Annotated in this window: 52 protein-coding genes (2 of these 52 running past the window's edge); 22 read left to right on the top strand and 30 right to left on the bottom strand. The window is 60.6% G+C overall.

Annotated elements, in window-relative coordinates:
• The 5 genes from VM99_27625 to gidA form a co-directional block, all read right to left on the bottom strand.
• On the bottom strand, window positions 1-356 hold the 5' portion of the coding sequence (locus VM99_27625; GenBank protein ID AKK01613.1) for an ATP synthase F0F1 subunit I. Its footprint begins 52 nt before the window's first position; 356 of the gene's 408 nt are visible here — the first part of the coding sequence; the start codon lies at window positions 354-356; its stop codon lies beyond the left edge, outside the window.
• 148 nt (window positions 357-504) lie between these two features.
• Window positions 505-1,377 (bottom strand): chromosome partitioning protein ParB, encoded by an 873-nt coding sequence (locus VM99_27620; GenBank protein ID AKK01612.1) that lies wholly within the window; start codon window positions 1,375-1,377, stop codon window positions 505-507.
• Window positions 1,378-1,386: 9 nt separating this feature from the next.
• Window positions 1,387-2,184, bottom strand: coding sequence for a chromosome partitioning protein (locus tag VM99_27615; GenBank protein ID AKK01611.1), 798 nt, complete (start codon window positions 2,182-2,184; stop codon window positions 1,387-1,389).
• Window positions 2,185-2,202: 18 nt separating this feature from the next.
• Complete coding sequence (locus VM99_27610; protein AKK01610.1) at window positions 2,203-2,847, bottom strand: 16S rRNA methyltransferase; 645 nt, start codon at window positions 2,845-2,847, stop codon at window positions 2,203-2,205.
• Window positions 2,844-4,742 carry a tRNA uridine 5-carboxymethylaminomethyl modification protein gene (gene gidA, locus VM99_27605; protein AKK01609.1) on the bottom strand — a complete coding sequence of 633 codons (1,899 nt, stop codon included), beginning with the start codon at window positions 4,740-4,742 and terminating at the stop codon, window positions 2,844-2,846. The genes VM99_27610 and gidA overlap by 4 nt, the downstream gene beginning before the upstream one ends.
• A gap of 560 nt (window positions 4,743-5,302) precedes the next feature.
• Between gidA and VM99_27600 the strand changes: the two genes are divergently transcribed.
• The 3 genes from VM99_27600 to VM99_27590 all read left to right on the top strand — a co-directional run bounded on the left by VM99_27600 (window position 5,303) and on the right by VM99_27590 (window position 9,294).
• Window positions 5,303-5,809: an RNA polymerase sigma factor gene (locus VM99_27600; GenBank protein ID AKK01608.1), complete on the top strand. Its 507-nt coding sequence runs from the start codon at window positions 5,303-5,305 to the stop codon at window positions 5,807-5,809.
• A complete protein-coding gene (locus VM99_27595; protein AKK01607.1) occupies window positions 5,809-6,756 on the top strand; it encodes an iron transporter in 948 nt (315 codons plus the stop codon). The genes VM99_27600 and VM99_27595 overlap by 1 nt, the downstream gene beginning before the upstream one ends.
• A gap of 102 nt (window positions 6,757-6,858) precedes the next feature.
• A complete protein-coding gene (locus VM99_27590) occupies window positions 6,859-9,294 on the top strand; it encodes a TonB-dependent receptor (GenBank protein AKK01606.1) in 2,436 nt (811 codons plus the stop codon).
• A gap of 41 nt (window positions 9,295-9,335) precedes the next feature.
• Here the strand turns inward: VM99_27590 and VM99_27585 are convergent, their stop codons facing one another.
• From VM99_27585 to rnpA, 3 genes are all read right to left on the bottom strand, one after another.
• The gene (locus tag VM99_27585; GenBank protein ID AKK01605.1) at window positions 9,336-10,706 is read right to left on the bottom strand and encodes a tRNA modification GTPase MnmE; all 1,371 of its coding nucleotides are present in this window, start codon (window positions 10,704-10,706) and stop codon (window positions 9,336-9,338) included.
• Window positions 10,707-10,785: 79 nt separating this feature from the next.
• Complete coding sequence (locus VM99_27580; protein AKK01604.1) at window positions 10,786-12,468, bottom strand: membrane protein insertase; 1,683 nt, start codon at window positions 12,466-12,468, stop codon at window positions 10,786-10,788.
• Window positions 12,469-12,708: 240 nt separating this feature from the next.
• Complete coding sequence (gene rnpA, locus VM99_27575; GenBank protein AKK01896.1) at window positions 12,709-13,110, bottom strand: ribonuclease P; 402 nt, start codon at window positions 13,108-13,110, stop codon at window positions 12,709-12,711.
• Between the two features lie 717 nt (window positions 13,111-13,827).
• On the opposite strand from rnpA, the gene VM99_27570 reads away from it, so the two are divergent.
• The 5 genes from VM99_27570 (at window position 13,828) to VM99_27550 (ending at window position 21,736) form a co-directional block, all read left to right on the top strand.
• Window positions 13,828-15,351, top strand: a complete 1,524-nt coding sequence (locus VM99_27570; GenBank protein ID AKK01895.1) for a chromosomal replication initiation protein — start codon at window positions 13,828-13,830, stop codon at window positions 15,349-15,351.
• Between the two features lie 36 nt (window positions 15,352-15,387).
• Window positions 15,388-16,491, top strand: a complete 1,104-nt coding sequence (locus tag VM99_27565; protein ID AKK01603.1) for a DNA polymerase III subunit beta — start codon at window positions 15,388-15,390, stop codon at window positions 16,489-16,491.
• A gap of 20 nt (window positions 16,492-16,511) precedes the next feature.
• Window positions 16,512-17,615 carry a recombinase RecF gene (locus VM99_27560; protein ID AKK01602.1) on the top strand — a complete coding sequence of 368 codons (1,104 nt, stop codon included), beginning with the start codon at window positions 16,512-16,514 and terminating at the stop codon, window positions 17,613-17,615.
• Between the two features lie 5 nt (window positions 17,616-17,620).
• Window positions 17,621-20,038, top strand: coding sequence for a DNA gyrase subunit B (gene gyrB / locus VM99_27555; GenBank protein AKK01601.1), 2,418 nt, complete (start codon window positions 17,621-17,623; stop codon window positions 20,036-20,038).
• Between the two features lie 303 nt (window positions 20,039-20,341).
• The gene (locus VM99_27550; protein AKK01600.1) at window positions 20,342-21,736 is read left to right on the top strand and encodes a gamma-aminobutyrate transporter; all 1,395 of its coding nucleotides are present in this window, start codon (window positions 20,342-20,344) and stop codon (window positions 21,734-21,736) included.
• A gap of 142 nt (window positions 21,737-21,878) precedes the next feature.
• On the opposite strand, the gene VM99_27545 is transcribed toward VM99_27550, so the two are convergent.
• Window positions 21,879-22,613: a transcriptional regulator gene (locus tag VM99_27545; protein ID AKK01599.1), complete on the bottom strand. Its 735-nt coding sequence runs from the start codon at window positions 22,611-22,613 to the stop codon at window positions 21,879-21,881.
• 263 nt (window positions 22,614-22,876) lie between these two features.
• Here VM99_27545 and VM99_27540 point away from each other — a divergent pair, with 263 nt between their 5' ends.
• Complete coding sequence (locus tag VM99_27540; protein AKK01598.1) at window positions 22,877-24,433, top strand: histidine kinase; 1,557 nt, start codon at window positions 22,877-22,879, stop codon at window positions 24,431-24,433.
• A gap of 118 nt (window positions 24,434-24,551) precedes the next feature.
• Here the strand turns inward: VM99_27540 and VM99_27535 are convergent, their stop codons facing one another.
• The 4 genes from VM99_27535 to VM99_27520 form a co-directional block, all read right to left on the bottom strand.
• Window positions 24,552-25,331 carry a glycerol acyltransferase gene (locus VM99_27535; protein ID AKK01597.1) on the bottom strand — a complete coding sequence of 260 codons (780 nt, stop codon included), beginning with the start codon at window positions 25,329-25,331 and terminating at the stop codon, window positions 24,552-24,554.
• 79 nt (window positions 25,332-25,410) lie between these two features.
• Window positions 25,411-25,944, bottom strand: a complete 534-nt coding sequence (locus VM99_27530) for a histidinol phosphatase (protein AKK01596.1) — start codon at window positions 25,942-25,944, stop codon at window positions 25,411-25,413.
• A 3-nt stretch (window positions 25,945-25,947) separates the two neighbouring features.
• Window positions 25,948-28,002 carry a glycine-tRNA synthetase subunit beta gene (locus VM99_27525; GenBank protein AKK01595.1) on the bottom strand — a complete coding sequence of 685 codons (2,055 nt, stop codon included), beginning with the start codon at window positions 28,000-28,002 and terminating at the stop codon, window positions 25,948-25,950.
• On the bottom strand, window positions 27,999-28,952 hold the full coding sequence (locus VM99_27520; protein AKK01894.1) for a glycyl-tRNA synthetase: 954 nt from the start codon (window positions 28,950-28,952) through the stop codon (window positions 27,999-28,001). The genes VM99_27525 and VM99_27520 overlap by 4 nt, the downstream gene beginning before the upstream one ends.
• Window positions 28,953-29,033: 81 nt before the next feature.
• Here VM99_27520 and VM99_27515 point away from each other — a divergent pair, with 81 nt between their 5' ends.
• The 4 genes from VM99_27515 (at window position 29,034) to VM99_27500 (ending at window position 34,059) form a co-directional block, all read left to right on the top strand.
• Window positions 29,034-29,591: a 3-methyladenine DNA glycosylase gene (locus VM99_27515; protein ID AKK01594.1), complete on the top strand. Its 558-nt coding sequence runs from the start codon at window positions 29,034-29,036 to the stop codon at window positions 29,589-29,591.
• 43 nt (window positions 29,592-29,634) lie between these two features.
• Entirely contained in the window at window positions 29,635-30,522 is an 888-nt protein-coding gene (locus VM99_27510) for a lipid A biosynthesis lauroyl acyltransferase (GenBank protein ID AKK01593.1), read from the top strand.
• A gap of 538 nt (window positions 30,523-31,060) precedes the next feature.
• Window positions 31,061-31,267, top strand: coding sequence for a hypothetical protein (locus VM99_27505; protein ID AKK01592.1), 207 nt, complete (start codon window positions 31,061-31,063; stop codon window positions 31,265-31,267).
• A 2,003-nt stretch (window positions 31,268-33,270) separates the two neighbouring features.
• The gene (locus VM99_27500; GenBank protein AKK01591.1) at window positions 33,271-34,059 is read left to right on the top strand and encodes an oxidoreductase; all 789 of its coding nucleotides are present in this window, start codon (window positions 33,271-33,273) and stop codon (window positions 34,057-34,059) included.
• Window positions 34,060-34,095: 36 nt separating this feature from the next.
• On the opposite strand, the gene VM99_27495 is transcribed toward VM99_27500, so the two are convergent.
• Both VM99_27495 and VM99_27490 read right to left on the bottom strand, forming a co-directional pair.
• On the bottom strand, window positions 34,096-35,229 hold the full coding sequence (locus VM99_27495; protein AKK01590.1) for a diguanylate cyclase: 1,134 nt from the start codon (window positions 35,227-35,229) through the stop codon (window positions 34,096-34,098).
• Between the two features lie 133 nt (window positions 35,230-35,362).
• The gene (locus VM99_27490; GenBank protein ID AKK01893.1) at window positions 35,363-35,926 is read right to left on the bottom strand and encodes a transcriptional regulator; all 564 of its coding nucleotides are present in this window, start codon (window positions 35,924-35,926) and stop codon (window positions 35,363-35,365) included.
• Between the two features lie 149 nt (window positions 35,927-36,075).
• Between VM99_27490 and VM99_27485 the strand changes: the two genes are divergently transcribed.
• A complete protein-coding gene (locus VM99_27485; protein ID AKK01589.1) occupies window positions 36,076-36,774 on the top strand; it encodes a glutathione S-transferase in 699 nt (232 codons plus the stop codon).
• 221 nt (window positions 36,775-36,995) lie between these two features.
• Here VM99_27485 and VM99_27480 read toward each other — a convergent pair whose 3' ends face one another.
• Together VM99_27480 and VM99_27475 are read right to left on the bottom strand one after the other, a co-directional pair.
• Entirely contained in the window at window positions 36,996-37,334 is a 339-nt protein-coding gene (locus tag VM99_27480) for a hypothetical protein (protein ID AKK01892.1), read from the bottom strand.
• A gap of 152 nt (window positions 37,335-37,486) precedes the next feature.
• Window positions 37,487-38,044, bottom strand: a complete 558-nt coding sequence (locus VM99_27475; protein ID AKK01588.1) for a hypothetical protein — start codon at window positions 38,042-38,044, stop codon at window positions 37,487-37,489.
• Between the two features lie 593 nt (window positions 38,045-38,637).
• On the opposite strand from VM99_27475, the gene VM99_27470 reads away from it, so the two are divergent.
• Complete coding sequence (locus tag VM99_27470; GenBank protein ID AKK01587.1) at window positions 38,638-39,003, top strand: hypothetical protein; 366 nt, start codon at window positions 38,638-38,640, stop codon at window positions 39,001-39,003.
• Between the two features lie 155 nt (window positions 39,004-39,158).
• Window positions 39,159-39,746 (top strand): hypothetical protein, encoded by a 588-nt coding sequence (locus VM99_27465; GenBank protein ID AKK01586.1) that lies wholly within the window; start codon window positions 39,159-39,161, stop codon window positions 39,744-39,746.
• A gap of 84 nt (window positions 39,747-39,830) precedes the next feature.
• On the opposite strand, the gene VM99_27460 is transcribed toward VM99_27465, so the two are convergent.
• The 3 genes from VM99_27460 to VM99_27450 all read right to left on the bottom strand — a co-directional run bounded on the left by VM99_27460 (window position 39,831) and on the right by VM99_27450 (window position 42,361).
• Window positions 39,831-40,604, bottom strand: a complete 774-nt coding sequence (locus tag VM99_27460) for a methionine ABC transporter substrate-binding protein (GenBank protein ID AKK01585.1) — start codon at window positions 40,602-40,604, stop codon at window positions 39,831-39,833.
• 75 nt (window positions 40,605-40,679) lie between these two features.
• Window positions 40,680-41,354: a metal ABC transporter permease gene (locus tag VM99_27455; GenBank protein AKK01584.1), complete on the bottom strand. Its 675-nt coding sequence runs from the start codon at window positions 41,352-41,354 to the stop codon at window positions 40,680-40,682.
• Entirely contained in the window at window positions 41,354-42,361 is a 1,008-nt protein-coding gene (locus tag VM99_27450) for a methionine ABC transporter ATP-binding protein (protein AKK01583.1), read from the bottom strand. The genes VM99_27455 and VM99_27450 overlap by 1 nt, the downstream gene beginning before the upstream one ends.
• A 208-nt stretch (window positions 42,362-42,569) precedes the next feature.
• Here VM99_27450 and katE point away from each other — a divergent pair, with 208 nt between their 5' ends.
• Window positions 42,570-44,708 carry a hydroperoxidase gene (katE, locus tag VM99_27445; protein ID AKK01582.1) on the top strand — a complete coding sequence of 713 codons (2,139 nt, stop codon included), beginning with the start codon at window positions 42,570-42,572 and terminating at the stop codon, window positions 44,706-44,708.
• 116 nt (window positions 44,709-44,824) lie between these two features.
• On the opposite strand, the gene VM99_27440 is transcribed toward katE, so the two are convergent.
• From VM99_27440 to VM99_27425, 4 genes are read right to left on the bottom strand one after another with little or no spacing between them, the layout of a single operon-like run.
• On the bottom strand, window positions 44,825-45,538 hold the full coding sequence (locus VM99_27440) for a lipoprotein (protein AKK01581.1): 714 nt from the start codon (window positions 45,536-45,538) through the stop codon (window positions 44,825-44,827).
• Between the two features lie 37 nt (window positions 45,539-45,575).
• Complete coding sequence (locus tag VM99_27435; GenBank protein ID AKK01580.1) at window positions 45,576-46,364, bottom strand: membrane protein; 789 nt, start codon at window positions 46,362-46,364, stop codon at window positions 45,576-45,578.
• Entirely contained in the window at window positions 46,357-47,139 is a 783-nt protein-coding gene (locus tag VM99_27430) for a zinc ABC transporter ATP-binding protein (GenBank protein ID AKK01579.1), read from the bottom strand. The genes VM99_27435 and VM99_27430 overlap by 8 nt, the downstream gene beginning before the upstream one ends.
• The gene (locus VM99_27425) at window positions 47,139-47,621 is read right to left on the bottom strand and encodes a Fur family transcriptional regulator (protein AKK01578.1); all 483 of its coding nucleotides are present in this window, start codon (window positions 47,619-47,621) and stop codon (window positions 47,139-47,141) included. The genes VM99_27430 and VM99_27425 overlap by 1 nt, the downstream gene beginning before the upstream one ends.
• Before the next feature lie 66 nt (window positions 47,622-47,687).
• Between VM99_27425 and VM99_27420 the strand changes: the two genes are divergently transcribed.
• Complete coding sequence (locus VM99_27420; protein AKK01577.1) at window positions 47,688-48,611, top strand: ABC transporter substrate-binding protein; 924 nt, start codon at window positions 47,688-47,690, stop codon at window positions 48,609-48,611.
• A 20-nt stretch (window positions 48,612-48,631) separates the two neighbouring features.
• On the opposite strand, the gene VM99_27415 is transcribed toward VM99_27420, so the two are convergent.
• From VM99_27415 to VM99_27395, 5 genes are all read right to left on the bottom strand, one after another.
• Window positions 48,632-48,943 (bottom strand): hypothetical protein, encoded by a 312-nt coding sequence (locus VM99_27415; protein ID AKK01576.1) that lies wholly within the window; start codon window positions 48,941-48,943, stop codon window positions 48,632-48,634.
• Between the two features lie 150 nt (window positions 48,944-49,093).
• On the bottom strand, window positions 49,094-50,467 hold the full coding sequence (gene trkA, locus VM99_27410; GenBank protein AKK01575.1) for a potassium transporter peripheral membrane component: 1,374 nt from the start codon (window positions 50,465-50,467) through the stop codon (window positions 49,094-49,096).
• Window positions 50,468-50,491: 24 nt separating this feature from the next.
• Window positions 50,492-51,802, bottom strand: a complete 1,311-nt coding sequence (locus tag VM99_27405) for a 16S rRNA methyltransferase (protein ID AKK01574.1) — start codon at window positions 51,800-51,802, stop codon at window positions 50,492-50,494.
• Window positions 51,799-52,758, bottom strand: a complete 960-nt coding sequence (gene fmt / locus VM99_27400; protein ID AKK01573.1) for a methionyl-tRNA formyltransferase — start codon at window positions 52,756-52,758, stop codon at window positions 51,799-51,801. Before fmt ends, VM99_27405 begins: the two co-directional genes overlap by 4 nt.
• Before the next feature lie 71 nt (window positions 52,759-52,829).
• Window positions 52,830-53,336: a peptide deformylase gene (locus VM99_27395; GenBank protein AKK01572.1), complete on the bottom strand. Its 507-nt coding sequence runs from the start codon at window positions 53,334-53,336 to the stop codon at window positions 52,830-52,832.
• A 181-nt stretch (window positions 53,337-53,517) separates the two neighbouring features.
• On the opposite strand from VM99_27395, the gene VM99_27390 reads away from it, so the two are divergent.
• The 3 genes from VM99_27390 (at window position 53,518) to VM99_27380 (ending at window position 56,337) form a co-directional block, all read left to right on the top strand.
• Complete coding sequence (locus tag VM99_27390; GenBank protein ID AKK01571.1) at window positions 53,518-54,543, top strand: peptidoglycan-binding protein; 1,026 nt, start codon at window positions 53,518-53,520, stop codon at window positions 54,541-54,543.
• 80 nt (window positions 54,544-54,623) lie between these two features.
• On the top strand, window positions 54,624-55,718 hold the full coding sequence (locus VM99_27385) for a DNA processing protein DprA (GenBank protein ID AKK01570.1): 1,095 nt from the start codon (window positions 54,624-54,626) through the stop codon (window positions 55,716-55,718).
• Window positions 55,719-55,779: 61 nt separating this feature from the next.
• A complete protein-coding gene (locus VM99_27380; protein AKK01569.1) occupies window positions 55,780-56,337 on the top strand; it encodes a tRNA threonylcarbamoyladenosine biosynthesis protein RimN in 558 nt (185 codons plus the stop codon).
• Window positions 56,338-56,494: 157 nt separating this feature from the next.
• Here VM99_27380 and VM99_27375 read toward each other — a convergent pair whose 3' ends face one another.
• Window positions 56,495-57,472 (bottom strand): quinone oxidoreductase, encoded by a 978-nt coding sequence (locus VM99_27375; protein ID AKK01568.1) that lies wholly within the window; start codon window positions 57,470-57,472, stop codon window positions 56,495-56,497.
• Between the two features lie 163 nt (window positions 57,473-57,635).
• On the opposite strand from VM99_27375, the gene VM99_27370 reads away from it, so the two are divergent.
• Window positions 57,636-57,671, top strand: the start of a protein-coding gene (locus tag VM99_27370) for a coproporphyrinogen III oxidase (GenBank protein ID AKK01567.1). 879 nt of this gene lie beyond the right edge of the window; only the first 36 of its 915 coding nucleotides appear in the window; it begins with the start codon at window positions 57,636-57,638; its stop codon lies off the right edge, out of view.

The raw sequence follows: 57,671 nt of genomic DNA, 5'->3' as shown, positions 1-57,671 counted from the left end.
AGTTGGGTCAGCACGAAGACGCCGAATACAGCCAGCGGCGCCAATGGCTTCACACCTGCAAACGTCAGTGCAAACAGCACTGCCGTCAAAATCAGTTTCCCCGCTTCACCGGCATAGAAAGACCGGACGATAGCCTGGGCTGCTCGGGCGCCGGAAAACCGAAAGGCCCTGTGAGCAAAGTAAATATTGGGGAGCAAGGCTATCAGGCCTCCGCAAAGACCTGAGTATCCGGCGACGACACCTTTGCATTGCCAGAGCGCCAATGTGGCGATCAGTACAACGACAAACTGAGTCATCAATACCGGGAAAACTGCCAGACGATGGAACGGCAAGCGGTTTGGCGTGCGGGTTTCCATCGCTTTTGCTCTCCAAGGGTCGGCCGCCATAATTCAATAACTTGGCATAATTTGTGCCGACAAAATGCGCGCAGAGTATAGGGGCGGTTCTGCCCCTATTCAACTGCCAGGTAGTGATTTCCGACTGCGCGCTACAAGGGCAATTGTTTCAGCGAATGTGTGCAAGGACACCTTGCAGCTCATCGAGGGAGTTGTAACCAATCACCAATTGCCCCTTGCCCTTCTTGCCGTGGCGAATCTGCACCGCAGAGCCCAGGCGCTCGGCCAGGCGCTGTTCGAGGCGGGCGATATCCGGGTCGGGTTTGGAGGGTTCGACAGGGGCTGGTTTGCCACTGAGCCACTGGCGGACCAGTGCCTCGGTCTGGCGCACGGTGAGACCACGTGCGACAACGTGTCGCGCCCCTTCAACCTGTTGATTTTCCGGCAATCCCAGCAATGCCCGGGCATGCCCCATCTCCAGATCGCCATGGGACAGCATGGTCTTGATGACTTCCGGCAATGCAATCAGCCGCAGCAGGTTGGCCACGGTCACACGCGACTTGCCCACGGCCTCGGCCACTTGTTGCTGGGTCAGTTGGAATTCCTGCTGCAAGCGCTGCAGGGCCACCGCTTCTTCGACCGGGTTGAGGTCTTCACGCTGGATGTTCTCGATCAGCGCCATGGCGATGGCGGCTTCATCGGGCACATCGCGCACCATTGCCGGAATGGTCTCCTGGCCGGCCTGCTGGCTGGCCCGCCAACGGCGTTCACCGGCAATGATCTCGAAACGGCCATTGGCGATCGGACGCACCACGATCGGCTGCATCACGCCCTGGTTCTTGATCGACTGGGCCAATTCTTCCAGCGCCTGGGGATCCATGTCCCGGCGCGGTTGGTATTTACCCCGCTGGATCAGGTCCAGCGGCAGGTGTTGCAACTCACGCTGATCCACCTGCACGGCCTGTTCTTCCAGCGAACTGACCGTAGGACCGCTGAGCAGTGCATCCAGTCCACGTCCGAGACCTCGTTTCTTGACGGCCATGGGGATTCCTTAAGTTGGCTGGGCTGCAGCGGTGCGTGGATTACGGCGCTGGCGGCGAACCATCTCGCCGGCCAGGGCCAGGTAGGCCAGCGCACCACGGGATTGTTTGTCGTAGGCCAGCGCCGGCATGCCGTAGCTCGGCGCTTCGGCCAGGCGGATGTTGCGCGGGATGACCGTGTCGTAGAGCTGCTCGCCGAAATGTTCCTTGAGCTGAGCCGAGACGTCGTTCATCAGGCTCAGGCGCGGGTCGTACATCGTCCGCAGCAGGCCTTCGACCTTCAACTCCGGGTTCAGCAGCTCGGCGATGCGCTTGATGTTATCCACAAGGTCGCTCAACCCTTCCAGGGCGAAATACTCGCACTGCATGGGGATGATCACGCCATCGGCGGCCACCAAGGCATTGAGCGTGAGCATCGACAGCGACGGCGGGCAGTCGATCAGGATGTAGTCGTAATTCTCCCGGATCGGTGCTAACGCACTGCGCAGGCGGCTCTCCTTCATCTGCATTTCCAGCAGGACCACTTCGGCCGCCGTCAGGTCGCGGTTGGCCGGCAGCAGTTGATAACCGCCGTGTTCGGAAAAATGCATGGCCTGGCCCAGATCGCACTCACCGATCAGGACGTCGTAGATGGAGTTTTCCAAGCCATGTTTATCCACACCGCTACCCATGGTGGCGTTGCCCTGTGGATCGAGATCGATCAGCAGCACCCGGCGCTTGGTCGCGACCAGGGATGCTGCGAGGTTGATGCAGGTGGTGGTCTTGCCCACACCACCCTTCTGGTTCGCTATCGCGAATACCTTAGCCATTCTTGCTTGTGTTCCCAATCATGCCGTGCGGCGCAGTATCAGCAGATGGCGTTGGCCTTGGCAACCGGGTACGGCCAGGGCGTGTTCGCTATCGAGGTGGAAGTCTGCCGGCAATGCTACCAGCTCATCGGCCGGATGAACGCCCTTCATTGCCAGCCAGCGCGTATTGGCGTCGCCCAGGTGGCGAGTCCAGTTGCTGAAGTTCTCCATGCTGCTGAACGCCCGGGAAATGATCCCGTTGAACGGCTCGGCAGGCTGGAACGCTTCGACGCGACTGTGGATAACTTGCAGGTTATCCAGCTTGAGTTCGAGTTTGACCTGGGTCAGGAAGCGGGTTTTCTTGCCGTTGCTGTCCAGGCAGGTCACTTGCGAGTCGGGAAACAGGATCGCCAGCGGGATTCCCGGCATGCCGCCGCCGCTGCCCACGTCCAGCCAGCGACCGTCTTCGATGAAGGACATGACGCTGAGACTGTCGAGCAAATGGCGCGAGACCATTTCATCCGGATCACGCACGGCGGTCAGGTTGTAGGCCTTGTTCCACTTGATCAACAGCGCCAGATAACCCAGCAACTGCGCGTGCTGGGCTTCGGTCAGGCTGACGCCAAGCTGCCGGGCACCTGTGGATAACTCTTCGGCGTGTTGCGAGGTGACCATCGAACTCAAGCGCTTTGCTCCAACTGGCGGCCTGCGCCGCGTTTTTTCAAATGAATCATCAACAGGGAAATGGCCGCCGGGGTCACACCCGGGATGCGCGAAGCCTGGCCCAGGGTCTCGGGACGCGTGGCGCCGAGCTTGCTCTGGATTTCCTTCGACAACCCGGAAATACCGGTGTAATCGATATCCACAGGCAGCTTGGTGTCTTCGCTGGCGCGCAGGCGGGCGATTTCATCCTGCTGGCGGTCGATGTAACCGGCGTACTTGGTCTTGATCTCGACCTGTTCAGCCACCTGCGGATCTTCCGCGCTCTGGCCGGTCACTTCCACCAGCCCGGCATAATCGATTTCCGGACGGCTCAAGAGGTTGAGCAGGTTGTATTCGTGGGTCAGCGGCGTACCGAATTTCGCCGCGATGGCATCGCCCTGCTCGGTACCGGGACGAACCCAGGTGCTTTTCAGGCGTTGCTCTTCCAGCTCGATGCCTTCGCGCTTCTTGCAGAACGCGGCCCAGCGCACGTCATCCACCAGACCCAGCTCGCGACCTTTCTCGGTCAGGCGCAGGTCGGCGTTGTCTTCACGCAGGATCAGGCGATATTCGGCCCGGGAGGTGAACATCCGATACGGTTCCTGGGTACCCAGGGTGATCAGGTCGTCCACCAGCACGCCGATGTACGCCTCGTCGCGACGCGGACACCAACTGTCCTTGCCCTGGGCGCGCAGCGCAGCGTTGGCGCCGGCCAGCAAACCTTGGGCACCGGCTTCTTCGTAACCGGTAGTGCCGTTGATCTGGCCAGCAAAGAACAGCCCGCCGATGACTTTGGTTTCCAGGCTGTACTTCAGGTCACGCGGATCGAAGTAGTCGTACTCGATGGCGTAGCCCGGACGAACGATGTGAGCGTTCTCCATGCCGCGAATCGATTGCACGATCTGCAGTTGCACGTCGAATGGCAGGGATGTGGAGATGCCGTTCGGGTACAGCTCGTGGGTGGTCAGGCCCTCGGGCTCGATGAAGACCTGATGGCTTTCCTTGTCGGCAAAGCGATGGATCTTGTCTTCGATCGACGGGCAATAACGCGGGCCGATGCCTTCGATTTCACCGGCAGCGGAATACATCGGCGAACGATCGAGGTTCGCCGCAATGATTTCATGGGTGCGGGCATTGGTGTGGGTGATCCAGCAACTGACTTGCCGTGGATGCTGTTCCTTGTTGCCCATGAACGACATGACCGGGATCGGCGTATCGCCAGGCTGCTCGGTCATCACCGAGAAATCCACAGACCGACCGTCGATACGCGGTGGCGTACCGGTTTTCAAGCGCCCGACACGCAATGGCAGCTCACGCAAGCGGTGAGCCAGAGCGATCGACGGCGGATCACCAGCGCGCCCGCCGGAAAAGTTCTGCAAACCAATGTGGATAAGTCCGCCGAGGAAGGTCCCGGTGGTCAACACCACGGAATCGGCGAAGAAACGCAGGCCCATCTGCGTCACGACACCGCGTACCTGATCCTGCTCGACGATCAGGTCATCGGCCGCTTGTTGAAATATCCACAGGTTCGGCTGGTTTTCCAGGATTTCGCGGACAGCGGCCTTGTACAGGATGCGGTCGGCCTGGGCTCGAGTCGCACGCACGGCTGGGCCTTTGCGGCTGTTCAATACGCGAAACTGGATACCACCCTTATCGGTGGCCATGGCCATCGCGCCCCCAAGGGCATCGATCTCCTTGACCAAGTGGCTTTTGCCAATGCCACCAATGGCAGGGTTGCAGCTCATGGCGCCGAGGGTTTCCACGTTATGCGTCAGCAACAGGGTTTTTGCCCCCATGCGTGCTGATGCAAGTGCTGCCTCGGTACCGGCATGACCGCCGCCGATGACGATCACTTCAAAACGGGAAGGGAAATCCACCACGCACCTCGTGCCTGCTTAATTCAGGTAATTCGGAAAATAGGTTTTTGACTCTGGCCCATGGGCGTTTTTCGAGCCAGGTCGGCAAGTATAGGGACTTCGCCCTTTCTAAAGAACCCTTTGCACAAAATTTAACCAGCTGTGGAGAACTCGCGGTTAAAAAAATTAAAAAGAAAGAAATTTATAAAATCCTTGTTTTTATGTTTATTCTTAGACACCCAGCTTTCTGTGGATAAACCTCTACAAGCCTTAATTTACTTACTGTACAGAGATTCAAAACCCTGTGGCCAGGTGGCCATGAGCGGCTTGGATAACCGGTGTAAGCCTGTGGATTAATCGGTAGGTTATCCACAGAGGCGGTTATCTTCAGTTTTGAGAGGGGTTTATCAACGGTTCTCAAGGGCAGTTATTCACAGGGCTTAGTCGTCCGTTTTGTGTCCTTGTGCACAACGGCCTGGGCAATGGCCGCTGGAAAAGCTTCGAGGAACGACGCCAGAAGCTATTGTGAGAAAACGTAACAGAGGCTAATAATAGCTATTATCATTAACGCCTCATTCCCTATGCCCCCGTCTTCCCATACCGCCGCGATCGGGCGAATTTATGCGCAACACCACTCGTGGCTTTATGGGTGGCTCAAGGGCAAGCTGAATAACGCCTGCGATGCCGCAGACGTGGCCCATGACACCTTCGTGCGGATCCTCGCAGCCCGTAATGCCGTGCAGATTCGCGAACCGCGGGACTACCTGGCCACGGTGGCCCGAGGCCTGGTGATTGATCGTTATAGAAGAAACGCTATCGAGGCGGCCTACCTGGAGTCCCTGGCCGCGCGACCCGAACCCACGGCCATCAGCGAAGAAGACAAGGCCCTGATCATCGAAACCCTGGTCACTGTGGATAAAGCCCTGGCAGCCTTGGGCCCACGTACTCAGCGGATCTTCATGTTGTCGCAGATCGATGGGTTGACTTATCAACAGATCGCCGTGCAATTGAAGGTGTCCCTCACCACCGTGAAAAAGCACATGGTGCGTGCCCTCACCGAATGCGCACTGATCATGGCCGAACGCTGATGCCTGCCCTGCCTGATCGCAAGACGGTCGAAAGGGCTGCCACCTGGTACGTGCAGTTTCAGCACCAACCGCCTTCGCACGCCGAACGCCAGGCTTGGCAGGATTGGCTCGATAGCGATCCAGCGCACCAGGCTGCATGGCACCAGATCGAACAACTGCAGCGCCATCTCGGAGCACTGCCTCAGGACCTTTCACGTCGCGCATTGGGCACCGGGCAGCACCGGCGCCAAGTGCTCAAACTGCTGATGTTGCTCGGCGGCGCCGGCTCTGTGGGCTGGAGCCTTCAGGACCACGGGACGCTCGCCTCGGCCTGGGCCGATTACAAGACGGCCGTGGGGCAGCGCCGTTTCATCGACCTGGCGGACGGAAGTCGGATTCATCTGAACACCGAGACTGCCATCGACGTGTCGTTCGACGCCCATCGCCGCTTGATCCGGCTGCTGAGCGGCGAAATCCTGGTCCAGACCGGCAAGCTCAAGGACACACGGCCCTTTCTTGTCGAGACTGGCGATGGTCGCATCGAGGCGCTGGGCACGCGATTCACCGTACGCCAACTGTCGAACCGCACCCGGGTAGGCGTGCTGGAAGATCGGGTGCGCGTATCGCCGGATGGCACGCTGGGCAGCGCTGGTATCCTGAAAGCCGGCGAACAGGCTGACTTCAACGGCCAAGGCATGGGGTTTATCCAGTCCTACGCTGCCTCACAAGCGGCCTGGGTAAATGGCCAGCTCATTGTCCTCGATGCGCCCTTGGGAGACGTCATCGAGGAACTGAGCCGCTATCGTCCCGGTGTCTTGCACTGTCAGGAAAAGGCGCGGCAGCTTCGGGTGTCCGGTACGTTACGCCTGAATGCCACGGATGCCGTGCTGGCCAATCTACAGGCATCGTTGCCCATTCAGGTTCGCTATTACACCCGGTACTGGGTGTCGATTACACGGGCTGACTAGCGAAGTACACGAAGCGGGAAAATAAACAGAACGAGGGGGTTATCTTTTTTTGTGCTGATCCGGCCCTTCAGGTAATTGCGATCACCCAGGGCTTACCCACACATGCGCCTTCCTACGTTTCGTCAGCGATTTTCCCAGCATTGCATCGCCTACAGCCTGTTGATGACCAGCGCCGCGAGCGGCCTGGTAATGGCTTCCAACGCCTTCGCCAATACCGCCACGCAGCATTACGCCATTGCTGCCGGCTCGCTGGATAACGTGCTGAGCCAGTTCGCCGCGAAGGCCAACATCATCCTTTCATTTTCTCCACAGCAAACCGGCCAGAAACGCAGCGCCGGGTTGACCGGTGACTATTCGGTTGAGCAGGGATTCGTGCAGCTGTTGCAGGGCTCGGGGCTCCAGGCCGTGGCGCAGGCGCCAGGCAGCTACACCCTGTACTCCCTGCCGACAGATCAATCCATGGAGTTGGCCCCCACGAGCATCAACGCATTGGCGGCCAACCCGATGGACCTGGATTACGCTGCCGACGTGGGCTACAAGGCACAAAACAGTCGTATCGGTACTAAAACCAGCACACCGCTGTCGGAAACGCCGCGCTCGGTATCGGTGGTGACCGGCCAGCGCATGAAGGACCAGAAATCCCAGACCCTGACCGAAGTCCTGGGATACGTGCCGGGCATCTTCGCCCCACCCTTCGCGGCCGGTGACAGCCTGGCCGGCGACCTGTTCTACATCCGCGGCTTCAACGCCACCGACTACGGCTATGGCCTGCTCCGCGATGGCTTGAGGGTGCAGGGCAATCGCTATGACACCAGCTCAGAGCCCTATGGCCTGGAGCGTGTCGAGGTGTTCCGCGGGCCTTCGTCGCTGCTGTATGGCGAGAACGCGCCGGGCGGCTTGGTCAACCTGGTCAGCAAGCGCCCGACCGCGGTGCCCCAGGGTGAAGTCCAGTTGGGCTATGGGAGCCACAACCGACGCCAGATCGGTGTGGATGTTTCCGGGCCGCTGGCCGATAACGACAACATCCTGGGCCGGATCGTGATGTTGGGCCGCAACGCCGATACCCAGACTGACCACGTACCGGATGACCGTCTTTACATAGCGCCCTCCCTGACCCTGAATTTCGATGACTTCAACACGTTGACCCTGCTGGCCAACTATCAGAAAGACCACACCAACATGGAGCTCGGGCTGCCGGCCGCCGGCACGCTGCTGAGTAACCCGAACGGCCAGTTGGACAAAGACACCATGCTCGGTGATCCGGACTGGAACACCTTCGAGCGGGAAACCTGGAGCACCGGCTACGAATACAGCCATCGCCTCAATGACGATTGGCAGTTCCGCCAGAATTCGCGTTACCTGCAATCACGCATCACCCGCCATGAAACCTGGCCCGGCAGCTTGAACAACGGCGGTTTTGGTCGCCGTGTGAACGTCACCGCTTATGACCGTTTCAACAAGTCGATGGTGTATTCGCTGGATAACCAGCTGGAAGGCAAATTCAAGGTCGGCGGCCTGGAAAACACGCTGCTGTTCGGCGCCAGTTATGACCGGACCTCGTTCAACCAGGATTGGAATGCCGGATTCGTGGGGCCTGTGGATATCTATGATCCAGTGTACACAGGGGATCCGAAGACACCCATCGCAGTGCAGAACACCTTGCTCGAACAGCAGATGAAAGGGGTTTATACCCAGCTGCAGAGCAAGTACGACCGCTGGTTGTTCCTGCTGGGCGGACGCCAGGATTGGGTGGACAGCGATTTTCGTGACAAGGTCGCCAGCGCTGGCGACATCAGCTCCAAAGACAAGAAGTTCACCTATCAGGGCGGCCTGATGTACCAGTTCGACAACGGCATGACGCCTTACGTCAGCTACTCGACGGCATTCGTCCCGGTGCAGCAGATCTCCAACGCCGGTACGCCTCTGGAACCGATCACCAGCAGCCAGTACGAAATCGGCCTCAAGTACGAGCCCATTGGCTGGGACACAGCCTTCACCGCGTCGGTCTACGACTTGCGCAAGAAGGACGACACCTACTTCGACGCCACCACATCGACCTATCGACAGGTGGGGGAAAGTCGTGCCAAAGGCGTGGAGCTGGAGCTCAACAGCAACCTGAGCCCTGCCCTGAATGTCACCGCCTCTTATACCTACACGGATGCGCGGGTGACCGAGGACTCGGCGACGTCCCTGGTAAAAGGGCACCAGATGACTGGTGTGCCACGTAACCAGGCGTCTTTCTGGGCCAAATATCGTTTCCTGGAAAGCGACCTGAAAGGTTTGTACGTGGCCGGCGGCGTGCGTTATTTCGACAGTGCCTTCGCCTACACCGCGCCCACTCTGTACGGAAAGCTCGATGCTGGCGACGTCACCCTGGTGGACGCCGCCGTCGGCTACCAGATCGACACGCACTGGAGTGTCGACTTGAACGCGAAAAACCTGTTCGACAAGGAGTACGTGTCGGGCTGCAACGATGCGGGGCGTTGCTACTGGGGTGAAGACCGGACGCTGCTCGGCACCGTTTCCTACAACTGGTGACCCCCAAAAAGGGCTGTGGATAAATTGTCCACAGCCCTTTTTTATTTGCCGATGCAGAAACTGGAGAAGATCCGTCCCAGCAAATCGTCGGAACTGAAAGCCCCGGTGATTTCACCCAGTGACTGCTGGGCCTGGCGCAGATCTTCGGCGAGCAGTTCGCCGGCACCGGCCAAGGTCAGTTGGGAGCGACCGTGTTCCAGGGCCGCGCTGGCCTGGCGCAGGGCTTCCAAATGCCGACGTCGGGCGCTGAAGCTGCTTTCCGAGGTTTGCTCGTAGCCCATGCAAGCCTTGAGGTGTTCGCGAAGCAGTTCCAGGCCTACCCCCGCCGACTTCGCGCTCAGGCTGATGGTCACGTGGCCATCGTCGCTGACCTCCAAGGCAATCGCTTCCCCCGTCAGGTCGGCCTTGTTGCGAATCAAGGTGACTTTCGCTGGGTCCGGTCGGACTTCCAGGAACTCCGGCCACAAGGCGAACGGATCGTCTGCTTCCGGTGCGGTGGCATCCACCACCAGCAGCACACGATCGGCTTCGCCGATCGCCTTCAACGCCCGCTCGACCCCGATCTTTTCCACCTGGTCGTCGGTGTCACGCAGTCCGGCGGTGTCCACCACGTGCAGCGGCATGCCGTCGATGTGGATATGTTCGCGCAGGATGTCCCGGGTGGTGCCGGCGATGTCCGTGACAATGGCAGCCTCGCGACCGGCCAATGCATTCAGCAGGCTGGATTTACCGGCGTTTGGCCGTCCGGCGATCACCACGGTCATGCCATCGCGCAACAAGGCCCCCTGCCCGGCTTCGCGCAGCACTGTGGATAACTCGTCGCGGACCTTGTCCAGCATCGCCAGGACGTGGCCATCGGCGAGGAAGTCGATTTCCTCTTCCGGGAAGTCGATCGCCGCCTCGACATAAATGCGCAGGCCGATCAGTTGCTCGGTGAGGTTATGCACACGTTGGGAGAACGCGCCTTGCAGGGAACGTAACGCGTTGCGCGCAGCCTGGGCCGAGCTGGCTTCGATGAGGTCGGCGATGGCTTCAGCCTGGGCCAGGTCGAGCTTGTCGTTGAGGAACGCGCGCTCGCTGAACTCGCCCGGCCGGGCCAGGCGGCAGCCCAGTTCCAGGCAGCGCTTGAGCAGCATGTCCAGCACGATGGGACCGCCGTGGCCCTGCAGCTCCAGCACATCTTCGCCGGTGAAGGAATTCGGGCCTGGAAAATAAAGGGCCAGGCCTTCGTCCAGTACCTGGTGGTCCTCGCTCAAGAACGGGCCGTAGTGCGCAAATCGCGGCTTGAGCTCGCGCCCACTGATCGCCCTGGCCGCGACACTGGCCAGAGGCCCCGAAAGACGGACGATGCCGACACCGCCACGACCTTGGGCAGTGGCAACGGCGGCGATGGTTTCACGCGGTGCGCTCATAAACCGGAATCCAGACAAAAGTGGCAGATAGCAAAACGCCCCACTAGGGGGCGTTTTGTGTGGTTATCCACAGAGCAAGTTACGCCTCGGCTTTTTTCGTCGCCGCTTCGATCTTACGCGTGATGTACCACTGCTGGGTGATCGACAACACGTTGTTCACAACCCAGTACAGCACAAGACCCGCCGGGAACCACAGGAAGAAGAAGGTGAAGATGATTGGCATCATTTTCATGACCTTCGCCTGCATCGGATCCGGAGGTGTCGGGTTCAATTGCTGCTGGATGAACATGGTTGCGCCCATGATGATCGGCAGGATGAAGAACGGATCCTTGATCGACAGGTCGGTAATCCACAGCATGAACGGTGCCTGGCGCATTTCCACGCTTTCGAGCAGCACCCAGTACAACGACAGGAACACTGGCATCTGCACAAGGATCGGCAAGCATCCACCCAACGGGTTGATCTTCTCTTTCTTGTACAGCTCCATCATGGCCTGGGACATTTTCTGCCGGTCATCGCCATGCTGTTCTTTCAGGGCGGCCAGTTTCGGTGCCACTGCACGCATGCGCGCCATGGATTTGTAGCTGGCGGCCGACAATGGGAAGAACAGCCCCTTGATCAGCATGGTCAGGAAAATGATCGACCAGCCCCAGTTACCGACGATGCTGTGGATATGTTGCAGCAGCCAGAAGATTGGCTGGGCAATGAACCACAGGAAGCCGTAGTCCACGGTCAGTTCCAGGCCTGGGGACAACTGTTTCAGGACGGCCTGACTTTTTGGACCGGCATACAGGATGGCGCTGGTTTCAGCCTTGGCACCTGGTGCGGCGGTCAACGCCGGGCCGGTGTAGCCGATGATGTAGTTGCCTTTGCTGTCCTTGCGGGTCTGGACGACGTTGCTTTCGCCCTTCTGCGGGATCCACGCGGTCACGAAGTAGTGCTGCAGCCAGGCCACCCAGCCACCTTGGACGGTTTCCTTGAGCTGCGCCTTGTCCATGTCCTTCATGGACACTTTCTTGTACGGCTCCGAACTTGTCCACAGGGCAGCGCCCAGGTAAGTCGCGGTACCGGTGGCGGTGCTGGAGGAAGGATCGGAGCTGGCGTCACGCTTGAGCTGCGCGAACATCGCACCGGACCAGGGTTGAGCGCTCTGGTTGTCGATCAGGTAGGAGACCGTCACGTCGTACAGGCCACGTTTCAGGGTGAAACGCTTGATGTAGTTGACGCCATCCTTGCTGAACTTCAGGTCCACGACCAATTGGTCCTGACCGTCAGCCAGTTGATAAGTCTTCTTCTCGGCAGCGTAGACCGGGCGGCCAGCCGGGTTGGCGTCCGGGCCACTGGTGCCGATCAGGCCGCTCTGGGCCAGGTAGGTTCGCTCGTTGCCGTTATCGAACAACTGGAACGGAATTTCCGGGTGGTCCTGGCGACGGGGATACAGCGGCAGCTTCAACTGGGCGATGTCACCACCCTGTGGATCGATTGCCAGCTCGAGCACGTCTGTCTTGACCTGGATGAGATCCTTGCTGGCGGCCACAGGGGCTTCGGCGGGTGCGCTGGCATCGCTTGCCGGGTGTGGGATGTCGTCATTGTTGGCAGCCGTGTTGCCAACAGGGGCATCCGGCAGGCTCGGTGCGGTATTGCTGGCTGCAACATTCTGAGTCGGCAGGGCAGCCTGGCCGTAGTCCTGGTTCCATTTAAGGACCATGACGTAGGACACGATTGCCAGGGCGACGATCAGGATCGTGCGTTTGATATCCATGATTACTCGGCCATCGAAGAAGAACGGGAGGTAGGGATAGGCGGAACCGGGTCATAACCGCCGGGATTCCACGGATGACAGCGACCTAAACGACGAAAGGTCAGCCAGCCACCGCGCAGAAGGCCATGATTTTCTATGGCTTCATACGCGTAGCAGGAACAACTGGGGTAGAAACGACAGTGGTTGGCCATCAAGGGACTAATGGCGTAGCGGTAAAACTGGATCGGAACGAGTGCCAGTTTACGCATCTGGACTGTCTACCCCTACAGTTTCGGTGTTGGCTGCTGGTACCGGCTTGTTACGGGCCAGGCGCTTCCAGAGCTTGCCGAAATGCTGAATCAATTCGGGGTTTTCTACGTCACCCAAACCTTTGCGCGCGACGATAACAATGTCCCATCCGACCAGTGAATCCTGGTTCAGGCGAAACGATTCGCGCATCAGACGTTTGAGGCGATTGCGCTGAACGGAGAGCTTGACGCTCTTTTTCCCGATAACCAGCCCGAGTCGGGGGTGATCGAGATCGTTGTTGCGCGCAAGGAGCAGGAGATTCTTCCCCGGAACCTTGCCGGTAGGGGAGTCAAAGACTGCCTTGAAATGCCGGGGAGTAAGCAGACGCTTTTCCCGACTGAAGTCCTGACTCACCTCCAGTGCCGGATTATCAAACTGCCAGACGCGCACGACCTTTGGCGCGACGACGCGACAGGACGGCACGACCGTTCTTGGTAGCCATGCGAGCACGGAAACCGTGGGTACGAGCGCGTTTGATAGTGCTTGGTTGGAAAGTACGTTTCATGTCGTGTTACCTGGTTCGTCCACAACGGGCCGGAATGGCCCCCGTTTTAAGAGACCGGGGATTCTAGAGAAAGCAAGCCTCTAGGTCAATTTCCAACCAACGTTTCCTTTAAATAGATATCCGCCGCTCGAGTGGGTCCATCCTCCGGTGCCAGACATAAATATAAAGAAGGGAATTATTTAAAGCTTTTCTGTAAAAGCTTATAGAAGCTAGGCTGCCATCCATCTGTGGATAACCCATTCAAGCCCTTCTAGATCAATGTGTACAGAGAATGACAACTACACGGGAAAGCGGTGTTCAGGCTGTGCTGCGCTGTCGGATAAGCTGTGTGCGGAATCGGTAGTTATCCACAGATCGTTTATCCACCGAGTTTGCCCCCCACTTGTGCAACGACCTCATGGCCGGTTATCCACAGAGCTTATCCACTGACCGCCGGTCGCCTTTCCTGCTGTTAAGGCATTGATAAATCATGGGCGATCAGCAACCTGCATGTGGATAAGTGCGCGCCTGATCGCTACAATGGCCGCTTGTTTTTGCCTCACCGGCTTTCAACTTAGGGGATGTCCGTGTCAGTGGAACTTTGGCAGCAGTGCGTGGAGCTTTTGCGCGATGAGCTGCCTGCCCAACAATTCAACACTTGGATCCGTCCACTACAGGTCGAAGCCGAAGGCGACGAGTTGCGCGTCTATGCACCGAATCGTTTCGTTCTCGACTGGGTCAACGAAAAGTACCTGGGCCGGGTTCTCGAACTGCTCGACGAGCATGGCAATGGCACGGCGCCTGCGTTGTCCTTATTAATAGGCAGCAAACGCAGCTCGGCCCCTCGCGCGGCGCCCAATGCCCCGCTCGCCGCGGCGGCTGCTTCCCAGGTCCAGGCCACTGCAGCGCCGGTCAACCATGCCGCGCCAGCTCCCGCGCCTGCGCCGAGCAAACGCAGTGCGCAAAAAGAGGCACACGTCAGCGAGGAACCTTCGCGGGACAGCTTCGACCCCATGGCTGGCGCCAGCTCCCAGCAGGCCCCGGTGCGCGCCGAGCAGCGCAACGTCCAGGTCGAAGGCGCGCTCAAGCACACCAGTTACCTGAACCGGACCTTCACCTTCGAAAACTTCGTCGAAGGTAAATCCAACCAACTGGCCCGGGCCGCTGCCTGGCAGGTGGCGGACAACCCCAAGCATGGCTACAACCCGCTCTTCCTCTACGGTGGCGTGGGCTTGGGTAAAACCCACTTGATGCATGCGGTGGGCAACCACCTATTAAAGAAGAACCCGAATGCCAAGGTCGTGTACCTGCATTCCGAGCGGTTCGTGGCTGACATGGTCAAGGCGTTGCAGCTGAACGCGATCAACGAATTCAAGCGCTTCTACCGTTCGGTGGACGCCTTGCTGATCGACGATATCCAGTTCTTCGCCCGCAAGGAGCGTTCCCAGGAAGAGTTTTTCCACACCTTCAACGCATTGCTTGAAGGGGGCCAGCAGGTCATTCTCACCAGCGACCGCTACCCGAAGGAAATCGAAGGTCTGGAGGAACGCCTCAAGTCGCGTTTCGGCTGGGGCCTGACGGTGGCTGTCGAGCCACCCGAGCTGGAAACCCGCGTGGCGATCCTGATGAAGAAAGCCGACCAGGCCAAGGTCGAGCTGCCACACGACGCAGCGTTCTTCATCGCCCAGCGTATCCGCTCGAACGTACGTGAACTCGAAGGTGCCCTCAAGCGGGTGATCGCCCATTCCCACTTCATGGGTCGCGACATTACCATCGAGCTGATTCGCGAATCCCTCAAGGATCTGCTGGCACTGCAGGACAAGCTGGTCTCTGTGGATAACATTCAGCGTACAGTGGCTGAATACTACAAGATCAAGATTTCCGATCTGCTGTCCAAGCGCCGTTCGCGTTCGGTGGCTCGCCCGCGTCAGGTGGCCATGGCGTTGTCCAAGGAACTGACCAACCACAGCCTGCCGGAAATCGGCGATGTGTTTGGCGGGCGCGACCATACGACCGTGCTGCACGCCTGCCGCAAGATCAACGAACTTAAGGAATCCGACGCGGACATCCGCGAGGACTACAAGAACCTGCTGCGTACACTGACCACTTGATGACCAGCGCAGCTTATTAAGGCAAGGGACTAGACCATGCATTTCACCATTCAACGCGAAGCCCTGTTGAAACCCCTGCAACTGGTCGCCGGCGTCGTCGAACGCCGCCAGACCTTGCCGGTACTTTCCAACGTGCTGTTGGTTGTCGAAGGCCAGCAACTGTCGCTGACCGGTACCGACCTGGAAGTCGAGCTGGTTGGTCGGGTGCAACTTGAAGAGCCGGCCGATCCGGGTTCCATCACTGTGCCTGCGCGCAAGCTGATGGACATCTGCAAGAGCTTGCCCAACGATGCGCTGATCGACATCAAGGTCGATGAGCAGAAGCTCGTGGTCAAGGCCGGTCGTAGCCGTTTCACCTTGTCCACCTTGCCTGCCAATGATTTCCCTACGGTGGAAGAAGGCCCTGGCTCGCTGACCTGCAGCCTCGATCAGAGCAAGCTGCGTCGCCTGATCGAGCGCACCAGCTTCGCCATGGCCCAGCAGGACGTGCGCTACTACCTCAACGGCATGCTGCTGGAAGTGTCCGCTGGCGTTATCCGCGCCGTGGCCACCGATGGCCATCGCCTGGCGATGTGCTCGATGCAGGCTGATATCGGCCAACCGGATCGTCACCAGGTGATTGTGCCGCGCAAGGGCATCCTGGAGCTGGCGCGCCTGCTGACCGAACCGGACGGCAACGTCAGCATCGTACTGGGCCAACACCACATTCGCGCCACCACCGGTGAATTCACCTTCACTTCGAAATTGGTGGACGGCAAGTTCCCTGACTACGAGCGTGTGTTGCCCAAGGGTGGCGACAAGCTGGTGTTGGGCGATCGTCAGGCGCTGCGTGAAGCGTTCAGCCGTACGGCGATCCTGTCCAACGAGAAATACCGCGGCATCCGCCTGCAACTGGCCAATGGTCAACTGAAGATCCAGGCCAACAACCCGGAGCAGGAAGAAGCGGAAGAAGAAGTGGGCGTTGACTACAGCGGCGGCTCCCTGGAAATCGGCTTCAACGTCAGCTATCTGCTGGATGTGTTGGGCGTGATGACCACCGAACAGGTCCGTCTGATCCTGTCCGACTCCAACAGCAGTGCGCTGGTGCAAGAGTCCGACAACGACGATTCGGCCTACGTTGTCATGCCGATGCGTCTGTAATCATGCCCAGCAGAAGCTAGATGTCCTTAAGTCGCGTCTCGGTCACCGCGGTGCGCAATCTGCACCCGGTGACCTTCTCCCCCTCCCCCCGAATCAATATTCTTTACGGTGCCAACGGCAGCGGCAAAACCAGCGTACTGGAAGCCGTTCACCTGCTGGGACTCGCCCGTTCGTTTCGCAGTACCCGCCTGTTACCGGTCATCCAGTACGACCAACTGGCCTGCACCGTGTTTGGCCAGGTGGAGTTGGCCGAAGGTGGCCATAGTGCTTTGGGCATTTCGCGGGACCGGCAAGGTGAGTTCCAGATTCGAATCGATGGGCAGAATGCTCGCAGCGCTGCGCAGCTGGCGGAGATCCTGCCCTTGCAACTGATCAACCCGGACAGCTTCCGGCTGTTGGAGGGCGCGCCGAAGATTCGTCGACAGTTTCTCGACTGGGGCGTGTTCCACGTGGAACCGCGTTTCATGGCGACTTGGCAGCGCTTGCAGAAGGCGCTGCGCCAGCGAAACTCTTGGCTGCGACATGGTACACTTGACGCCGTTTCGCAAGCGGTTTGGGACAGGGAACTGTGCCAGGCCAGCGCTGAAATAGATGAATATCGCCGCGCTTATATCAAAGCCTTGAAACCGGTCTTTGAGCAGACCTTGAGCGAGCTGGTTGAGCTCGATGGCCTGACGCTCAGCTATTACCGAGGCTGGGACAAGGACCGCGAGTTGAGTGCCGTGCTGGCTGGCTCCCTGCAACGCGATCAGCAGATGGGTCATACCCAGGCTGGACCACAACGTGCTGACTTGCGCCTCAGATTGGGCGCTCACAATGCCGCGGACATCTTGTCCCGGGGCCAGCAGAAGTTGGTGGTGTGTGCCTTGCGGATCGCTCAGGGACATCTGGTAAGCCAAGCCCGCCGCGGTCAGTGTATTTATCTGGTGGATGACTTGCCGTCCGAACTGGACGAAGCCCACCGCCGCGCGCTTTGCCGCTTGTTGGAAGACTTACGCTGCCAGGTGTTCATCACCTGTGTAGACCACGAATTATTGAGGGAAGGCTGGCAGACGGAAACGCCAGTCGCCCTGTTCCACGTGGAACAGGGCCGTATCACCCAGACCCACGACCATCGGGAGTGAAGGCATTGAGCGAAGAAAATACGTACGACTCAACGAGCATTAAAGTGCTGAAAGGCCTGGATGCCGTACGCAAACGTCCCGGTATGTACATTGGCGACACCGATGATGGTAGCGGCTTGCACCACATGGTGTTCGAGGTGGTCGACAACTCCATCGACGAAGCCCTCGCCGGTTATTGCGACGACATCAGCATCATCATTCATCCGGATGAGTCCATCACCGTTCGCGACAACGGCCGTGGCATCCCGGTCGACGTGCACAAAGAGGAAGGCGTTTCCGCCGCCGAGGTCATCATGACCGTCCTCCACGCCGGCGGTAAGTTCGACGATAACTCCTACAAGGTATCCGGTGGCCTCCACGGCGTGGGCGTATCGGTGGTGAACGCGCTGTCCGAAGAACTGATCCTCACCGTGCGCCGCAGTGGCAAGATCTGGGAACAGACCTACGTCCACGGCGTTCCACAGGCTCCGATGGCGATCGTGGGTGACAGCGAAACCACCGGCACCCAGATCCATTTCAAGGCGTCGAGCGAAACGTTCAAGAACATCCACTTCAGCTGGGACATCCTGGCCAAGCGGATTCGTGAGCTGTCCTTCCTGAACTCCGGTGTCGGCATCGTCCTCAAGGATGAGCGCAGCGGCAAGGAAGAGCTGTTCAAGTACGAAGGTGGCCTGCGCGCATTCGTTGAATATCTGAACACCAACAAGACCGCGGTCAATCAGGTGTTCCACTTCAACATCCAGCGTGAAGACGGCATCGGCGTGGAAATCGCCCTGCAGTGGAACGACAGCTTCAACGAGAATCTGCTGTGCTTCACCAACAACATTCCCCAGCGCGACGGCGGCACTCACCTGGTGGGCTTCCGTTCGGCGCTGACGCGTAACCTGAACAACTACATCGAACAGGAAGGCCTGGCGAAGAAGCACAAGGTTGCCACCACCGGCGACGATGCCCGTGAAGGTCTGACGGCGATCATTTCGGTGAAGGTGCCGGATCCGAAGTTCAGTTCCCAGACCAAGGACAAGCTGGTGTCTTCCGAAGTGAAGACCGCGGTCGAGCAGGAAATGGGCAAGTATTTCTCTGACTTCCTGCTGGAGAACCCGAACGAAGCCAAGCTGGTGGTCGGCAAGATGATCGACGCCGCCCGTGCTCGTGAAGCGGCGCGCAAGGCCCGTGAGATGACCCGCCGCAAAGGCGCGCTGGACATCGCCGGCCTGCCGGGCAAGCTGGCTGACTGCCAGGAAAAGGATCCTGCCCTGTCCGAACTGTACCTCGTGGAAGGTGACTCTGCTGGCGGCTCCGCCAAGCAGGGACGCAACCGTCGCACCCAGGCCATCCTGCCGCTCAAGGGCAAGATCCTGAACGTCGAGAAGGCGCGCTTCGACAAGATGATTTCCTCCCAGGAAGTCGGCACCTTGATCACCGCGCTGGGCTGTGGCATAGGCCGCGAAGAGTACAACATCGACAAGCTGCGTTATCACAACATCATCATCATGACCGACGCCGACGTCGACGGCTCGCACATCCGTACCCTGTTGCTGACGTTCTTCTTCCGTCAGTTGCCGGAGCTGATCGAGCGCGGCTACATCTACATCGCCCAGCCGCCGCTCTATAAGGTCAAGAAAGGCAAGCAGGAGCAGTACATCAAGGACGACGACGCCATGGAGGAATACATGACGCAATCGGCCCTCGAAGACGCGAGCCTGCACCTGAACGAAGACGCCCCGGGTATTTCCGGTGAGGCCCTCGAGCGCCTGGTCAACGATTTCCGCCTGGTGATGAAGACCCTCAAGCGCCTGTCGCGCCTGTACCCGCAGGAGCTGACCGAACACTTCATCTACCTGCCGGCCGTCAGCATGGAGCAACTGTCCGATCACGCGGCGATGCAAGATTGGCTGGCCCAGTACGAAGTCCGCCTGCGCACCGTCGAGAAGTCTGGCCTGGTCTACAAGGCCAGCCTGCGTGAAGACCGTGAGCGTAACGTCTGGCTGCCTGAGGTCGAACTGATCTCCCATGGCCTGTCGAACTACGTCACCTTCAACCGCGACTTCTTCGGCAGCAACGACTACAAGACCGTGGTCTCCCTCGGTGCACAACTGAGCACGCTGCTCGATGAAGGTGCATACATCCAGCGCGGTGAGCGTAAGAAAGCGGTGACCGAGTTCAAGGAAGCCCTTGAATGGCTGATGGCCGAAAGCACCAAGCGCCACACCATCCAGCGATACAAAGGGCTGGGCGAAATGAACCCGGATCAGCTGTGGGAAACCACCATGGACCCGGGCTCGCGCCGCATGCTGAAAGTGACCATCGAAGACGCCATTGGCGCGGACCAGATCTTCAACACCCTGATGGGTGATGCGGTCGAGCCACGCCGTGACTTCATCGAGAGCAACGCCCTGGCGGTGTCCAACCTGGATTTCTGATCCAACTGCCAACCGCCCCAATGAAAAAGGCCAACGCACCTGCGTTGGCCTTTTTTTGTTCATCTTCAGTCACGTTTCCGACCCCCGACCTGCTGGTCAGAAAGCGGGTAGCCCGGTAACACGTGGAACAAAAGCTTTGATGCTCAAGGACTTGCGAAGCGGCTCAGGCCCCCGTAATACGGGAGCGGAGTAAATTCTGGCGCAATTCTTGCGTATTAAATAACTTACACATCGTTTTTTTATTTTTACAGAAACGATGGGTTGAGGTGGATCGAACAAATCTAAATACCAAAGGTAGTCTCAATGAGCGGTACGCAAACTTCCGATAGTCTGGAACAAGGACTCAAACCACGGCATGTGACGATGCTGTCCATTGCTGGTGTGATTGGCGCCGGTCTCTTCGTCGGCTCCGGGCATGCGATTGCCGCAGCCGGCCCAGCCGTGCTGCTGGCCTATGCCGCCGCCGGTGCCCTTGTGGTGTTGGTGATGCGTATGCTGGGGGAAATGGCCGTCGCCTCGCCCGACACCGGTTCCTTCTCCACCTACGCCGATCGCGCCATTGGCCATTGGGCCGGTTTCACCATCGGTTGGTTGTACTGGTGGTTCTGGGTCCTGGTGATTCCACTGGAGGCCAACGCCGCCGCCACCATCCTGCATGCCTGGTTCCCGAATGTGGCCATCTGGGTCTTTACCCTGGTCATCACCCTGCTGCTGACGGTCACCAACCTGTTCAGCGTGAAGAATTATGGGGAGTTCGAGTTCTGGTTCGCCTTGATCAAAGTCGTGGCGATCATTGGTTTTGTCGGGCTGGGTATCCTGGCGATCCTCGGCTGGCTGCCCACCAGCCAGGTGAGTGGCGTGTCCCATCTGTTCGACACCCAGGGCTTCTTGCCAAACGGCATGGGTGCGGTACTGGGCGCGATCCTGACGACCATGTTTTCGTTCATGGGCACCGAGATCGTCACCATTGCTGCCGCTGAATCGAAGAACCCTGGCCAGCAAATCTCCAAGGCGACCAACTCGGTGATCTGGCGGATCGGCCTGTTCTACCTGGTGTCCATTTTCATCGTTGTTGCGCTGGTGCCTTGGAATGACCCGTCGCTGGCCAATGTCGGCTCTTACCAGACGGTGCTGGAGCGCATGGGCATCCCCAACGCCAAGCTGATCGTCGACCTGGTGGTGCTGGTGGCGGTGACCAGTTGCCTGAACTCGGCGCTGTACACTGCTTCTCGGATGATGTTCTCCCTGGGCAAGCGCGGTGATGCGCCGGCCGTGGCCAAGCGCACCAACAAGAGCGGCACGCCTTACTGGGCGGTCGTGCTGTCGACGGCCGCCGCGTTCCTGGCCGTGTTCGCCAACTACGTGGCGCCAGCGGCGGTCTTCGAGTTCCTGTTGGCGAGCTCGGGTGCGATTGCGTTGCTGGTGTACCTGGTGATTGCTTTCTCGCAGCTGCGCATGCGCAAACAGCGCAAGGCTCGCGGTGAAAAAATCGCTTTCAGCATGTGGCTGTTCCCGGGCCTGACCTACGCGGTGATCGTATTCATCGTCGGCGCCCTGACCATCATGTTGTTCCAGGAGGCCCATCGGGTGGAGATTCTCGCCACGGGCCTGCTCAGCCTGCTGGTGGTAGCGTGCGGCCTGCTGGTGCAACGTCGCCGGATTGGCAAGACAGGCAGCCTGGTACAGAGCCACGGCTGACATCACTGTGGCGAGGGAGCTTGCTCCCGCTTGAGTGCGAAGCGCTCATAAAAGGGGCCGCTGCGCAGCCCAGCGGGAGCAAGCTTCCTCGTCACGGCTCCGAATCTTTAGATGGCCAGGTGCGCCCTGGCCTTTGTGTGGTCTAGCTCGCCACCGATGCTTCGCTTTCCGCCGCCACGCTCTCCAGTCGATACCCATACCCGTAGATCGTCAGCAGTTGCCAGCCGCGGTCTGCTGTCAGGCCGAGCTTGTTGCGCAGGCGATAGATGTGGGTGTCGAGGGGGCGGGACGAGGTCATTTCCTCGTGGGTCCAGAAGCGCTCGTAGAAATATTCCCGGGACAGCGGCCGACCCAGGTTGGCGAACAGGCAGCGGGCCAGACGGAACTCCCGCTCGGTCAAACTGATGGGGATGCCGGCGCGGGTGACGGTGAGTTCGGCATCGTCGAACTCCAGGTCATTGAACACCAGTACATCGCTGGTGGGCACGCGTTGCAGGTTGTGCCGGCGCAGCACGGCGGTGACTCGGGCCTTGAGCTCATTGGGCCTGAAGGGTTTGCTTACGTAGTCGTCGGCCCCGGCGTTGAGTGCCTGGACGATGTCGTGCTCGCCGTCGCGGCTGGTGAGCATGATCGCGGCCGGGGGCGAGTCCATGTGCTCACGGGTCCAACGCAGCAGCGACAGCCCGCTGATATCAGGCACTTGCCAATCCAGAATCAACAGGTCGAAGGTTTCCCGGCGCAATTGCCGCAGCAGGTCCTCGCCGCGCTCGAAGCTGTGCAGGGTCCAGGCCTGCTCACCCCTGCCGGGGATTTGTTGCAGTGTCTGTTCCACCCGGCGCAGTTCGGCCGGTTCGTCATCCAGTATGGCGACACGCATGGGATGCGATTCCTTGATCTCGGGTAGCGGACATCATCAGGTGGCGCGGCAGTCGATTTCGGCCGGCCCCTGTCGCTGGCTGCAAGACAATAACCACTCTCGGCACGGAGGGAAAGGTAGCGGCGTTGCACCTGATGACCCAAGCTCGCTTCCACAGTGCTTACTGACAAACCCCATATGCAAACCCTATTCTTACTCCCCCTGCCGATCTGACCTGTCACCATGCGCGATATCCCCAGCCGTACTGCTCGAACAGGTGGCCCATGAGCCACCAGCGGCGCCGTGAAAGTCGGGAGCCCACCCAGGTCCAACGCTTGTTTCGCCAGTTGATGCGCGAATGGTTGTGGATAAGTCTGCTGTTGTTACCCTTGACCGCCCTGTTGTCCTTCAGCGGCCAGTCGCCGCGCAACGGCCCCCTGGCCGCCCTGCTTTCGGTTGGCTTGGTGGCGTGTGTATTGGGCTTGCTGCTATGGCGCCCGCGCCTGGCGCTGTGGGCAACGGTGGGAGGCATGAGCCTGGCGTTGTTGATCAGCGCGGTATTGGCCATTCGCGGCTGGTGGTGGTCGCCGATGGCCAGTGTGCTGGGCATTCTGTTCGGTTACCTGATCTGGAACTGGCGGCGCCTGAGCGTGGTGCTGGCCTATTTCGGCTGGGAACTGGCGCGCCTGGATTCGGAGCCGAAGGTGTTCCCGGAACGGCGCCGGGCACCCTATTTGGGCAGTGACCGCTTGCAGGGCCAGATCATGGCCCTGGAACAAGCCATGAGCCGAACCCGTGACACGCGCCGCTTCATTGCCGATGGCCTCGAATACCTGCCGGTGGCGACGATGATCAGCGACCCCCAAGGCAAGTTGTTGCTGGGCAATCGCAAGGCCCGCGAGCTGTTCGGCCACGGCCTGGCGGGCGGCGATGTGCTCGAGCATCTCGCTGAGCTGGGTTATCCGGGCCTTGAACCGGGCGCGCGCCATCGGTTATCCACATTACCGTTGCTGGAGTTTCGCGATGTCCGCGAGCGCAGTCTGCGCCTGGACAGGGCTGCGTTGCTGCCGGTCGACGGTGATGCGCCGATTGGCTGGTTGCTCAGCCTCATCGACCTCAGCGTGGAACGCGAAGCCGAAGAGCAGCGCAGCGTCATGCTGCGTTTTCTCTCCCACGACCTGCGTGCACCACACTCGGCGATCTTGGCGCTGTTGGACGTCCAACGGCATCAACTGGGCGAGAACACGCCGCTGTTCGACCAGATCGAGCGTCAGGTGCGGCGTGCCCTGGAACTGACGGATGGCTTTGTGCAACTGGCCAGGGCCGAGTCCGAGGCGTACCAGTTCCAACCGACGTTGTTCGCCATGTTGGTGTTGGACGTAATCGACCAAGCCTTGCCACTGGCCCAGGCAAAGCGCATCCAACTGGTTCACGAAATGGACGATGAAGAGGCCATGGTGCGGGCCGACCAGGCGTTGCTGACGCGGGCGCTGTTCAATCTGCTGGAGAACGCCATCAAGTACAGCGCCTCGGACACCCGCATAGCCCTGCGTGTTCATTGCGCCCAAGGGCGTCTGACATGCGATGTGACGGACCAGGGCAAAGGGATCGGCGCCGAAGAGTTACCGGCTTTGTTCAGCCAGTACCGACGGTTTTCGTCGGCTCACGGTGTGGACGGCGTCGGACTGGGACTGTCGATGGTCAAGGCGGTGGTGGACCGCCACGGCGGGCAAATCGAGTGCCGCAGCGTGGTGGGCCAAGGCACGACGTTCAGCTTGGGTTTTCCACTGCTGGAGGATTGGAGGATGGCAGCGCAAAGCGCCGATCCTTCGCCGCTATAAAAAACTTATGCACGTTGAAGCTGCTTTTATGTGTTTATGAAATATGCATTAAAAACATAGAGTTAAAACACAAAGGCAACGGATTTCAAAAAAACGGTACACAGGTTATCCACAGATCTCAGACAGCAATCTGATCCGTGGCGGCCGGCGCTGCGGGGGTGGACGGCAGCGAACCCATTTCCCGTTGCGTTTGCTCGTTCCAGGCCTGGACCCGGTCGTTCAGGTTGGCAATGGCGCGAGGCCCGGTGCCCTCGGCATACATCGGCGCGCCGATGACTACGGTGATGACGCCGGGCGTACGAACCCAGCCCGCCTTGGGCCAGAATTTGCCGGCATTGTGTGCAATCGGCAGTACAGGCAGGTCGGCATTCACCGCCAAGGCCGAACCGCTGCGGGAAAACTTGCCGACCGTTCCATAGGGAACCCGGGTGCCTTCCGGAAAGATCAACACCCAGACGTTGTCCTTGAGCAGTTCGTCGCCCTTTTGTGCCACCTGCTTGAGGGCGGCCTTGGGGTTGTCGCGGTCGATGGCGATTGGTCGCAGCATGGCCATGGCCCAGCCGAAAAATGGCACGAACAACAGTTCACGCTTGAGCACCTGGCTCAGCGGTTCGAAGTAAGCCGACAGGAAGAAGGTTTCCCAGGTGCTCTGGTGGTTGGACTGGATCACGCAGGGCCGGTCAGGCACGTGCTCGGCGCCCTTCACTTCATAGCGAATGCCCAGGAACACTTTGCTCAGCCACAGTGCGCAACGGCACCAGTAGACATTGATGAAGCGGTAGCGCGCCTTGAACGGCAGGAAAGGCGCGATAAAGAAACTCAAGGTGCACCACAGCAAGGAACTGGTGCCCAGCAGCAGGTAAAAGAGAAAGGTTCTGATGGCCTGCAATATCGACATAGCGGCGTTTACCGTTGCGGGCAATGCCCGCCTGTTCAAGCGCTTCCCGAACATTCCTTGTCAGGATGTCGTGGGAGCTCTAATTGTGGATAAGTTCAGCGGCAACTGCCGCCAGGTCGTCAAAAATCAAGGTGCCCACCGGTAGGGTCTTGCCCAGGGTCTTTTCGCCTTTCCCGGTTTTTACCAAAACTGGCTGACAATCGACGGCCTTGGCTGCCTCCAGGTCACCGAGGCTGTCGCCGACGAACCACACACCCGCCAGCGGTGTCGCATAATGCTCGGCAATGGCCTTCAACATGCCCGGCTTGGGTTTGCGGCAATCGCAACCTTCATCCGGCCCATGGGGGCAATAGACGATCAGCCCGACTTCCCCGCCCTGCTCGGCCACCAATGCGCGCAAGCGCTCATGCATGGCCTCGAGCACGGCGAGGTCGTAGTAACCGCGGGCAATGCCCGACTGGTTGGTGGCGACCGCCACCGTCCAGCCGGCCTTGCTCAACTGCGCGATGGCTTCGATCGAACCGGGGAGTGGCAACCACTCCTGCACCGATTTGATGTAAGCGTCGGAGTCGTGATTGATCACCCCGTCCCGATCGAGAATCAGCAGTTTCAAGGTTTACCCCAGCAGCGAAATGTCGGCAACGCCGAGGAACAGGCCACGCAGGCGCGCCAGCAGCGCGTAGCGGTTGGCCCGCACGTTGGCGTCTTCGGCATTGACCATCACCGCTTCGAAAAACGCATCCACCGGCTCGCGCAGTGCCGCCAGGCGTGCCAGGGTTTCGCTGTACTGACGCGCCGCCGCCATCGGCTGGACCGCCTGGTCAGCCTGCTGGATCGCCGAATACAGGGAGAACTCGTTGGCGTTGTCGAAGTACTTGGCTTCGACGGTGGCCGCGATGTTGCCTTCGGCCTTGCCCAGCAGGTTCGACACACGCTTGTTCACCGCCGCCAATGCCGCCGCTTCCGGCAGCTTGCGGAACGCCTGCACCGCTTGCACGCGCTGGTCGAAGTCCAGGGCCGAGCCCGGCTTCAGGGCACGCACCGACAGGTAGGTGGCGACGTCGACGCCTTCGTCTTCATAACGCGCGCGCAGACGGTCGAAGATGAACTCCAGCACCGCATCGGCCAGGCCGGCGGCCTTGACCTTGCTGCCGAACGCGTTGACGGCGAAGGCCACCGCATCGTTCAGGTCCAGGTCCAGCTGCTTGTCGATCAGGATCCGCAACACGCCCAGCGCCGCACGACGCAGGGCATACGGGTCCTTGCTGCCGGTGGGCAACATGCCGATGCCGAAGATGCCGACCAGGGTGTCGAGCTTGTCGGCGATCGCCACGGCCGCGCCGGTCAGGGTGGTCGGCAGTTCAGCGCCGGCACCACGGGGCATGTATTGCTCGTTCAGGGCCAGGGCCACGTCCTGCGGTTCGCCGTCGTTGAGGGCGTAATAGTAACCGGCGATACCTTGCATCTCCGGGAACTCACCGACCATCTCGGTGGACAGGTCGCACTTGGACAGGATGCCGGCGCGGGCCGCGCGCTGGGCGTCGCCACCGATGCGCGGGGCAATGAACGCCGCCAGTTTCGACACGCGCTCGGCCTTGTCGTAGACGCTGCCGAGTTTTTCCTGGAACACCACGTTCTTGAGGCGCTCGTTGAAGCTTTCCAGGGGTTGTTTCTTGTCTTGCTTGAAGAAGAACTCGGCGTCGGTCAGGCGCGGGCGCACGACCTTCTCGTTACCGGCGATGATCTGTGCCGGATCCTTGCTCTCGATGTTGGCGACGGTGATGAAACGCGGCAGCAACTTGCCTTCGGCGTCCAGCAGGCAGAAGTACTTCTGGTTGTCCTGCATGGTGGTGATCAGCGCTTCCTGCGGCACTTCAAGGAAACGTTCCTCGAACGAGCACACCAGCGGCACTGGCCATTCCACCAGCGCGGTCACTTCGTCCAGCAGGCTTGGCGGCACGATGGCGGTGCCTTCCTGGCGGGTGGCCAGCTCTTCGGTGCGCTTGCTGATCAGCTCGCGACGCTCGTTGGCGTCGGCCAGCACATACGCGGCACGCAGGTCGGCCAGGTAGTTGGCCGGCGAGGTGATGCGCACGCTCTGCGGATGATGGAAACGGTGGCCACGGGAGTCGCGCCCGGCCTTCTGGGCCAGGATCGTGCAATCGATCACCTGGTCGCCCAACAGCATCACCAGCCATTGGGTCGGACGCACGAACTCTTCCTTGCGCGCGGCCCAGCGCATGCGCTTGGGAATCGGCAGGTCGTTCAGCGAATCTTCGACGATGGTCGGCAGCAGGCTGGCGGTCGGCTTGCCCTTGATGCTTTGGCTGTAGCGCAGTTTCGGACCGCTCTGGTCGATTTCACTCAGGTCCACGCCGCACTTCTTGGCGAAGCCCAGGGCGGCCTGGGTCGGGTTACCGTCGGCATCGAACGCGGCCTGGCGTGGCGGGCCGTCGAGGTTGATGCTGCGGTCCGGTTGTTGGGTCGCCAGGGCGGTGATCAACACGGCCAGGCGGCGCGGCGCGGCGAATACCTGCTTGGCTTCGTAGCTCAGGCCAGCGGCTTGCAGGCCTTTGTCGATACCGGCCAGGAACGCATCGGCCAGGGTGTTCAGGGCTTTGGGTGGCAGTTCTTCGGTGCCCAATTCAACCAGGAAATCTTGAGCACTCATTGTGCAGCCTCCAGCTTAGCCAACACTTCATCACGCAGGTCCGGGGTCGCCATCGGGAAGCCCAGCTTGGCACGGGCCAGCAGGTAGGCTTGCGCAACGGAACGCGCCAGGGTGCGTACACGCAGGATGTATTGCTGGCGCGCGGTCACGGAAATCGCCCGGCGTGCGTCCAGCAGGTTGAAGGTATGGGACGCCTTCAACACCATTTCATAGCTCGGCAACGGCAGCGGCTGATCCAGTTCGATCAGGCGCTTGGCTTCGCTTTCGTAGAAATCGAACAGCTCGAACAGCTTGTCGACGTTGGCGTGTTCGAAGTTATAGGTCGATTGTTCCACTTCGTTCTGGTGGAACACGTCGCCGTAGGTCACCTTGCCGAACGGGCCGTCGGCCCAGACCAGGTCGTAGACCGAATCCACGCCTTGCAGGTACATGGCCAGGCGTTCCAGGCCGTAGGTGATCTCGCCGGTAACCGGGTAGCACTCGATGCCGCCCGCCTGCTGGAAGTAGGTGAACTGGGTCACTTCCATGCCGTTGAGCCAGACTTCCCAGCCCAGGCCCCAGGCGCCCAGGGTCGGCGATTCCCAGTTGTCCTCGACGAAACGGATGTCGTGCACCAGCGGGTCGAGGCCCACGTGCTTGAGGGAGCCCAGGTACAGTTCCTGGAAGTTTTCCGGATTCGGCTTCAGGACCACCTGGAACTGGTAATAGTGCTGCAGACGGTTCGGGTTCTCGCCGTAGCGGCCGTCAGTCGGGCGGCGGCTGGGCTGCACGTAGGCGGCGTTCCAGGTTTCCGGGCCGATGGCACGCAGAAATGTGGCGGTGTGGAAAGTGCCGGCGCCTACTTCCATATCGTAGGGCTGAAGTACCACGCAACCTTGCTCGGCCCAGTATTGCTGGAGGGCGAGGATCAAGTCTTGGAAGGTACGCACGGCTGGCGTAGGCTGGCTCACGAAATTCACCTGTTTCTTGGGCTGCGATTTAAAGAGCGGGAGTATACCCGATTCGTTCGTGCGCACGCCCCCTGGAGCCTTATGCCACGCTGCTTTTGGTGTACCGAAGATCCGTTGTACATGGCCTATCACGATCAGGAGTGGGGGACGCCGCTGCGCGATGCGCAGGGTTTGTTCGAGTTGCTTTTGCTCGAAGGGTTCCAGGCGGGGCTGTCCTGGATCACCGTGTTGCGTAAACGCGCCCACTACCGCGAGGTGCTGTACAACTTCGACGTACAGCGGGTGGCGCAGATGAGCGACGCCGAGATCGAGGACTTGATGCAGGACCCCGGCATCATCCGCAACCGCCTCAAGCTCAAGGCCGCGCGCCGCAATGCCCAGGCCTGGCTGGCGCTGGAAGACCCGGTAGCGTTCCTCTGGTCGTTCGTCGGTGACAAACCCCTCATCAACCATTTCAAGGATCGCACCGAAGTGCCGGCCATCACGCCCGAAGCAGTGCAGATGAGCAAGGGCCTGAAAAAGGCCGGCTTCACTTTCGTCGGGCCGACCATTTGCTACGCCTTCATGCAGGCCTCGGGCATGGTCATGGACCACACGCAGGATTGCGACCGCTACGCCGAGTTGTCAAACGGCGGTTAGAATAGCCGGCTCGCGACACGGCCCATGAATTCAGGAGTGACCTGTGGATAAGTTGAAAGGCGCCTTGCTGGTCGGCGCTCTGCGGTTGTTTGCGCTGCTGCCCTGGCGGGCGGTGCAAGCGGTGGGGTCGGCCATTGGCTGGCTCATGTGGAAGCTGCCCAACCGTTCCCGCGACGTGGTGCGGATCAACCTCGCCAAATGCTTTCCCGAGATGGACCCGGCCGAGCGCGAACGCCTGGTGGGCCAGAGCCTCAAGGACATTGGCAAATCCCTGACCGAAAGCGCCTGCGCCTGGATCTGGCCGGCCCAGCGCTCCATCGAACTGGTGCGCGAAGTCGAAGGCCTGGACGTCTTGAAAGAAGCCCTGGCGTCCGGCAAAGGCGTGGTGGGCATCACCAGCCACCTGGGCAATTGGGAAGTGCTCAACCACTTCTATTGCAGCCAGTGCAAACCGATCATTTTCTACCGCCCGCCCAAGCTCAAGGCTGTGGATGAACTGCTGCAGAAACAGCGGGTGCAGCTGGGCAACAAAGTCGCGGCGTCCACCAAGGAAGGCATCCTCAGCGTCATCAAGGAAGTGCGCAAGGGCGGCCAGGTGGGCATCCCCGCCGACCCGGAACCGGCCGAATCCGCCGGGATCTTCGTGCCCTTCTTCGCCACCCAGGCCCTGACCAGCAAGTTCGTGCCCAACATGCTCGCCGGCGGCAAAGCGGTCGGCGTTTTCCTCCACGCCCTACGCCTGCCGGACGGCTCCGGCTACAAAGTCATCCTCGAAGCCGCCCCCGAGGCCATGTACAGCACCGACACCGAAACCGCCTGCGCCGCCATGAGCCAAGTGGTGGAGCGCTACGTGCGCGCCTACCCCAGCCAATACATGTGGAGCATGAAACGCTTCAAGAAACGCCCGCCGGGCGAGGCGCGGTGGTACTGAAACGGCCAGCGATTTGCTCAACCAAAGCCCTGTGACAAAAAAGCTCGCCCCACATTGGTTCCCTAAACACCACTGGCCCTGTGTGGGAGCGAGCCTGCTCGCGAGACGAACTGACCAACAACACCTGTCCAACTGCCCTGCACCCCGTGGCGAGGGAGCTGCTCCCGCCGGGCTGCGAAGCGGCCCGAAACCCAATGCAACTGCAAACGTTCTGACGAACACTTCCCACCTGAGCGAGAGCTCCATCCCCGACCATTTATCTAGAATTCTGCGGGTCTGTAAGTTCTTACAGTAGCCATGTCGTCCTACCCGGCCCCTAATGACTTCGTCGCCCCCTTTCCTAGGACCGGAAAATCGTACTTGCGCAAGCACGGAGATCACGAAGTTATAAAACGTGACGCTCGCCCAAGTATCGAGCTGTTGGTAGGGGACGTTCACGGCGGTGCCGGTGGACGATGGTGTACGACCTGGCACCTCAGACAGTCCATCCCTGCCGGGTTTGCCGGCCTGGATAGTCTCATTGTAAGGGAGCTATATCATGGTTGATTTTGCCGCGGATTCACTTATCGAGACCTATAAGAATCTGGACATTATGCGTAAGCCGCACGATCCCTATGGCGGCGGCGGGCAGTATTACTTCATGTTTGGCAATGGCGAGCGCAGCGCGCTTTACTCGGACTTGGGTGAGGTGAAGCGGTACATTGACGCCAGGGTTACCGAGGCCAGCGTTTGGCACGATGTTTGATCCTGCGTTGATGTAAACAGGCATACCGCCCGCTCCCACAGGTGATCAGCGAACGCAGAATCTGTGAGTACTCGAAAACCAATGTGGGAGTGCTTGCTCGCGATAGGCACTCGGTAAAAACAGAGCTCCAGCCCTGAATTCCAGGCCGCTTGGCCGCGCGCTTCGGCGCGCCGGCTATGCTGGAATCCCGGTCTACTGACCTGCTACAGCTGCCACCCGATCGAACTGAGTTCGTTGTTGGCGAATCGGGTTTGGATAACGTTGAAGTTCGATAGAAGACAGCCAACGTGTCAATAGACAAACCCGACCCAAAGGCCGGGTTTGGATTGTTTTACTTAGACGAGAAGTCCAGACTTTCGTTGGGACAAATAGAGTGAAGTAAAAATTTGGGTGGTACGAATGAATTACGAACTTTGGCTAGTCGGATGGTTGGTAATTTTTCGTCTGACCACCGGAATAATGTCAGTAGGGCGCTTCATGTGGTCTTGGAAGAATTACAGTACTTTTCGTGGTGACTTCTCGTATTTTTGCAGATTCAAAGGCTGGAGATCTAAGCACCAGCTCCACGTAATTCCCTTCACGTGAAGTATGAAAAGAATAATCCCGCCCTTCTTTTAGTGCTTTATGGTTGTTCACATAAACACCAAATCTTTTGCTTCCGTGGGCGACCGTCCGCTCATAGGTCGGTGTAGAATAAAACCCTTTGCCGTAATATCCTATTTTGGTTTTTGCGGGGTTGATCCCAGCCAGTAAGCTTTGAGTATTTATTGGGTGACTACCGTGATAACCGATGAGATCGTTATATCCAGTATTTTCAGCACTCTTGATCGATAGATCGGGCAGGGATTGGGTTCGTTGAATCTGAACTCCGGCGTTCGGCGTCCTTTGTTCGAATTTTGGGCGCATATGATGGGGGGTTTTATAGTAAACATTGTTTATCCAATCATCTGCGCTATTGATGTTTCTACGCTTTAGAACCAGCTTTGATATACTCCGAAAGAGAATTTTAAGGCCAATGTGGCCAGTTGGGTCGTATGAATTGATCGGATCACCCTGCCCGTACGCATACGCATTAAGGCCACCTTCCCCAAACGGACTAAAACTATCCGGGCTATTAAATCGCATTAATACCGTATTGAGCGCCCGATATCCATTTCCCAGTAAATAATGTCCGGTCACTGAGTCTGAACGCTCGCCGTTGAATCCCAGAATGTTAAGCGATGCACTTTCAGTGGGGCGATAGCCGTAGGGCGAGTAAACGTGAGATGGCCGCTGATTGTTCCCTTTTACTTCGTACATTATTGAGCGTAGAGAATCAGTGGCCAGCAACGCTGTATCTAGCGTATGGCTTTGTCGCTGTTGCTGGGCCAAAAGAAAGTCCGTGTGCTGGACGATCGAAATCTCGATCTCTCCTTGTACCTCTGTGCTCAGGCGACTTTGACAATAAAAACGGTGCTGCGGGACGCTCTCCAAGACGTGACTCGTCAACCTATCCAAGGGATCGTAGCGATACTGGCATAGTAAGGTTCTTAGTGGGGAGAACATTTGAGCACTCCATACTTTCACAATCAGAGGGCCTTCAGTATCGGAGAATTTGGCGGGGTTGGGAACTAGCAGAACTGATGGGGCGTGGGGGATTAAGCATGTGGATCCGACGACGAGTGCGCGACGCTTGACGTAAATGCTAATTCACAGGGGCGGCCAGCTACGCTCTCCCTAAGCCTACGCGGCCTCGCTTTCGCTCCGTTATTGGAAGATGGCGCCTAGGTGGACCTCAACGGTCGTAGCAGGAGAAGGGTGAGAGACGCCCGGGACAAAAAGAGAACGATTTATTTTGGTTACGGAGGTCGGGAGGCGTAAAGCCTCAATCGCATCCATGCTGTAGTTCCTGTGACAGCGCATACGTTGGCTGGTTAACTGTTGAAGCCACACCTCTAAACCCGTCGGACTTCGGCAGCCAAAATATCGCACCGACCCTGCTCACTAATCGAGGAGACCCTCCCATGAAAATCGACTTCACTGGCCGTCACGTTTTAGTCACCGGTTCCACCAGCGGCATCGGTTTTGCCACCGCCAAAGGCTTCCTCGAAGCCGGAGCCAACGTGGTCCTCAACGGGCGCAGCGACAGCAGCGTGCAGGACGCATTGCAGCGCCTGGGCGGCCTTGCTGCCAAAGCCGAAGGCTTTGTTGGCGACCTCAGCAACGAGGCAGGTTGCCGGGCATTGGTCGCCAAGTACCCGCGCTTCGATGTGGTAATCAACAACCTGGGCATCTTCAAGTTGGAAGACTTCTTCGAAACGCCGGACAGCGAATGGCAGCGTTTCTTCGAAACCAACGTCATGTCGGGCGTGCGGGTTTCCAGGGCCTATGCACCGGGGATGGTCGAGCGGGGTTGGGGGCGGATTGTGTTTGTGTCGTCGGAGTCGGGTGTGAATATTCCCGCCGACATGATCCACTACGGCTTCACCAAGACCGGTCAGCTTTCAATTGCTCGCGGCTTGGCCAAGCGCCTCGCCGGCACGGGCGTCACGGTGAACTCGGTGTTGCCTGGGCCGACGCTTTCCGAAGGCGTTGCCCAGATGCTCCAGGCCGACGTCGAGCGCACCGGGGACAGCCTGGAAAAGGTCGGCGCGGATTTCGTCAAACAGCACCGCAGCACCTCGATCATCCAGCGGGCGGCGCGTGTCGAGGAAGTTGCCAACATGATCATCTATGTCAGTTCGGAACAGGCTTCGGCGACCACCGGGGCGGCGCTGCGCGTGGATGGCGGTGTGGTGGACAGCCTTGTCTAGCGGGGTGCAGCGGCAGACCTGTGGATAACTGCCGCTTTACGACGGCTGCGCCACCGCCACTTGATTGCGCCCCAACGCCTTCGCCTGGTACAGCGCCTTGTCCGCGTTGTTCATCAGGCCATTAAGGTCTTTATGCCCCGCCGCCGTGGAGGCAACGCCAAGGCTGGCGGTGATGCGTTGGACGGGGTCGACCTTCAACCCGGCAATCGTCGATACGAGCGTCTGCGCAATGTCGATGGCCACTGCCAGGGAGGTGTTGGGCAGCAAAATGGCGAATTCTTCGCCGCCGAGCCGGCCGTGGATATCCGTGGCACGAAACGACGAGCTGATGACCACGCCCATCTGCCGCAAGACCTGATCCCCCACTTGATGACCGTAGGTGTCGTTGATGTGCTTGAAGTGGTCCATGTCCAGCATCACGACGCACAGTTCCAGGCGATGGATCTTGCAGTCGTGGTAGAGCCGCTGGGCGTGTTCGAAGAACGCTCGCCGGCTCTTCAGGCCGGTCAGTTCGTCGGTTTGGGCGGCACGGGTCGAGATGCTGTTGGCCTGCTCCATTTCGCGGGTCAGGCGGAAGGCGGTTTCCAGGGCCTTGGACATTTTCCGGGTGGCGCGGGCGGCGAAGGCGGCGAACACCAGGATCGAAAGGGCCAGGCCCATTTGCATCGTGGACGGCTGGACCAGCAGCCAGGCGGTGCACGGCAACAGCACCAGGCCGATGGAAACGAGGGTCATGTCGCGGTAGGCCGAGTAACAGGCCACTGCGCTGACGGACATGCCGACCGAAAAGAGCATGACCAGCGCCTGGGACAACAGATCGTCCGCCGGCATGATCACGAAGGCCCCGCCCCCCCAGACGCTGGCGGACAGCACCAGCGTGGCCCAATACCGGCGCTCCCAGCGTTGCGGTGTGCGCTCACTTTGGGTGCTGCGGAAATAGGCCACGAACATCGACAGGCGCAGCAGCGTCGTACCGGTCAGGATGCCCAGCCACCAGAGGATCACGCTGTGTTCAAGGCGGTCCCAGCACAGCCAGCTGAGCATGATGGCCGCCAGGTAGCTGCCCAATACCGCTGAAACCGATTGGCGGAAGAGTTGCTGCAATCGATCGGTTCGCACCTGCTCGGCGATGAAGAAATCCTGGTCACTCCGAGATCCTAGGCAATCCATGTGATTCACCTGAGCCTGACGCAAAAAAAGAACGATTGTGGCACCTCGCCAGCAACGCAAACAACCGAATTACGCACGTAGCCTGCGCAAAGTCGCGCGGCTGGGAAACCACCTGGGCAAAGGGCGCCGACAGTCAGGCTGGAATCAATCCCGTTTCCTGGTAACTGGCTATCAGGTCATCGAACAGGTCGACGTCCATCCGCGTTCGCGCAATCAACTGCGCGCCCGCGACGGCGGTGTAGATGGCCAAGGCTCGACGCTCGCAGGCTTGCGGGGTGCCGGCTCCGGCATCGACCAGCACCTGGGTCAGCCACGCCACGTTGACGTCCGCATACGCCTTGACCTCTCGCATCACTTCTTCGGGCAGGTCTTCGGATTCGGCCGCCATGAAGCTGGACAGGCACAGCCTGTTGCCGTTCTTCAGCGAGCTGCGAAAAATGGAAGGGTAGCGCCGCAGACACTCAGCCGGATCGGGGTGGGCGGCGCGTATCTGCTCCAAAGCCTGGCGCGTGTCTTGCCAATAGCGTTCGGCGACCGCGGCACCCAGACCAGCCTTGCTCGGGAAGTGGTAGTAGATGCTCGCATTCTTGATGCCGACTTCTTCGGCAATGCTACGGAAATTGATCCCGCTGTAACCGTGCAGTTGGGCGGCTGATCGGGCCGCCGCCAAAATGGCCTCTCGAGCATTTTCGTTCACGTTTGCCACCTCGCTTCGAGATTCAAATGGATCAGAGGCAGGGATTCTACGCCCATCACCGCTTACCTGCCAATTGTCAGGTAGGGGCTTGACGAGGTAGAAAATAGGGCCCAGTCTTTGCCTACCAACTGACAGGCAGGGATACAATCATGACCGCTCCGCAGCAACGCAATGACGCATCTTCAACGCCCACTACGCTGAAAATCTACGACTGGTTCAACGGCCCCTACCCCGCCCGCGTGCGCATCGCGCTGGCGGAAAAGGGCTTGCTGTCGAACGTTGAGTTCGTACCGATCAATCTCTGGACCGGCGAGCACAAGGCACCTGAATTCCTGGCCATCAACTACTCCGGGACATTGCCCGTGCTGGAGCTGGATGACGGGACGCGAATCGCCGAGTGCACGGCCATTACCCAGTACCTGGATGGCCTGGACGGTGAGCCGACGCTGACGGGTAGGACGCCGCTCGAGCAAGGCATCATCCATATGATGACCAAGCGCGCCGAAATCGAATTCCTCGATGCCGTCAGCGCCTACTTCCACCACGCTACGCCGGGCCTGGGCCCGCAGGTCGAGCTGTACCAGAACGCTGAGTGGGGCCGCCGGATGGGTGACAAGGCTGTCCGCGGCATGCGTTATTTCGACAACCTGCTCAAAGACCAACCCTACGTGGCGGGCGACGCGTTTTCGATGGCCGACATTGCCGTGTTGGGCGGCATGATCTTCGCCTCGCTGGTGCAACTCCCCGTGCCCGAGGACTGTGCCGCGCTGCGCGCCTGGCACGCCAGGATGCAACAGCGCCCCAGCGTCCAGGCATGGCGTGCGATGGTCGAGCGCGGTGCCGCGTAGCAATGAGAATGCCTCGTCAGCGGCCACGGGCGAGTTGAGTGCCTGGCTGGCGAGTCGGGTGTTGGATCGCGGGTGAACCCGCCAAAGAAAAACCCGACGCTTACGTCGGGTTTCTCTTTGCGGCTTTTCGCTTGTCCCGCGAATGAGTCACGGGTGCGAAAGGGATGCAGCGCACCGTTGAATGAGCGAGAGCAAGCCCTGCATGCTCATTGTTTTACGGCTTACTCGACTTGCGACAGCTTGGCGTCGTCGCAACCAGCGGCACGGCACTCGCGCTCGACAGCCTTGAGTATGACGATACGCGCCTCGGTCTTCTCATTGGCACAGTCCAGGTAGAGCAGGCCATCGTTGGAGCAAGCGCTGTCACGATTTTTGATCCACTGGATTTGCGCGGCTTTCACCTTTTTCTTCTGATCCGGGTTCAGCGCACTCATCGTCTTCTTGTACTGTTCATTGATCTCCTGATCCGACTGAACCATTTTCAGCGACGCGCAATAGGTTCTGTCGTAGGCGTTTCTAGGGTTATCGCAGCTCATCGCGAATGCAGATGCCGATGCCATTGCCAGCAACGCCCCAACCAACAAAGACTTGATCACTCACTTCTCTCCCTGAATGCCCTCTATTGATTAGAGGTCGCGGCGGGGAATCTATCATGAGGGTTGGAGAACAATGAAGTACAACTGCAACGCCCTCGCCGCCGCGCTGCCCGTCGTTACAGCTTTGACGCTCTCGACCAAAGATCGAGGTCGCTGCTGCACGCCGCGACGATGTAGTTCCCACACCAGGAGAATCCGAACGCCCTCACGTGGCCTTTGTAGATCACCGTGCAATCCTTTTGATGACCCTCCATCAGGGCATCCTTGAAGGGTTTGCTTAGAATAAGGCGGTTTTCAGGCCAATCCGGAGAAACCAACTCCAGCCCTTCCCCGGCCGTGTTGCCGGTGGGCAAGCCACCGCCCTGTAGGCCACACAGCGGTACGACTTCATCGGCGATCACGCCAATGCCCTGGCAATGCAACCCGAGCTCACTCAAGCCCGCATATTCTTCATAATCGCGCTCAATTTTTTCTCCTGTGTCGCAGTGCACAACACTCCGACCCGAGCTTGAGACAACCAGCAAATAAGGACCTTTCTGCGAGAACCCTACCGATAGCAGCCCGCCGACGGCTATCGAGGTGACATGAGTCCAACCCTCGGGGTTCGCGTTAACCGGGATCTGGTCGATGAGTCGTATCAAGCGCTTTCGATTGTCTTCGTGTAATGAATTCATGAGTGCCTGCGGATAAGAAAGAGTAAGTTTTATTCTGTCCTCGGCTCTTCTTTATCTGGCCGAAAGACAAGTAGCTACCAGGTATCGAGCGGGGTATTCCCGAGTCGGTCAACATTCGTGGCGAGGGAGCTTGCTCCCGCTGGGCTGCAAAGCAGCCCCAACCACCCTGAAAAATTCCTAAAGACAAAACCGCAAAGCCAATTCAAACCCCAAGCGCAAACCCACCTAGCCCCAATTTTCAGGCCAAACCCAAGCCCTGTTTATCCTCCCGCCGCTAACCGTCCGCCAGGCTACCCAACCTTGCGTCATTGCCTACAACTACGCCAGAATCCGCCCGCTTGTGCACCTTGCCTCTGGGCTCTATCGTTTTCCTGCCACTGCCCATCAGTGGTCGGGTTTAGTAGCCCGCGGTATTTAGTAGGTGCATTAGCTCCGTCAGACAGGCGTCTCCATGCCTATATTTGATGGCGGTTGTGCGCAGGGCGCCCTCGGGCGCGCCGGCTTGCTAAGTCCCCGGTCTACTAACCTGCGTACAGCTGCCTCCCCTTGTTTAGTAGCTAGAGGGTTGCGGCTTCACCTACAGGACTTAGTAAATGTTCAAACCTACACCGAATCCGCCAGAGGCGGACCAAGCTTCCTCGCGAACCAAACCCAAAGCCAAGAAACACGACGAAGCCACCAATCGCGTCTTGGATTATTACCTGCTACCAAAATCGGAAAAATCAGAAGATGCGTCCCAACCGGGCCAGCTCTTCACCGTCGCAAAAAACGCCGACAACGAATGCCTGCTCGCCAACCTCAGCGAAACCCTGGCGGCAGCCGACGCGATGGTCAGTAACCTGGCCTTCGACCTGGAAGGCTCACGCCGTCACATCGCTCTCGGTATCCAGCAATTGATTGAGTTGAGTTCGTTGCTGGCGAACCGAGTGTTAGATAACGTCGAGCCGCGAAACGGGTAAGCCGTTAAAAGAAAACCCGACGCGTTATGTCGGGTTTTCGCCCCCCTTTACACGATAGTGTTTTCTCTTGAGTTTGATGCCGGCCTTCGATTAGATACGAGGCGTAAACGTTGTGACGTGAATAGCACCATCAAAACACAAGGGAACAGCGCTAAATGGCAAGGATAGAACCGGTTTTCGGCAGCATCAGCAGCGAAATCGAAAACCCATACAAACCGGGCGACGCTCAACTGATTGACGACGAGGTTGTCACGTTTTCAAAACCCAGAATTCTTGATTTTTCCGGACGTATTTCTCTGGCGCGCTTCTGGCTGATTCGTGTGCCCTTGGTGCTGGTTCTTCCGTGCATTTTGCTGGCGTTCTTTATGGTGGGGTTGCGCCATCAACTGGTGGTTTTGCTGATAGTTGGTGTCACCGTTGTCGTTCCTGCCATCCTGCTCGACGTGTCTCTACTGGTACGCAGGGCACGTGATATAGGCTGGAGTCCGATAATATGGGGAATTCTCAGCGTGTTCCCTGTTATCGGCTTTTTGATAACGCTTCCGCTCGTCATGCTTCCGGGGCGTAAAGCGATTAATAAATACGGCCCGCCCAATCCACCTCTCTCGACGTTGGTAAAGCTACTTACCGCGCTTTTGGTGGTGCTGGTGCTTGTAACTTCAACCGTGTTAGTTGCGTATTTTCCCGAATACCACCCAGAGGCACTCTACGAGTGGTTTTTTAACGCACTGGTTCAGGCATAACGCACAACGCTCATCCTCCAAACAAAAACGGGGAGATGCATTCCCATGCATCTCCCCGCCTTCACTCATTCATTACGTTTCAAATCAAAACGCCGGCAATACCGCGCCTTTGTACTTCTCAAGAATAAAAGCCTTCACTTCCGGGCTATGCAGCGCCGCGACCAGCTTCTTCATCGCCTCACTGTCCTTGTCATCCTCACGCGCCACCAGGATGTTCACGTAAGGCGAGTCGCTGCCTTCGATCACCAGCGCATCCTTGGACGGATCGAGCTTGGCTTCCAGCGCATAGTTGGTGTTGATCAGCGCCAGGTCGACCTGGGTCAGCACGCGTGGGATGGTCGCGGCTTCCAGTTCACGGAATTTCAGGTCCTTGGTGTTCTCGGTGATGTCTTTGATGGTCGACAGGATGTTGGTCGGATCCTTGAGCTTGATCACCCCGGCTTTGGCCAGCAGCAGCAGCGCACGGCCGCCGTTGGTGGCGTCGTTGGGGATGACCACGTTGGCGCCGCCCGGCAGTTCGTCGAGTTTCTTGTACTTGCTGGAGTACGCGCCCAGAGGCTCCAGGTGCACGCCGACCACGCTCACCAGGTGGGTGCCCTTGGCCTTGTTGAATTCATCCAGGTACGGCTGGTGCTGGAAGAAGTTGGCGTCCAGGCGTTTTTCGGCGACTTGTACGTTGGGCTGGATGTAGTCGGTGAAGACCTTGACCTTGAGGTCCACGCCTTCCTTGGCCAGCGCCGGTTTGACGAACTCGAGGATTTCCGCGTGCGGTACCGGCGTTGCCGCGACGCTCAGGGTCTCGGCGGCGTGGGCGGAAAAGGCTGCGACGGCAGCGAAGGCAACCAGTAACTTCTTCATTCAGCTAACTCCTTGTGAGTGCCCGCTTGCGGCACCTGCCAGCGAATGGCTGGCTCATGGTTTTGGCACGACGCCTTATTTTCTAGAGAAATGCACAACCAGCTTGTCGCCCACGGTTTGCAGGACCTGCACCAGCACCAGCAGCAACACCACCGTGACCACCATGACATCGGTCTGGAAGCGCTGGTAGCCGAAGCGGATCGCCAGGTCGCCCAAGCCACCGGCGCCCACCACACCGGCCATGGCCGTGTAGGACACCAGCGTGATCGCGGTCACCGTAATCGCGGCAAAGATGCCCGGACGGGCCTCCGGCAGCAAGGCGTTGACGATGATCTGCCGGGTCGTTGCGCCCATGGCCTGGGTCGCCTCGATGATGCCGCGGTCGACTTCGCGCAGGGCGGTTTCCACCAGACGGGCAAAGAACGGTGTCGCACCGACCACCAGCGGCGGAATTGCCCCGGCCACGCCCAGCGAGGTCCCGGTAATCAATACCGTGAACGGGATCATCACGATCAACAGGATGATGAACGGCAGCGAGCGCAGGATGTTGACGATCAGCGACAACAGCGCATAAACGCCGCGGGCTTCGAGCAACTGGCGCGGGCTGCACAAAAACAGCAGCACGCCCAGGGGCAGGCCGAGCAGCACGGTGAACAACAGCGAGCCGAACAGCATCAGGAAGGTGTCGCCGGTGGCCAGCCAGATCTCCAGCCAGTCGATGTTTGCAAAGAAATTCGTCAGCAGTTCCATCAGCGCAGCACCTCCATGTGGACATCGGCCGCGGTGAAGCGGGCGAACGCCGCCTCCATGTCACCGCCGGTGATGGCGAGGGTCAGTTGCCCGTAGGGGGTGTCTTTGATGCGGTCGATACGCCCCGCGAGGATGCTGTAGTCCACTCCGGTTTCCCGGGCGACGGTGCCGAGCAATGGGGCGTAGGTCGCATCGCCCTGGAACGTCAGACGCACGATGCGCCCGGGCACGTGGGCAAAATCGTCGCGCTGTTCGCTCTCGTCGATCTGCTCGTCTTCCTGGACGAAACGCTTGGTGGTCGGGTGCTTGGGGTGCAGGAACACCTGGGCCACCGGCCCCTGCTCGACAATCACGCCGGCGTCCATCACCGCCACTTCATCACAGACCCGACGAATCACGTCCATTTCATGGGTGATCAGCACGATGGTCAGCTTCAGCTCGCGGTTGATTTCGGCCAGCAGTTGCAGCACCGAGGCGGTGGTCTGCGGGTCCAGCGCGCTGGTGGCTTCGTCGCACAGCAAGATCTTGGGCTTGGTCGCCAGGGCACGGGCGATGCCGACGCGCTGCTTCTGGCCGCCGGACAATTGCGCCGGGTACTTCTTGGCGTGGTCGGACAAGCCGACGCGGGCGAGCAACTCGGCGACGCGCTGGTCGATTTCGCTGCGGGACAATTCGCCGGCTAGCGTCAGTGGCAGCGCCACGTTGTCGGCCACGGTCTTGGAGGCCAGCAGGTTGAAGTGCTGGAAGATCATCCCGACCTGCTGGCGAAAGCGCCGCAGGCCGCCTGCGTCCAGGGCGGTGACTTCTTCACCGTCGACGATGATCTTGCCGCCGCTGGAGTCTTCCAGGCGATTGATCAGGCGCAGCAGGGTACTTTTTCCCGCACCGGAATGGCCGATGAGGCCGAAGACCTGACCGTTCTCAATCGTCAGACTGGTCGGGTGCAGGGCGGGGATATCCTTACCGGCGACCCGGTAGGTTTTATGGACGTTTTGAAACTCGATCACGTAGCGAACCTTGTGGGGCGCGTTGGAAAAAGATCAGCGGTTAGCCGGGCGCGCATTTTAGCCTGTCCGTATAGAGGTTCTTAGCATTTATTTGCGATCTGACCTGTCATTTGGCAATAACGCGATCAAAGGCATAAAAAAGGAACACCGCCTGGCGGTGCGGGTCACTCCTAAAGCAGCCACAGATCGCAAAGAGGAGTGACGCCTGATGAGCACCAACAAGCCCCCGGTCGACAAGAGCCAGTTGGCCGGGACCGACACCCTGGACCGCGGCAACACCAACGCCAAGCTCGACAGCCTGGAAACCTTCCGCTCCGACGCCACCGAACAGGCGTTGCGCACCAATCAGGGCGTGAAAATCGCCGACAACCAGAACACCCTGCGCGCCGGCGCCCGTGGGCCGTCGTTACTGGAAGACTTCATCATGCGTGAAAAGATCACGCATTTTGACCACGAGCGCATCCCGGAGCGTATCGTCCACGCCCGCGGCACTGGCGCCCACGGTTACTTCCAGAGCTATGAAGCCCATTCGGCGCTGACCAAGGCCGGTTTCCTACAAGACCCGAGCAAGAAAACGCCGGTGTTCGTGCGGTTTTCCACTGTGCAGGGCCCACGGGGTTCCGGTGACACGGTGCGGGACGTACGCGGTTTTGCGGTGAAGTTTTTCACCGACGAAGGCAACTTCGACCTGGTAGGCAACAACATGCCGGTGTTCTTCATTCAGGACGCGATCAAGTTTCCCGACTTCGTCCATGCGGTCAAACCCGAGCCGCATAACGAGATCCCTACCGGTGGCTCGGCCCACGACACCTTCTGGGACTTTGTCTCGCTGGTGCCGGAGTCGGCCCACATGGTGATCTGGGCGATGTCCGACCGGGCCATTCCAAAAAGCCTGCGCAGCATGCAAGGCTTTGGCGTGCACACCTTCCGCATGATCAACGCCGAAGGCCGCAGCAGTTTCGTCAAATTCCACTGGCGACCCAAGGTCGGCACCTGTTCCCTGGTGTGGGACGAAGCCCAGAAGCTGGCCGGTAAAGACACCGACTACCACCGTCGCGACCTGTGGGAAGCGATCGAGATGGGCGACTACCCGGAATGGGAGTTCGGCGTACAGATCGTCGCCGAGGAAGACGAGCACAAGTTCGACTTCGACCTGCTCGACCCGACCAAGATCATCCCCGAAGAGCTGGTGCCCATCACGCCCCTGGGCAAAATGGTGCTGAACCGCAACCCGGACAACTTCTTCGCCGAAGTCGAGCAGGTCGCCTTCTGCCCTGGGCACATCGTGCCGGGTATCGATTTTTCCAACGACCCGTTGCTGCAAGGTCGACTCTTTTCCTACACCGATACGCAAATCAGCCGACTCGGTGGGCCGAACTTTCATGAGTTACCGATCAACCGTGCCATCACTCCGGTGCACAACGGCCAGCGTGACGCCATGCACCGCACCACCATCGACAAGGGGCGCACGTCCTACGAGCCGAACTCCATCGACGGCGGCTGGCCGAAGGAAACCCCGCCCGGCCCGCAGGACGGCGGCTTTGAGAGTTATCCGGAGCGCATCGATGCCCACAAGATCCGCCAGCGCAGCGATTCGTTCGGCGATCATTTCTCCCAGGCGCGGCTGTTCTACAAGAGCATGAGCCCGCATGAGCAGGAGCACATCATCGCGGCCTATAGCTTCGAGCTGGGCAAAGTGGAGCGGGAGTTCATCCGGGCGCGGCAGGTCAACGAGATCCTGGCCAACATCGACCTGGAACTGGCCGGGCGAGTAGCGAAAAACCTGGGTCTGCCAGTGCCCACCGCTTGCACCGTGGACGTGCCGACGCCTTCGCTGGAGAAATCCCCGGCCCTGAGCCAGGCGAACCTGCTCTCGGGCGACATCAAGACCCGCAAGGTCGCGGTGCTGGTGGCTGATCGCGTCGATGGCGCGATCATCGATGCGCTCAAACAGGCATTGGAGGCCGAGGGCGCTCACGCCAAGGTCCTGGGGCCGACCTCTGCGCCGGTCACCACCGCCGATGGGCAAACGTTGCCGGTGGACGCGTCCATGGAAGGGATGCCGTCGATTGCCTTCGACGCGGTGTTCGTCCCAGGCGGCGCGCAGTCCATCCAGGCGCTGAGTAGCGATGGCGTGGCGTTGCATTACCTGTTGGAAGCCTACAAGCACCTGAAGGCCATCGCGCTCAACGGGGAAGCCCGGCAGTTGCTGGTGCTGTTGAAGCTGGAGGCGGATGCCGGGCTGATTCCCGACGCGGATGCCAGCAAGTTCCAGGCGTTCTTCGACGCGATTGCGCAACACCGGGTGTGGGCGCGGGAGCCCAAGGCCAAGGCGATTCCGGCTTGAGGAGTGTCTGAAAAGGCATTGTTGCCTTTCAGTACGCCATCGCGAGCAAGCTCGCTCCCACAGGGTCTTGTGATGAATCACTGAACCTTGTGGGGGCGAGCCTGCTCGCGAGGCTTTTAGGATTTACGCGGTGTAAGAACCACTTGCGCCGGAACGCTGCGCAGGATCTGCTTGCGCAGCTTCAAGTCGAACCCGGGGTCGAGTTTCTTGACCCGCTTGGTCAGCAGTGTCGCCAACCACGGATAATCATCGGTGCGCGGTGCCTGGATGCTGACATCACATTGGTAATTCACCACATCGGCGGCAATGGCATCCAGTTGGCGACGCATTTGCTGCACATCGGCAATGTTCAACGCCACGGTGGTGCTTTCGGCGCTGGGGTCGATCAGCTTGGCGACCGGCTTGGCTTCGGCCGCCTTGAGGGCCGCTTCGGCTTTGTCCAGGTCGGCCTTGCGCGCTTGTGCAATGGCGCTGTTGACTTCGCCGGTAAGCGCTGGGGCCTTGGGCATCAAGGCTCGGGCACGGCTCAGAGCGGTGGCGGCGGCGTTGACGTCACCCTTTTGCAGGTCGATCTGGCTGCGGCGCAGGTAGGCCTCGGCCAACTGGCGTTGGAAGGGTTCCAGCGACGCATCTTCAGGCGATTGGGCCTGCAAGGTGGCCAGTTGGTCTTCAGCGGTGGCCAGCTCATTGGCGGCCAGGCTTTGTTCCAGCTGCGCGATGGCCGGGCCCCGGGTATCGGGGGCCTCGGTGACCGGCGGCGTACTCTGGCAAGCGCCCAGTAGCACTGAAAGCGCGACTAGGAGCAGATAACGGGAGGCGAACGGCTTCATTCCTGCGACTCTCTATTTGCGCAAAAAGCGAGCAAGTCTACACCCCTCGACGAGGCAGGACAAAACTCAGCAGAAACAGCGCGGCGGCGCTGACCACGATCGATGGGCCGGCCGGGGTGTCCTTGAACCAGGAAAGGGCCAGCCCGCCGCTCACTGCGAGCATGCCCAGCAGGCTCGCGCCCAGGGCCATCTGCTCCGGCGAGCGGGCGTGACGTTGTGCCGCAGCCGCCGGAATGATCAGCAACGAAGTAATCAGCAACACACCGACGATCTTCATGGCCACGGCGATGACCACCGCAATCAACAGCATCAAGGCCAGGCGCAGCCCCGTCACGGGCAGGCCTTCGACCCGCGCCAGTTCCTCGTGCACGGTGACGGCCAGCAGCGGGCGCCAAAGCGCCACCAGCAGCGCCAGCACCGCGGCACTGCCCCCCAGGATCCACGACAGGTCGACCGGGCTGATGGCCAACAGGTCGCCGAACAGGTAAGCCATCAGGTCGATGCGCACATCGTGCATGAAGCTGAGCACCACCAGGCCAAGGGACAACGTGCTCGGTGCCAGGATGCCCAGCAGCGTGTCGGACGCCAGCGGCTGGCGCTGTTGCAGCGTCACCAGCACCACCGCCAGCAACAGGCAGCCCACGGTCACCGCCACCGCCGGGCTGACGTCCAGTAAAAACCCCAGGGCCACGCCGAGCAACGCCGCGTGGGACAAGGTGTCGCCAAAATAGGCCATGCGCCGCCAGACTACGAACGAACCCAGGGGCCCGGCCACGAGTGCCAGGGCCAGGCCTGCGAGCAGGGCATACAACAGAAAATCAGCCATGCTTGCAGCCATCTCCGTGAACATGGGGGGTAACCGGCGCACCAATGACCACCGAACCGTGCAGGTCGTGGGCGTGGTCATGGTGGTGGTGATAAATCGCCAGGCTTTGTGCGTTCTTTCCGAACAGCTCGACGAATGCCGGGTCGCCGCTGACCTGCTCGGGGTGCCCGGAGCAGCAGACGTGACGGTTGAGGCAGACCACCTGGTCGGTGGTGCTCATCACCAGGTGCAGGTCATGGGACACCATTAGCACGCCGCAACCGTGCCGGTCGCGCAAGCGGGTAATCAGGCTGTACAGCTCGGCCTGGCCCGCCACATCGACGCCCTGGACCGGCTCGTCGAGTACCAGCAGCTCCGGCTCGCGCAGCAGCGCCCGGGCCAGCAGCACGCGTTGCATCTCGCCGCCGGACACGCTTTGCACCGGGCTGTCGATGACCTGTTCGGCCCCGACTTCGTTGAGCGCCGCCAGGGCGCGCTCGCGATCGACGCCGGGAACCAGGCGCAGGAAACGCAGGACCGACAGCGGCAACGTCGGATCGACGTGGAGTTTTTGCGGCATGTAGCCGATCCGCAGCTTCGGCTTGCGCCAGACGTTGCCGCTGTCGGGCTTGAGCAAGCCCAGCACGGCGCGCACCAGGGTGGTCTTGCCGGCACCGTTGGGGCCGATCAATGTCACGATCTGCCCGGGTTCGACGCTCAGGTGGATGTCATCCAGCACGTTCTGCCCGGCGAACTTGACGGCCACCTGTTCGAGGCGGATCAATGCGTCGCTCATCAGGCCCCCTGGCAGCCGGAGCAGAGGCCGACCACTTCGACGGTCTGGGTGTCGACCACGAAGCCGACGTCCTGGGCGCTGGCGATGATCGCATCGCTAATGGATTTCTGTTCCAGCTCGATGGCGGCGTGGCATTCGCGGCAGATCAGGAACTGGCCCTGGTGGGTATGTTCCGGGTGGTTGCAGCCGACGAAGGCGTTGAGCGAGGAAATGCGATGCACCAGACCGTTTTCCAGCAGGAAATCCAGCGCGCGATACACCGTCGGCGGCGCGGCGCGGCGGCCATCCTGCTCGCTGAGTACCGCCAGGATGTCGTAGGCGCCCAGCGGCTTGTGGCTTTGCCAGACCAACTCCAGCACCCGGCGGCGCAACGCCGTCAGGCGCAACCCTTGGCGTGCGCAGATGGCATCGGCCTCGGACAGCGCGCTGTGCACGCAGTGGGAGTGATCATGGGGGCGACTGGCAAGGGGTGTAATAGGCATGGGCAGCGACGAGTTCAGTGAGAGACGTTATTATGTTACCCGTTCTCGCCTCTTCGAGTGGTCATCGTGTCCCGATTTTTTTTGCTCTTTGTCGCTTTTTTCGCCAATTTCCTGTTGATTGCCCCAGCCCAGGCCGAGGTCAAGGTCCTGACCAGTATCAAGCCGTTGCAACTGATTGCCGCGGCGGTGCAGGACGGCCTGGGCGTGCCTGAGGTGCTGCTGCCGCCCGGCGCTTCGCCCCATCACTACGCGCTGCGGCCCTCCGATGTACGCAAAGTGCAGTCGGTGGACCTGCTCTACTGGATCGGCCCCGACATGGAAGGTTTCCTGCCGCGGGTGTTGAACGGTCGTACGGCGCCTTCTGTCGCGCTGCAGGACTTGCCGGGACTCAAGCTGCGTCATTTCGCCGAGGACAGCCATTCCCATACCGACGAGGATGGCGACGAGCACGATCATGATCATCGTCCCGGCACGATCGACGCGCATCTGTGGCTTTCGCCGCTCAATGCCCGAGTGATCGCCGCAAAAATGGCCGCGGACCTGAGCGCGGCCGATCCAGCCAATGCCTCGCGCTATCAAAGCAACCTCGCAGGCTTCAACCAGCGCCTCGACGCTCTGGACACGCGCCTCAAGGGCCGTCTGGCCGGGGTCGCGGGCAAGCCGTACTTCGTCTTCCACGAAGCGTTCGACTATTTCGAAGACCACTACGGCCTCAAGCACGCCGGGGTGTTCGCCGTGGCGGCCGAAGTCCAGCCCGGTGCCCAGCACGTAGCGGCGATGCGTACGCGCTTGCAGGCCGTGGGCAAGACCTGCGTGTTCAGCGAGCCGCCCCTGCGGCCACGCCTGGCTGAAACCCTGGTGGCCGGGTTGCCGGTGAAGCTGGCGGAACTGGACGCATTGGGTGGCTACACCCCGGCGACCGCGCAAGGATACGAGCAACTGCTGGAAAAACTGGGCAATGACCTGGCGGGGTGCCTGGAGTCGTTATAAGGCGACGCGCTCCAGCGGCGTCAGGCTTGTCGGTCGAGTTTCTTGAGAAACACGGTCATTTCTTTCTCGGCCTGCTTGTCGCCATGGCCCCGGGCAGCGTCCAGGCCCCGCTCCCAGGCCGTGCGCGCCGCCGCAAGATCCCCCCGGCCCTGATGCGCCTTGCCCAGCAGTTTCCAGGCAGCCGAATACTGGGGGTCGAGCTCGACGCAGCGTTGCAGGTGCGCGGCGGCACGGGGGAATTCGCCAAGGTCGAGATAGCCCTTGCCCAGGCCGAAGCGCAGCAACGGGTTATCCACACCCTTGGCGAGCATTTTTTCCAGGGAGTCGAGCATGGTTGGCGTCCTTGTGAGTTGTGGCAGGGATTGATCGGCTGCGAGTCAGGTGGCTATCGCGAGCAAGCTCGCTCCCACTGGGAATGTACTCCACCTGTGGGGGCGCGCTTGCTCGCGATGAGGCCATTTACTGTCACGGCGGATCCTGGGTCAGAAAAAGCTCAACCCCACATGGAACAGCTTCTCGACATCGCGAATGTGCTTCTTGTCCACCAGGAACAGGATCACATGGTCGCCCGCCTGGACCACCGTGTCGTCATGGGCAATCAACACTTCTTCATCGCGGATGATGGCGCCGATGGTGGTGCCCGGTGGCAGGCCGATGTCGCGGATGGCCTTGCCGATCACTTTGCTGGATTTGGCATCGCCATGGGCAATCGCCTCGATGGCCTCGGCCGCGCCCCGGCGCAGGGAGTGCACGCTGACGATGTCGCCGCGCCGCACATGCGCCAGCAAGGTGCCGATGGTCGCCAGTTGCGGGCTGATGGCGATGTCGATGTCGCCGCCCTGGATGAGGTCGACATAGGCCGGGTTGTTGATGATGGTCATCACCTTCTTCGCCCCCAGGCGCTTGGCCAACAGTGACGACATGATGTTGGCTTCGTCGTCGTTGGTCAGGGCCAGGAAGATGTCGGCATCGGCGATGTTCTCTTCCAGCAGCAGGTCCCGGTCCGAGGCGCTGCCCTGCAGCACCACGGTGCTGTCGAGGGTGTCCGAGAGGTAGCGGCAGCGGGCGGGGCTCATCTCGATGATCTTGACCTGGTAACGGCTCTCGATGGCTTCGGCCAGGCGTTCGCCAATCTGCCCGCCGCCGGCGATCACGATGCGCTTGTAGCTTTCGTCGAGGCGGCGCATTTCGCTCATCACTGCGCGAATGTTCGCCTTGGCCGCGATGAAAAACACCTCGTCGTCGGCTTCGATCACCGTGTCGCCCTGGGGCAGGATCGGCCGGTCGCGGCGGAAGATCGCCGCCACACGGGTCTCGACATTGGGCATGTGCTCGCGCAGTTGGCGCAGTTGCTGGCCCACCAACGGGCCACCGTAGTAGGCCTTCACCGCCACCAGTTGTGCCTGGCCTTCGGCAAAGTCGATCACCTGCAAGGCCCCCGGATGCTCGATCAGGCGCTTGATGTAGTTGGTCACCACCTGCTCGGGGCTGATCAGCACATCCACCGGGATGGCTTCGTTGTCGAACAGGTCGGAACGGGTCAGGTAGGCCGCTTCGCGCACCCGGGCGATCTTGGTCGGGGTGTGGAACAGGGTGTGGGCGACCTGGCAGGCGACCATGTTGGTTTCATCGCTGTTGGTGACGGCCACGAGCATGTCGGCATCGTCGGCCCCGGCCTGGCGCAGTACCGTCGGCAATGAGCCCCGACCCTGCACGGTGCGGATGTCGAGACGGTCGCCCAGGTCTCGCAGGCGTTCACCGTCGGTATCGACCACGGTGATGTCATTGGCCTCGCTGGCCAGGTGTTCCGCCAGCGAACCGCCGACCTGCCCGGCGCCAAGGATGATGATTTTCATCCGGTCACTCCTTTCGAATCGGTCTTAACCGCGCGCGGCGGCGATCTTGATCAGCTTGGCGTAGTAGAACCCGTCGTGACCGCCCTCTTGGGCCAGCAACTGGCGGCCATGGGGCTGCTTCAGGCCGGCCTGGCTGGCGATGTCCAGCTCCCGGGCACCGGGGGTGCGGGTGAGGAAGGCCGCGATCACGTCGGTGTTCTCGGTCGGCAGCGTCGAACAGGTGGCGTACAGCAGGATGCCGCCGACATCGAGGGTCTGCCACAGCGCGTCGAGCAGTTCGCCCTGCAACGACGCCAGGGCAGCGATGTCGTCGGGTTGGCGGGTGAGCTTGATGTCCGGGTGGCGGCGGATCACCCCGGTGGCCGAGCAAGGTGCGTCCAACAGGATGCGCTGGAACGGCTTGCCGTCCCACCAGGCCTCGGTGTCGCGGCCGTCGGCGGCGATCAGCTCGGCGTCCAGGCCCAGGCGCTCGAGGTTTTCCTTGACCCGCACCAGGCGCTTGGCTTCCAGGTCGACGGCCACCACGCCGGCCAGCTTCGGCTCGGCTTCGAGGATGTGGCACGTCTTGCCACCCGGCGCGCAGCAGGCGTCCAGTACCCGTTGGCCGGGTGCCAGGTCCAGCAGGTCGGCGGCCAGTTGGGCCGCTTCGTCCTGGACGCTGATCCAGCCCTCGGCAAAGCCCGGCAGCGCGCGGACATCGCCCGGGGTCTCCAGGACGATACCGTCGCGGCTGTACACGCACGGCGCGGCGGCAATGCCGGCCTCGCCCAGCAAGGCCAGGTAGGCATCGCGGGTGTGGTGCCGACGGTTGACCCGCAGGATCATCGGCGGATGGGCATTGTTGGCCGCGCAAATGGCTTCCCACTGCTGGGGCCAGAACGCCTTCAGGGACTTTTGCAACCAGCGCGGGTGGGCGGTGCGCACCACCGGGTCGTGTTCCAGCTCGGCCAGCAGGGCTTCGCCTTCGCGCTGGGCGCGGCGCAGCACGGCGTTGAGCAGGGCCTTGGCCCAGGGTTTTTTCAGCTTGTCGGCGCAACCCACGGTTTCGCCGATGGCGGCGTGGGCGGGCACGCGGCTGTAGAGCAGTTGATACAACCCCACCAGCAACAGCGCCTCGACGTCCGCGTCGGCGCCCTTGAACGGTTTCTGCAACAGCTTGGCCGCCAGGGCCGACAGCCGTGGTTGCCAGCGGGCGGTGCCGAAGGCCAGGTCCTGGGTGAAGCCGCGATCACGTTCTTCGACCTTGTCCAACTGGGTCGGCAAGGCACTGTTGAGCGAGGCTTTCCCGCTGAGCACGGCGGCGAGCGCCTTGGCGGCGGCCAGACGCGGGTTCATGAGGCGTCCGCCGCTTGGCCCAGCAGGGTGCCGACGGCGAATTTCTCACGGCGGCTGTTGAACAGATCACTGAAGTTCAGCGCCTTGCCGCCGGGCAATTGCAGGCGCGTCAGGCACAGCGCCTGCTCACCGCAGGCCACCACGAGGCCGTCCTTGCTGGCGCCGAGGATTTCACCGGGAGTGCCCTTCCCTGCGCAAAGGCTGGCCGCCAGCACTTTCAGGGCTTCACCGTTCAGGGTGCTGTGGCAGATTGGCCACGGGTTGAACGCGCGCACCAGGCGTTCCAGTTCTACCGCCGGACGAGCCCAGTCGAGGCGAGCCTCGTCCTTGTTCAGTTTGTGCGCGTAGGTGGCGAGGCTGTCATCCTGCACCTCGCCCGCCAACGTACCGGCGGCCAGGCCGGCAATGGCCTGGACCACGGCCGGCGGGCCGATGAGCGCGAGGCGATCGTGCAGACTGCCGCCGGTGTCTTCGGCGCTGATAGGGGTGCTGACCTTGAGCAGCATCGGCCCGGTGTCCAGGCCGGCTTCCATGCGCATCACGGTCACGCCACTTTCTGCGTCACCCGCTTCCACGGCGCGCTGGATCGGCGCCGCCCCGCGCCAGCGTGGCAGCAGCGAGGCGTGGCTGTTGATGCAACCCAGGCGCGGGATGTCCAGCACCACCTGGGGCAGGATCAGGCCGTAGGCGACCACCACCATCAGGTCCGGTTTCAGCGCGGCCAATTCGGCCTGGGCTTGCGCGTCGCGCAGGGTCGGCGGCTGCAAGACCTGGATGCCGTTCTCCACGGCCAGTTGCTTGACCGGGCTGGGCATCAGTTTTTGACCGCGACCGGCCGGGCGATCGGGCTGGGTGTAGACCGCGACGATTTCATGCGGGCTGGCCAGCAGGGCCTTGAGGTGTTCGGCGGCAAATTCGGGGGTGCCGGCAAAGACGATGCGCAGTGGCTCAGTCATGGGAGGCTCTCAGTTACACAGCAGTCGCATAAAGAAAAAGGCTTGCCGTGGCAAGCCTTTGAAGGAGGGCATCAAGCATTCTGGCGATGAAGTTTTTCCAGTTTTTTCTTGATCCGGTCACGCTTGAGGGTCGACAGGTAGTCGACGAACAACTTGCCGTTGAGGTGGTCACACTCGTGCTGGATGCACACCGCCAGCAAGCCTTCGGCGATCAGCTCGTAGGGTTGGCCGTCGCGGTCCAGGGCCTTGATCTTGACCTTCTGCGGGCGGTCGACGTTTTCGTAGAAGCCCGGCACCGAGAGGCAGCCTTCCTGGTATTGCTCCATCTCGTCGGTGAGGGTCTCGAACTCGGGGTTGATGAACACCCGTGGCTCGCTACGGTCTTCGGAGAGGTCCATCACGACGATACGTTTGTGCACGTTGACCTGGGTCGCGGCGAGGCCGATGCCTGGCGCCTCATACATTGTTTCAAACATGTCATCGACCAACTGACGCACTTCGTCGTCCACTACGGCCACCGGTTTGGCGATAGTGCGCAGGCGCGGGTCCGGGAATTCGAGAATGTTCAAAATGGCCATAAGCTTGATAAATGCACGTGTGAGGTAAAGTCGGGTGGCTGGCCTGGCGTGTCTTGGGATGCAGGCTACCGTTGTAAAACGTTGTTCCGAGGCGCTGCCGCTTGAAGCAGGGCGCCTGACGGAGCGAGCCACGGGGGCTCTGGCGTTTTACGCGAACGCACATAATAAAGGGATTCACCGCATGAGGAAATCACTACTCGCCCTGCTGCTCCTGGCCTCGGCCGGTATCGCGCACGGGCAAGTGCAACTTCGGGAAGGTTTTCCCCAGCAATACACAGTGGTGACGGGGGACACCCTGTGGGACATTTCCGGCAAATACCTGCGCGAACCCTGGAAATGGCCAGAACTCTGGCAGGCCAACCCCCAGGTCGAAAACCCCAACCTGATCTATCCCGGTGACACCCTGTCGCTGGTCTATGTCGACGGCCAGCCCCGGCTGACCCTCAACCGCGGCGCTTCGCGGGGCACCATCAAGTTGTCGCCGCGGGTGCGCAGCTCGCCGGTGGCCGATGCCATCCCGAGCATTCCCCTGCAAGCCATCAACAGTTTCCTGCTGAGCAATCGCATCGTCGATCGGCTCGAGGACTTCGACAAGGCCCCCTACATCGTCGCCGGCAATGCCGAGCGGGTTCTGAGCGGCGCGGGTGACCGGGTCTTCGCCCGTGGCACCTTCGACCCGAACGAGACCGCGTACGGCATTTTCCGCCAGGGCAAGGTCTACACCGACCCCGAGACCAAGGAGTTTCTGGGCATCAACGCCGATGACATCGGTGGCGGCGAGGTGGTGGCCAGCGAGGGCGACGTCACCACCCTGGTGCTGCAACGCACCACCCAGGAAGTGCGCCTGGGGGATCGCCTGTTCAGCGGCGAGGGCCGCTCGATCAACTCGACCTTCATGCCCAGTGCGCCTGAATCGGCCATCAACGGTGTCATTCTCGATGTACCCCGGGGCGTCACCCAGATTGGCGCGCTGGATGTAGTGACCCTGAACAAGGGACGCCGCGACGGACTCGTCGAGGGCAATGTGCTGGCGGTGATGAAGACCGGCGAAACCGTGCGCGATCGCATCACTGGCCAACCGGTCAAGATCCCGGATGAGCGAGCTGGACTGCTGATGGTGTTCCGCACCTACGACAAGCTCAGTTATGGCCTAGTGCTGTACGCCTCGCGTTCGTTGGCGGTACTCGACAAGGTCCGTAATCCATAACGTCTCTCACAAGTTACCAACAGAGTTATCCACAGCTTGTTCCCGTTTACGCGGGGCTTATTACGATCAAGGATGATCCGATGTCATTGCCTGAATCTGCTCCGGTTTCCCCGGCGGAACTGGAGGCCCGGCTACGCCTGCACCGCTTGCCGGAGCTGGGACCCAAACGTTTCATGACCTTGCTGCACGCCTTTGGCTCGGCGTCCAAAGCCCTCAGCGCGCCAGCCAGTGCCTGGCGTGCATTGGGCTTGCCCGTGGCGTGTGCCGAGGCTCGGCGCAACCCCCAAGTGCGTGACGGCGCCGCCCACGCATTGGCCTGGCTAGAGCGTCCGGGCCAGCATTTACGGATGTGGGACCAGGCCGACTACCCGGCCCTGCTGGCGCAGATCAGCGACCCACCGCCGTTGCTGTTCGTCGCCGGCGACGCCTCGATCCTGGAAAAACCCCAGTTGGCGATGGTCGGCAGCCGCCGGGCTTCGCGACCGGGAATGGACACGGCCGCGGCATTTTCCCGAAGCCTGGCCGGGGCCGGTTTTGTCATCACCAGTGGCCTGGCCCTGGGCATCGACGCGGCGGCGCACCAGGCCGCGCTGGAGGTGGGCGGGTGCACCGTTGGCGTGCTGGGCACCGGGCTGGAAAATTTTTATCCACAGCGCAATCGGCGCCTGGCGGACGCGATGATTGCCCAGGGCAGCGCGGTGCTCTCGGAGTTTGCGTTGGACGCCCCACCCCACGCCAGCCACTTTCCGCGGCGCAACCGGATCATCAGCGGTTTGTCCCTGGGTGTGCTGGTGGTCGAGGCCAGTGTTGCCAGTGGCTCGCTGATCACCGCGCGCCTGGCGGCGGAGCAGGGGCGCGAGGTCTATGCGATTCCCGGCTCCATCCATCACCCCGGTGCTCGTGGCTGCCATCAACTGATCCGTGACGGTGCGGCGTTGGTCGAGACCGTCGAGCACATCCTCGAGGCGTTGCGCGGTTGGCAGCGCTTGCCCCTGGCGGCGGAGCCCACGCCGGTCATCCATCCGCTGCTGCGCTTGCTCCATGCCGCGCCACTGAGCAGCGAGGCGTTGGCCGATGCCAGTGGCTGGGGCCTGCCCAGGGTATTAGCGGCGCTGACCGAGCTGGAAATGGAGGGGCGTGCCATCTGCGACGGCGGACGCTGGTTTGCCCGCTAGGTTTTATGAGCAAGATGGGTAAACTGCGCACAGCCTTATCTTGTGTTGCGGAGAATCGTTCATGGTCAACAGTTGGCGTGTGCAACAAGCCGCGCGAGAAATTCGCGCCGGGGCGGTGATTGCCTATCCAACCGAAGCGGTCTGGGGCCTGGGGTGCGACCCGTGGAACGAGGAAGCGGTGGAGCGCCTGCTGGCGATCAAGTCGCGTCTGCCCGACAAGGGCCTGATACTGGTGGCGGACAACATCCACCAGTTCGACTTTCTGTTCGAAGACTTCCCCGAAGCGTGGATCGATCGCATGGCCAGCACCTGGCCAGGGCCCAATACCTGGCTGGTGCCGCACCAGAACCTGCTGCCGGAATGGATCACCGGCGTGCATGACACCGTTGCCCTGCGGGTCAGCGACCACCCCACCGTGCGCGACTTGTGTTCCCTGGTCGGACCGCTGGTGTCCACCTCGGCCAACCCCCAGGGCCGTCCGGCGGCGCGCACGCGGATTCGCGTCGAGCAGTATTTCCGCGGACAGGTCGACCTGGTGCTGGGCGGCAACCTTGGCGGGCGCAAGAACCCCAGCGTGATCCGCGACCTGGCGACTGGAAAAGTGGTCCGGCCGGACTGAGCCGAAAACACCCTGCTCACAAGGATGTGGCGGTGGACGGGTATTCCGTGGCGAGGGAGCTTGCTCCCGCTGGGTGGCGAAGCCGCCCCAAAAAAGGCTGACGCGTTGTTCCAGACAAACCGCGTCAGCCGGTTCTCGAGGGCTGCGTACCTTTGAATCAAGGCAACAGGATGGTCGACCCCGTGGTGCGGCGCGCCGACAGTTCTGCCTGGGCCTTGGCCGCTTCCGCCAGTGGGTAACGCTGGTTGATGTCCACCGTGAGCTTGCCGCTGCTGATCATGCCGAACAGCTCGTCGGCCATGCGTTGCAGGTTTTCGGCGTTGTTGGCGTAGGTCGCCAGGGTCGGGCGGGTGACGTACAGCGAGCCCTTGGCCGAAAGGATCCCCAGGTTCACGCCATCCACCGCCCCGGAGGCATTGCCGAAGCTGACCAGCAGGCCGCGAGGCGCCACGCAGTCGAGGGACGTCAGCCAGGTGTCCTTGCCGACGCCGTCGTACACCACGGGGACCTTCTTGCCGTCAGTCAATTCCAGTACACGCTGTGCGACGTTTTCCTTGCTGTAGTCGATGGTTTCCCAAGCACCGTGGGCTTTGGCGACGGCGGCTTTCTCGGCGGAACTGACCGTGCCGATCAGCTTCACGCCCAGGGCCTTGGCCCATTGGCAGGCCAAAGAGCCCACGCCGCCGGCGGCCGCGTGGAACAGGATGGTTTCGCCGCCCTTGAGTTCATAGGTCTGGCGCAACAAGTACTGCACGGTGAGGCCCTTGAGCATCACCCCGGCCGCCTGTTCGAAACTGATGGACGCCGGCAGGTGCACCAGGTTGGCTTCGGGCAGTACGTGCACATCGCTGTAGGCGCCCAGCGGACCGCTGCCGTAGGCCACCCGGTCACCGACCTTGAACCGTGTGACGCCCGTGCCGACCGCCTCGACCACGCCGGCCCCTTCGGCGCCCAGGCCCGAAGGCAGTGCCGGCGGCGGGTACAGGCCGCTGCGGTAGTAGGTGTCGATGAAATTCAAACCGATCGCCTTGTTGCTGACGCGCACCTGCTGCGGGCCCGGCTCGGCGGGCTCATAGTCCAGGTACTCAAGCACTTCGGGGCCGCCGTGGGAACGGAACTGGATACGTTTGGCCATCTTCACTCTCTCCTTGTCGCGGGACTTTTTACCAAGCCTGCTATCGGACTCCTAAGCTTGACCTTCGTCAACTGTGGCGTGGGCAAGCGCGGTGGTATCCTGTGCGCCCTTTTTGCCGCCGGCTCGTTACGCCGCGTAGCGTAGCCCTGATCAAGGTGATGTCATGTCCACTCGCACCGAGGCCGTGAAAGCCTACCTG

The organism is Pseudomonas chlororaphis, assembly GCA_001023535.1.
Classification (GTDB): domain Bacteria; phylum Pseudomonadota; class Gammaproteobacteria; order Pseudomonadales; family Pseudomonadaceae; genus Aquipseudomonas; species Aquipseudomonas chlororaphis_E.
Note: the sequence above shows the minus strand (reverse complement) of the source record. Positions and strands in the feature narration are given on the sequence as shown.

Excerpts from the sequence above, each read along its gene's own strand:
- VM99_27620 (AKK01612.1), bottom strand. The coding sequence starts at position 1,377 with ATGGCCGTCAAGAAACGAGGTCTCGGACGTGGACTGGATGCACTGCTC.
- VM99_27615 (AKK01611.1), bottom strand. The coding sequence starts at position 2,184 with ATGGCTAAGGTATTCGCGATAGCGAACCAGAAGGGTGGTGTGGGCAAG.
- VM99_27600 (AKK01608.1), top strand. The coding sequence starts at position 5,303 with ATGCCCCCGTCTTCCCATACCGCCGCGATCGGGCGAATTTATGCGCAA.
- VM99_27595 (AKK01607.1), top strand. The coding sequence starts at position 5,809 with ATGCCTGCCCTGCCTGATCGCAAGACGGTCGAAAGGGCTGCCACCTGG.
- VM99_27590 (AKK01606.1), top strand. The coding sequence starts at position 6,859 with ATGCGCCTTCCTACGTTTCGTCAGCGATTTTCCCAGCATTGCATCGCC.
- VM99_27585 (AKK01605.1), bottom strand. The coding sequence starts at position 10,706 with ATGAGCGCACCGCGTGAAACCATCGCCGCCGTTGCCACTGCCCAAGGT.
- VM99_27580 (AKK01604.1), bottom strand. The coding sequence starts at position 12,468 with ATGGATATCAAACGCACGATCCTGATCGTCGCCCTGGCAATCGTGTCC.
- VM99_27565 (AKK01603.1), top strand. The coding sequence starts at position 15,388 with ATGCATTTCACCATTCAACGCGAAGCCCTGTTGAAACCCCTGCAACTG.
- VM99_27560 (AKK01602.1), top strand. The coding sequence starts at position 16,512 with ATGTCCTTAAGTCGCGTCTCGGTCACCGCGGTGCGCAATCTGCACCCG.
- VM99_27550 (AKK01600.1), top strand. The coding sequence starts at position 20,342 with ATGAGCGGTACGCAAACTTCCGATAGTCTGGAACAAGGACTCAAACCA.
- VM99_27545 (AKK01599.1), bottom strand. The coding sequence starts at position 22,613 with ATGCGTGTCGCCATACTGGATGACGAACCGGCCGAACTGCGCCGGGTG.
- VM99_27540 (AKK01598.1), top strand. The coding sequence starts at position 22,877 with ATGAGCCACCAGCGGCGCCGTGAAAGTCGGGAGCCCACCCAGGTCCAA.
- VM99_27535 (AKK01597.1), bottom strand. The coding sequence starts at position 25,331 with ATGTCGATATTGCAGGCCATCAGAACCTTTCTCTTTTACCTGCTGCTG.
- VM99_27525 (AKK01595.1), bottom strand. The coding sequence starts at position 28,002 with ATGAGTGCTCAAGATTTCCTGGTTGAATTGGGCACCGAAGAACTGCCA.
- VM99_27515 (AKK01594.1), top strand. The coding sequence starts at position 29,034 with ATGCCACGCTGCTTTTGGTGTACCGAAGATCCGTTGTACATGGCCTAT.
- VM99_27505 (AKK01592.1), top strand. The coding sequence starts at position 31,061 with ATGGTTGATTTTGCCGCGGATTCACTTATCGAGACCTATAAGAATCTG.
- VM99_27500 (AKK01591.1), top strand. The coding sequence starts at position 33,271 with ATGAAAATCGACTTCACTGGCCGTCACGTTTTAGTCACCGGTTCCACC.
- VM99_27495 (AKK01590.1), bottom strand. The coding sequence starts at position 35,229 with ATGGATTGCCTAGGATCTCGGAGTGACCAGGATTTCTTCATCGCCGAG.
- VM99_27485 (AKK01589.1), top strand. The coding sequence starts at position 36,076 with ATGACCGCTCCGCAGCAACGCAATGACGCATCTTCAACGCCCACTACG.
- VM99_27480 (AKK01892.1), bottom strand. The coding sequence starts at position 37,334 with ATGGCATCGGCATCTGCATTCGCGATGAGCTGCGATAACCCTAGAAAC.
- VM99_27475 (AKK01588.1), bottom strand. The coding sequence starts at position 38,044 with ATGAATTCATTACACGAAGACAATCGAAAGCGCTTGATACGACTCATC.
- VM99_27470 (AKK01587.1), top strand. The coding sequence starts at position 38,638 with ATGTTCAAACCTACACCGAATCCGCCAGAGGCGGACCAAGCTTCCTCG.
- VM99_27465 (AKK01586.1), top strand. The coding sequence starts at position 39,159 with ATGGCAAGGATAGAACCGGTTTTCGGCAGCATCAGCAGCGAAATCGAA.
- VM99_27460 (AKK01585.1), bottom strand. The coding sequence starts at position 40,604 with ATGAAGAAGTTACTGGTTGCCTTCGCTGCCGTCGCAGCCTTTTCCGCC.
- VM99_27455 (AKK01584.1), bottom strand. The coding sequence starts at position 41,354 with ATGGAACTGCTGACGAATTTCTTTGCAAACATCGACTGGCTGGAGATC.
- katE (AKK01582.1), top strand. The coding sequence starts at position 42,570 with ATGAGCACCAACAAGCCCCCGGTCGACAAGAGCCAGTTGGCCGGGACC.
- VM99_27440 (AKK01581.1), bottom strand. The coding sequence starts at position 45,538 with ATGAAGCCGTTCGCCTCCCGTTATCTGCTCCTAGTCGCGCTTTCAGTG.
- VM99_27435 (AKK01580.1), bottom strand. The coding sequence starts at position 46,364 with ATGGCTGATTTTCTGTTGTATGCCCTGCTCGCAGGCCTGGCCCTGGCA.
- VM99_27430 (AKK01579.1), bottom strand. The coding sequence starts at position 47,139 with ATGAGCGACGCATTGATCCGCCTCGAACAGGTGGCCGTCAAGTTCGCC.
- VM99_27425 (AKK01578.1), bottom strand. The coding sequence starts at position 47,621 with ATGCCTATTACACCCCTTGCCAGTCGCCCCCATGATCACTCCCACTGC.
- VM99_27415 (AKK01576.1), bottom strand. The coding sequence starts at position 48,943 with ATGCTCGACTCCCTGGAAAAAATGCTCGCCAAGGGTGTGGATAACCCG.
- trkA (AKK01575.1), bottom strand. The coding sequence starts at position 50,467 with ATGAAAATCATCATCCTTGGCGCCGGGCAGGTCGGCGGTTCGCTGGCG.
- VM99_27405 (AKK01574.1), bottom strand. The coding sequence starts at position 51,802 with ATGAACCCGCGTCTGGCCGCCGCCAAGGCGCTCGCCGCCGTGCTCAGC.
- fmt (AKK01573.1), bottom strand. The coding sequence starts at position 52,758 with ATGACTGAGCCACTGCGCATCGTCTTTGCCGGCACCCCCGAATTTGCC.
- VM99_27395 (AKK01572.1), bottom strand. The coding sequence starts at position 53,336 with ATGGCCATTTTGAACATTCTCGAATTCCCGGACCCGCGCCTGCGCACT.
- VM99_27390 (AKK01571.1), top strand. The coding sequence starts at position 53,518 with ATGAGGAAATCACTACTCGCCCTGCTGCTCCTGGCCTCGGCCGGTATC.
- VM99_27385 (AKK01570.1), top strand. The coding sequence starts at position 54,624 with ATGTCATTGCCTGAATCTGCTCCGGTTTCCCCGGCGGAACTGGAGGCC.
- VM99_27380 (AKK01569.1), top strand. The coding sequence starts at position 55,780 with ATGGTCAACAGTTGGCGTGTGCAACAAGCCGCGCGAGAAATTCGCGCC.
- VM99_27375 (AKK01568.1), bottom strand. The coding sequence starts at position 57,472 with ATGGCCAAACGTATCCAGTTCCGTTCCCACGGCGGCCCCGAAGTGCTT.